This window comes from Flavobacterium urumqiense (assembly GCF_900108015.1).
Lineage (GTDB): Bacteria > Bacteroidota > Bacteroidia > Flavobacteriales > Flavobacteriaceae > Flavobacterium > Flavobacterium urumqiense.
In genome coordinates, this window is record NZ_FNVP01000004.1 from 115,344 (window position 1) to 173,014 (window position 57,671).

Here is a 57,671-nt window from a genome sequence, read left to right on the forward strand (position 1 = left end):
TGTAAGCTGTTTTTATGTTCTCTTTCATTTTGGTCACCTGCAATTGGGCTGATTTCAAACCTTTGTTATTTTCGATTGCTTTAGTGATTAAACTTTCCAATTCTGGTTCATTAGTATTTGAATTTTGAGCAAAAGCCATTGATGAAGCTAACAAAAACAGCATCATATAAGTTGATTTTTTATATTTGAATTTAGGTTTCTTAAATTCTTTTCCGTCAAAAACTTTATACAAAATTGGTAAAACGACCATGGTTAAAATAGTTGCCGTAAACAAACCGCCAATAACTACAGTTGCTAATGGACGTTGCACCTCTGCTCCTGCTGATGAAGAAATAGCCATTGGTAAAAAACCTAATGCTGCTGCGGAAGCGGTCAATAATACCGGACGCAATCTATCGGTTGTTCCTTTTAGAATCAGTTCATCCATATCTTTTATTTCTCCGTTGTGCTTTAATTCTTTAAAATGCTCGACGAGTACAATTCCATTCAGTACCGCAATTCCAAATAGTGCAATGAAACCAACCCCTGCCGAGATGCTAAAAGGTAAATCTCTAATCCATAAGAACAGTATGCCTCCCACAGCTGAAAGCGGTATGGCAGTATAAACCATTAATGCTTCTTTGATGGTTCCAAAAGCAAAATACAAAAGAATAAAAATCAACAACAAGGCAATAGGAACTGCAATCATCAATCGGGCTTTTGCACTTTGAAGATTTTCGAATTGTCCACCATATTTTACAGAGTAACCCACAGGAAGTTTGATTTTTGTGTCAACAATTTTTTGAATATCTGCCACTACACTTTGTAAATCCCGATTTCGAACATTGATACCCACAACAATTCTACGATTGGTATTGTCTCTGGAAATTTTGGCAGGACCTTCTGTGTATTCAATTGATGCTAATTCGCTCAACGGAATTTGTTCTCCGTTTCCGGTTGCAACATATAGATTCCTTAAGTCTTCAATATCAGTACGTTTTGTTTTGTCCAAACGAATAACCATATCAAAACGCTTTTCTCCTTCGAAGACATTTCCAACTATCTTCCCTGCGAAACCAAGCGCAATTGTTTCATTCAAATCGGCAATATTCAAACCATAACGAGCAATTTTGGAACGATCATAAACTACAGCCATCTGAGGTAGTCCTTCTGTCTTTTCGACAATTATATCAGATGCTCCTTCGACATTTTTAATAGCAACTTTAATTTCATGTGCCTTTTGAGCCAAGACATTTAAATCCTCTCCAAATATTTTAATTGCAACATCTGAGCGTGTTCCTGAAATTAATTCGTTGAAACGCATTTCTATGGGTTGCGTAAACTCAATATCCATATTTGGAATTTGTTTTTCAATAGCATTTTTAATCTTGTCTGCCAATTCGTCTTTGCTGGAAGCTGAAACCCATTCTGATTTTGGTTTTAACTTCACAATAACATCACTTTCTTCCATAGACATTGGATCTGTTGGGACTTCCGCAGCACCAATTCTGCTGACTACTTGTTGTACTTCGGGAAAGTTTTTCAGAATTATTTTTTCGATTTTTGTCGTTGTTGCAATGGTTTTTGTCAATGAAGTTCCTATTTTAAGAACGGGCTGAATCACAAAATCACCTTCGTCAAGAGTTGGTACAAATTCCCCACCCATTGTTGTAAATAAAGCGATTGCCAGAAATAATAACCCAATTGCACCATACATTACTTTTTTGGTATTGGCCAAAGCCCAAGTAATTATTGGCACATAAAAGGAGTTTAATTTTTGGATTAATCGGTTTGAAAAGGAATTCGGATTTTCTATTATTGGTTTTAAAAACAACGAAGAAACTACAGGAACATACGTAAAACAAAATATCATGGCGCCAACCAAAGCAAAACTGAACGTCATCGCCATGGGCTTGAACATTTTACCTTCGATTCCTGATAAAGAAAGAATTGGAATAAAAACAATCAGAATAATCAATTGACCAAAAATAGCCGAATTCATCATTTTGGAAGCACTTTTATACGTGATTTGGTCAATTTCCAGCTGACGCTCTTCTTTGGACAAATTTCCGAGATTTGCCGATTTACTAGCAATTTGAAACGCAATAAATTCAACAATAATTACGGCTCCGTCTATAATAATTCCAAAATCAATTGCACCCAAGCTCATCAAATTAGCATCTATCCCAAAAATATTCATCAATGAAATTGCAAAAAGTAAACACAATGGAATTACAGAAGCCACAACCAAACCGGAACGCCAGTTTCCTAACAATAAAACCACTACAAAAATCACAATTAGACATCCTAAAATAAGATTTTCGGCAACCGTAAAAGTAGTTTTCCCTACTAACTCGCCTCTTTCCAAGAAACCGTTAATATAAACACCTTGTGGCAAATGTTTTTGAATTTCTGCAACACGGTCTTTTACATCTGAAATAACTTGTTTTGAGTTACCTCCTTTTAGCATCATGACTTGCCCCAAAACTTTTTCACCTTCTCCATTTCCCGTGATTGCTCCAAAACGATTGGCATTTCCGTAACGAACTTGTGCTAGATTTTTGACATAAATAGGTAAACCATTTACATTCTTAACGACGATATTTTCAATATCCTGAATGGATTTTACCTTACCTTCAGCGCGAATAAAATAGCTTTGATTTATTTTTTCGATATAAGCACCACCAGCGATACTGTTATTTTTTTCTAATGCAGTAAAAATATCACCTGTAGTAATATTCATTGCTTTTAAGCTGGAAGGCAATATGGCAATTTCGTATTGTTTTAGATAACCACCCCAGGTATTTATCTCTACAACGCCTTTAATTCCTGACAATTGTCGTTTCACCACCCAATCCTGAAGTGTTCTTAAATCAGTAACAGAGTATCGATTTTTGAATTCAGGTTTTACTTCCAATGTATATTGATAGATTTCTCCCAATCCTGTCGTAATTGGTCCCATTTCCGGTATTCCAAAACCTTCTGGGATCTTTTCAGTTGCCGCTTTTATTTTCTCTGCGATTAATTGTCTGGGAAGATAAGTCCCTAAATCGTCTTCAAAAACTATGGTGACAACTGACAATCCAAATTTTGAAATAGACCTAATTTCTTTAACTCCAGGTAAATTAGCCATTTCAATTTCAACTGGATACGTAATGAATTGTTCAATGTCTTGTGTAGAAAGGTTACGAGAAGTAGTAATTACCTGAACTTGATTATTGGTAACATCGGGAACGGCACCTATGGAAATTTGGAAAACAGAAAATAATCCGAATAAAAAAACTCCTATAGTAAAGAGTAAAATAATAAGTTTATTTTTTAAACTAAAAGCAATGATTTTCTCCAACATTTTGATCTTATTTTATAATACAAAGATAAGATTTTAGTAGTAATAGTCATCTTAAGAACTGCTTAAGGTCTCCTTAATGAAACCTTAATATCACTTTAGTTCCAATATGCTCTGCACTGGAAATAGCAATGTCAATATTGAGTAAAGTACCTAATCTTCTGACAATTGATAAACCTAAGCCTGTTCCTTTAATTTCAGGATGTTCATTAGATTTAGAACGATAGAATTGATTGAATATTTTAGATAGATCTTCGGCAGCTATACCCATTCCAGAATCGATAATGTGACATTCCAGTTTATTGTCCGTATCCGTTATGATTATAGTCAAAGTTGCTTTTTCATTGGAATACTTCAACGCATTTGCGACTAAATTATTAATTATAATTGATAATAAATAACTATCACTATTCACATAATACTCTTTTGAAAATTCAGTACAAACATGTATGTTTTTAGATTGAATTGCATTGGAATAACGAGAAATTGAGTCCAGAATTAATGCATTCAAATGTACTTTCTCTATTTTCAACGATTGATTTTGATTTTCGAATCTTGCAAGTAAAAGTAATTGGTCTACTAGATGATTCAAAAGATTGACTTCAGTGACACAAAAATTTATTTTCTCTTCATATTCCTCATGATTTCGAGGCTTTCGTATTAAAACTTCCAACGTTCCTTTAATAACCGTCAAAGGGGTTCTTAATTCATGTGAGGCATCCGAAGTGAATTGTTTTTCTCTTTCAACCGCAGTTTCAATTCTATCCAATAAATTATTGATTGTTTGGGACAAAATATATAATTCATCGCGATTGATTGGCAACGGAATTCTGGATTTTAAATTATCCTTTGTAATAATATTAGAGGTTTGAATAATTGAGCTTATAGGTTTTATGCTTCTTCCGGCTATAAAACGGGCAATTAGAAAAAGAGCAATTAGGATTAGTGGGAAAGCAATAATCAGCACTTCAAATAAGTTGTTCAAGACCATCATGGCATCATCTAATGACATTGCCACGATGACATAACCTATAATTTTGCTGTCTTTATATATTGGAACTTGAATTTGTCGAATGGTTGTATTGACCAACTTTGTATCGAATAATTCATTTTTAATAATTTCCGAATGAAATTTTAAGGTACGGTTTTTTAGGTTTGGAGATTTTTCAACTGCATTTCCAATCCCGTCGACAAATTGAACAAAAACAGGATTTACATCTATGGTATTGTGTTCTCTCTCTTTCCATTCCTCCTCGTGAATTAAATGAAAACTATTCCCTTCGATTTCAATTTCTGATAAATGCTTTTGAGATTCGTTTCTTATGTCATAATTTATATGTCCAAAAACACTAAGTTTTACAATGGAATAAATCACAAAAAAAACCACAAAAATCAATAAAGCTGTGGTGATAATATAATTAGAAGCGATTCTGTTTTTAAAAGAAAGTTGTTGCATTTTTTATTTAGTCATTAGCGATATAGCCTACTCCGCGGACGGTTTTAATATAGTCTTCTTCTATTTTTAAATTCAATTTTTTCCGAATGGCATTCATAAAAACATCTATTACCCCGGTGTCATAGTCAAAATGAATATCCCAAACATCCTCAATAATTTGAGTTCTGGTACAAACTTTACCTTTATTTTTTACCAAATAGCACAATAATTCGTATTCCCGATGAGTCAAGGGCACTTCAATACCATTTGCCCAAACACGATGTTGGGAAATATTAATTTCAATCGTCCCAAGGTGTAAAATTTCTTGTTCTTTTTGATTTCTAAAATGAATTTTAATTCGTTCAGTCAATTCGTCAAAACTGAACGGTTTTTTTATATAGTCATTGGCACCAGCTTTCAGTCCTTCTATTGTTTCCTGAATGGTATCTTTTGCTGTTAGAAAAATAATTGGTGAATTGTTATCTTTCAATCGCACTGCTTTACAAAGTTCTAGTCCGGTCATTTTTGGAAGCATCCAATCTAATAATATAAGATCAAATTTTTCTTTTTGAATTAATTCAAATCCTTTCAAACCATCCGTTGCGCAGGTAATTTTATAACCTTCCTCTTCCAATCCTTGTTTCAGGAATTGAACAATGCCAACTTCATCTTCTACAATTAATATATGCATCATTTATTGCGTTATAAATTTAATTCCTAAAGATACAATATTGGCGGTCATACCATCATTTCTAGCGTAATGATTATACCTGAAATCTATGTTTTTTAATCCAAATTTCCAAATTTTAGAACCTAATAAAATATCTAAATAGCTTACACCAAAGCCATATTGACGGGCATTAAATGCTGATAAGTCATAATCTGAAGTGTAATATTTTTCAGTAGAGACATGTTTTTCAAAAGGGGCAAAATAATCGGAAGCTGTTTGTACATAATACCTAAACATTGGGTAAACTGTGAACTTTTGACCTAATTTTATCGGTAATTCAATAGAAGCGGTATGCGCTTGAATACCCCAATTATCTTCATAATATCTATAATACGTCTTGGCAACTACATATTCATTTATATAAAAATTAATTCTTGTACCGATCGGAACTTTAAATCTAGTATTTGGTAATCGTTCAATATCATCAGCAAGTCTATAAACTCCTTTATTTTCTGTCGTTTCGTAAACAGGAATATACTGCGCTTGTCCAATATAATAATTTGATTTATCTGCAAAATAAACTCTTTGGTATGGCGTAGCCAGTAATCCCTCTTGTTTTAGAACATCCACAAATACTGACATTTGAATCCTTTTTGAAAGTATTTGTGAGAAGGATAAGGAAGCCGAATATGAATTCCTGTTTTTGGTATTATAAGTTGTAAAAGCAGTAGGCAAATAACCGTTTGATACATTCCCATTTTGATCTAAAACAGTTACTCCGGAAAAATAACCTTGATTTTGGAAATTACTGCCGTATAATGAATATTCATGCAATTCTGTTGGATAAATTGGTCTCCATTGATCTAAGTAAGCATTTACTTTTAAACCAATCTCTGTATTTTTTTGATTGAATAATTTTGTTAATCCTCCTCCAAAGCCTGCTGAAGTATAATCATATTCATTCGAAAACGAAACATCTCCATTCCATATTGTATTTCTATCATCTGAACTGTGACTGTAATTAGCCACAACGGAGGCTAATTGATCATTTCCGGAAGCTCCTGATGAAGCTTGCCAAGGCGTTCCGTAAGGATTTGTAGCTGCAGTAGCTTTATTATTCCATTGTTTGTCATCTTTCCCACCCCCTCCAGAGGCGCCTGTTGCATTAAACGGGTTGATATTACTTGACGATGCCGAAGTGTAAGCGGAAATTCCAACATCAAAAGTCAAAACATCATCTTCGTTTAATGGAACGGCTACAACAATATTTGAGGCAATATCAGTTAGTTTTTCAGAACCTATTCCACCTGCAACAGGAGAATGCACTCCGTCTTGTTTATAATAACTGAATAAAAAATCAATTTCTGTATTTTCTAAAACTCGCTTTTTAAAAGTTGTTGTAGTATCTTGAGTTTGAGCAATTGCCACCACGTTTATCAACAAAACAATTACGTATACTATTTTTCTCATAACTTATTAATTACAGCCACATCCACCTCCAGTTTTTCCTCCATTTGCACCTGCCGCAGCTTCTCGATAGACTTGAAATGTAGTTTCATATCGTTCTGCAGTTTTTGCACTTAATTTCATATCTGGATCATTAATGTATTGCTTATCGTATTCTTTAACGGCAACACAAGATTGCATCACAAGGATTAAAACAAGAAAAAGCATTATTTTATTCATTTTTATATTTTTTTAAATCAATATTTTTTGACGAAAATATTTTTCCGCTATCATTCACATAAATACAACCTACACCAGGTAATTGATTGACTAAATCTAACCCAACATCAACACCCATTACAAAAATACCTGTTGCTAAAGCATCTGCTAATTCTGTAGTTTTTGCAAATACAGATACACTGATAACTCCTGTTGCCGGATAACCTGTTCTCGTATCAATTATGTGTGAATATCTTATCCCATTAAAAGTTACATATTTCTCATAACTCCCCGAAGTTTCAACCGCACTATCATCTAAAGGAAATGTAGCAAAAATTTTATTTTTATTTAATGGATTTTTAATTCCAACTTTCCATTTTTCGCCATTGGTTTGTTTTCCCCAAGTATTAATGTCTCCTGAAATATTTACTATTCCTGCCACAACACCTTTGGAAGTAAGCAAAAATTTAATTTTATCTGCAATGAATCCTTGTCCAATTCCACCTAAGCCCAATTTCATGCCTTCGAATTTCAAAAATATAGTACTATTCTTGTGGTCTAAGATTATCTTTTTGTATCCCACTTTTGATACCGAATTCTTTATCTCTTCTGGCGTTGGCATTTTAGTCATACTTCCGTCAAATTTCCAAATCTTATCCATAGAAGCATAGCTGATATCAAAAGCACCAGAAGTAAGTTCCGATATTTTTATCGAGCGTGACACTAAATCGAAAACTTCCTGTGGAACTTTAACGGGTTTCATTCCTGCATATTTATTTACCTGTGAAATTGGAGTTGTTGGAATCCAATCTGAAATTAGGTTTTCAATACGAGATACTTCGGCTACAGCCATATCGATATAATAGTCGGCTTCTGGAATATCTTTTGCCACAACGGTCATCTCAAAAGGGCTACCTAACATAGATAAAGTCCTTTTTTGTGTGACCTGAGCAGATGCTAAAGTGGCTGTAAAGAGAAAAGAAATGGCGATAAAAATATTTAATCTCATTGATTTTATTTTAAAAATGATTTAAGAATGTTAACATATTCTTGTGGAGAAACATTTTTATAACCCGTTTTGCCCAGTACTTTTCCATTTTTGTCTACAACAACAACTAATGGAAACATTCCATCCTTGTTATATTTTTCTGCCAAACTTTGGTTTAGTTCTTTTATTTCCGGAGTCAATTGATTTTGTTTTTTCTTTGGAAAATCAGCACGTTCTAATATTAAATTATTTTTTGCAAATTCCATAAAATAAGCCGATTTCCAAATATCTCTGTCTAACTTAATACATGGCCCGCACCAATCTGAACCTGAAAAAACAAGTAAAATATTTTTATTCTGATTAGTTGCTTCCGTTTTTGCAACCTCAAAATTAGTTTTCCATTCTTGCGAATAACCAATGGTTACTATAAAAAGTAACATAGATAACATTATTTTTTTCATTTTTATAATCGTTTATTATGAATATATTTTAAGAGAATTTCCTGTCAAAGAAGTATTCTATTGTTTTAAATTAGTGTTTGCCGGGCCTTGTGTAACCGCTCCCGTACTGCCGAATTGTGCATTATGATTTGGACAAATAAAATTATTTCCTAAAGCGTTGTAATTTACAGTATCCCTTCATGTGTACAGGATGAAGATACAGCAATAAAAGTTCCTGAATTAGTTCTTGTTACTACAATACCTTTTGTGACTAAAAAACTCCCATTTATTGCTAATGAACCCGTACTTACATCAAGTGCAAAATCTACTCCAGTTGGAGGCGGAGTTGTTGTTGCTGATAAGGAATTGTCACTAGAACAACTTAAAGCTAATCCTGCCATGCGAGCAGGCAGTAATGCGGCCGCGACTCCAAACCCTGCTATTGAAAAAAATTCTTTTCTATTCCTATTAATTATTTTTTTATTAATACTATTCTTCTCTGCAAATTAACTCTAAATATAAACGAAAATTGTTAAAACTAAACGTTCTTAAGCCAAAATTAAGAATGGAATACATCTAATCCTTAATGCTTTTATTGTTTCAAATTACTATTTTTGTAAAAAAACAACTCCTAATGACGATTTCAAAAAAGTTCTCTCCATTTTACAATCTTATGCTTTTTTATATTATTGTAAGCATCGTTTTAAGAATAGTATTACTACTGCATCCCATTACCCAAAGTTCATTTGGCTTTATCGATATTGTCAAAATATTCGGTTTTGGATTGATTTCTGATTTTTTCATTTTTGTATTGGTCAGCGGGTTTTTATGGTTGTACCTGATTTTTATTTCGAATTCAAAATACTTTAAACCTTACGGTTACCTATTTTTCGGACTATTAGTTGCATTGTTGTTATATGTTTCCTTTGGTAACACCATTCTTAATGAATATGGAGGCGCTTTACCTACTATTGGAATTGCTTTCATTGCCATAAAAACAATTTTATTTGGATTATTGCTCTTTTTACCAAAATACCGAAGTCAAATTCGATTCTGGTTGTTTTCCTTTGTCATTTTCTTGTACGTCGTTTTAATTTTGCAAAATGGAATCAGCGAATACTTTTTCTGGAATGAATTTGGTGTAAAATACAATTTTATAGCCGTAAATTATTTAGTTTATACCAATGAAGTTATCGGAAATATTATGCAGTCCTACCCTGTTATTCCAATATTTGGTGCATTGTTTATTGTGGCGGGTTTAATAACTTACCTAATTGTTAGAAGATCCAGAAGTTATATTGACAGCATCCCTACTTTTGTACAAAAAATACAATTGTCTGGAATATATCTTCTCCTTTTTGGACTTTCTTTATCCGTAATACCAATTTTAGCGGCTCAGGAAAATTCTCAAAATATTTTTGCCAATGAATTAGAAGCAAACGGAATATATAAATTCTTTTTAGCCTTTAAAAATAGTGAATTAGACTATTTCAAATTCTATAAAACATTACCTGAAAAAGAAGCTTATGCCTTGTTGCGAGAGCAAATTCCTGGAATTTCAGGAGAAAATTCTCTGCACAAAATTCAAAGTGAAGCTACAGAGAATCACAAGAATGTTGTATTAATCACCATCGAAAGTTACAGCGCTGATTTTATGAAAACATACGGAAATGAGCAAAATCTTACTCCGTTCTTGGATAGTTTGGCAACAAAAAGCTTATTGTTTACCAACCTTTATGCAGTAGGGAATCGTACTGTTCGAGGTCTTGAAGCAGTAACTTTGTGTTTTCCTCCAACTGCTGGTGAAAGTGTCGTAAAAAGAGAAGATAATAAGAACAAATTTTCAACAGGAAACATCTTCAAACAAAAAGGCTATAATGTAAAATTCCTTTACGGCGGTGATGCTTTTTTTGATAACATGGAAGATTTCTATACTGGAAACGGTTATGGAATTGTAGATAAAAAAACATTTACTCCTGAAGAAATCACTTTTGCGAATGTATGGGGCGTTTGTGATGAGGATATGTACAACAAAGCAATTAAGGTGATGAATGATGAAGCAAAGCAAAATAAGCCTTTCTTTAACCATATTATGACGGTTAGTAATCACAGACCGTTTACCTATCCAAATAATAAAATTGATATTCCTGGAGATGCAAAATCTCGTGATGGTGGCGTGAAATATACAGATTTTGCCATGAAGAAATTCTTCGAAATGGCGAGTAAACAACCTTGGTTTGCAAATACTGTTTTTGTCATTCTCGCAGATCATTGTGCGTCCAGCGCGGGAAAAACTGAACTTCCGGTTGATAAATACAGAATTCCGGCAATGATTTACAGCCCGGGTTATATTCAACCAAAACAGTACACGAATTTGATGTCTCAGATAGATGTTATGCCTACATTATTTGGATTATTAAATTTTAATTACCAAAGTAAATTCTATGGTCAGGACGTTTTAAAACCAGACTATAAACCCAGAGCTTTAATAGCTACCTATCAGGATTTGGGGTTGATAAAAGATAATGTTTTAACTGTTATTTCACCTAAACAACAAGTAAAACAATTTAAATTGACTTTGAAAAAAGAGCAAAAAACAGCGCCAGATTTTCAAATCTATTACGACCAAATTCCATTGGTAAAGGAAAGAACCGATTTAGTAAAACAAACTATTTCGTATTATCAAACGGCTTCGGATATGCTAAAGAAAAAGAAATATCAGAATGTAAACTAAATAAAAATGGGTGAGATATTAGTCTCACCCGTTTTTATTTATAATAATTGCTGAAAATAATTTATTCTTTTTCGCTTTCTAAACCAAAAAGATCTCCTTTTTTAAATGATTTTAAATCCTGTTTTAGTCCTTTTCTATTGCGTTTTGTAAGTGCCGCATTATCAAGGTTACTTAAATCCGGTTTTCCAGCATTTACCCAAGCAGTGTACCAAAAACTAGCGGTTGCAGTAATCGCTTTTTTCATTTGTTTTTCAACCATGCCGTCTAAAGCTGTGTGAAGTTTCCCTGCATATTCATCTGAATATAAAACACCACCATATTTGTTCTTTACAATCTTCCCAGCTTCGTCCATGACATACATTTTATTTTCAGGAGTTGCAGTTCTTAATTTTCTGTCAATAGCCAATAATGGTTCCACTAAACTATGAGTGTCTAAAATAATATCCCATGTTGCTTGATCTACATTTTCAATATATTTACCTTCCTCTACATTGAATTTATAATCTTTTACAAATAATTCAGGCAAACGGCTTTCCCATAAAGAATGAATTCCTTTTTGATTAGTATTTTGACCATCATGATTGTCTGAAGTATGTAATGGCATATGTGCATCGGCTATATAATGTCCTAGGTCAGCAGCAATGAATAAAATTTCTGTTTTTCTTTTTTCTTTGAAAGCCTTCGTCAATTTGCCCATCATTTCCTGAATGTACCAAGGTAATGTTCCGTTTTTCGACAAGAATTTCTCATCATATTTTTTCTTGGCAGCTTCCATAGTTTTAGGAAAACTGTCTTTAGCACCAAAATTCTCCATGTCAAAATAATGACGAGGACCTTCCGATTTGTCACTTAAAACAGATTTTCTTAAATCTGGAACAGTTGATTCCTGCGTAATAAAATCAATATGATTATAAAAAAAAGTCTGTAATGGTTTTGGGAGCGCCATTACTGCAGCATTGTTGATTCGTTCATGTCCGACAATACCCCATGATAAAAGAAAAAAAGTAATGCTTATTACAGATAACGCAATAAGTGTAGGTCTAATTTTAAAATTTTTCATTAAATTTATTTTTTTTGAAGGACAAATGTATTTCTTTAAATCGTTATTAAAAAAAATCTAGTTTAAGATTCTGTTAATTTTAAAAAAAAAATCTATCTAAATGTTTCGCCATCAAGGAAAAAACAGAACTTTTATTCATAATTTACGTTTGGCCACATTATTGTCATTTGTGGCGGGAATTGTAAATGTCACAGGAGTTTTATCGATAAAAACTTTGACAACGAATGTCACAGGTCATTTTGCCTATTTTGCTGAAGAGGTTATGAAGCATCATTATTCCGCTGCAATTACTTTTTTTATTTTTACAATTTTCTTTCTAATCGGTTCTTTTGTATCCAATTTTTTAGCCGAATTAATTTCGAAAAAACATCCAAATTTATCCCATGTTATTCCCATTACCTTAGAAATAATTGTTTTGATTGGTGTTGGGATTTTCGGAGGACAATCGGAATTATCTTCGTTTGAAGGCAAATGGATTGCTTTTTCTCTGCTTTTTGCCATGGGAATTCAAAATTCATTGGTAACAAAAATTTCGCAATCAACGGTCAGAACTACCCATTTGACAGGACTTTTTACTGATTTAGGAATAGAACTGTCCCAACTTTTTTTCTATAAAAAACCGGAAGAAACAAAAAAATTAAAGATCAGTATTTATCTAAGATTATCGATTATAATTTTCTTCTTTCTAGGATGCTTTTCGGGAGGTTTTATGTATATTTTCTTGGAAATGAAAACACTTTTTGTATCCGCGTTCTTTCTTTTGGTGGCACTTTTATATGATTACATCAGACTTCAATTTCATGTTATTAAAAGAAAAACCTTTCATCATAAAACTAATTGAAATAAATTATTGCCGAAAGAGTGCCAATTGCGATGAAAATCCAAAGTGAAATACCTTGCAATAAAGGTTTGAAACCAACCGATTTTAATGCATTTAGATTCAAGCCTGCACCAATTAAAAACAAAGTTACCGTAAGGCCTATTTTAGCAATTGATACTAAATGCGGCGCTATTATGGCAGTTTGAGGTGTGTAAGTATTCATAATCATGGCCAAAATAAACAGTCCTATAAAATATGGGATTTTGATTTTACTGGATTTATTTTTAAAAATAACTGAAGTGATTAAAGCAACTGGAATTATCCATAAAGCTCTGGCTAATTTTACTGTAGTTGCTATTTGTAAAGCTTGAGCACCATATTTATTAGCAGCGCCAACAACAGAACTGGTGTCGTGAATAGCTATGGCACACCATAATCCAAATTCTTTTTGCGATAAATTCAATGCATGACCTACAGCAGGAAACAAAAATAGTGCAACCGAATTCAGAATAAAAATAACTCCCAAAGCAACTGATGTTTGCTTTTCATCTGATTGAATTATCGGTGCAATTGCAGCAATAGCACTTCCTCCACAAATAGCAGTTCCACAAGAAATTAAATGGGAAGTTTTCTTTTCGATGTTAAACCACCTGCCAAGAAAAGTTCCTAAAATTAAAGTACTAAAAATAGATGCGACTGTAAATAGAAATCCTTCCTTTCCCGCTGATAAAGTGGTAGTGATATTCATACCAAAACCTAACCCAACAACCGAAATTTGCAGCAATATATTCGTTGCTTTATGGTTGAGATGTATAAAAGGATGCCCCGAAAGATTTGCTAAAACTAAACCTAAAAATAAAGCAATTGGTGGGGAAATAAATGAAGTCATACAAACCAATAACAAAACAGCAAAAATGATTTGTTGCAATGTTGGATTGATTTTTAATAAGTTAAAGCTGGAATATTGATTCGTTTCCAAAGTAAAGCAGTTGAATTATTATTTTACAAAGGTGTATAGATAATTCAATAGTTACCAATTGTATAACATAATGCCTTATAACTTTAAATTATAGTAACTGGAGATATTTTTAATGAACAATTCTGAAAGTGAATCTGTTTTTCCTTGCAATGTAATGATATAAAAAAAACGTTCAATCATTAAGTTTTTGACATCAATAACTGTCAATTCATTGTTTTTTAGTTCTTTGTTTACGGCGTGAATGGAAATAAAAGCAACACAAGTAGAATTCATCAGATATGATTTTATACTTTCGGTGCTTCCTAACTGCATTTCAACAGTTAGTTGAGAAAGCTTAATTTCAAAAGGTTTCAAAGCATATTCGATAACTTCCAGTGTTCCTGAACCTTGTTCTCGCGTCAGAAATCGCATGTTTTTAAAATCTTCTTTTGTAATTTCCTCTTTGTTAACTAATGGATTTTTACTATTGCAAACTAGCACTAATTCATCTTTTAAAAATTTGGTATATTTAATAGATTGATTTTTAGATTGCCCTTCTACAATTCCTATTTCAATTTCTTTGTTCAATAAGGCGCTCTCAATTTGTTCTGTATTACCATTGAGCAAATTAACCTTGATATCCTTCATTTTTTGATGGAAAAGGGCCAAAAGTGGTGGAATAATATATTGCGAAATCGTCGTGCTGGCTCCCAATCGTAACGTTCCCTGCTGTTGATTAATTAGCGTACTTAAATCGAAATCTATTTCACGATAAATTTCAAATATATTTTTAGTATGTGTTAACAGCAATTCACCTGCTTTTGTAAGCGAAATTTTGGAACCATTTCTATCAAAAAGTTTAATTTTATATTGTTCTTCTAATTCTTGAATGTGCTTGGAAACGGCAGGTTGCGTAATAAACAATTCCGTTGCCGCTTTTGTAAAACTCAATCTGTTGGCAACAGTGTAGAATACTTTCAGTCTAAAATCCATGCTTCCGTTTTTATTTGGGTAACGTATTACAACAATCCATTATATTTTCTAACAAACCATTCCGTTGCAAGAAGAATGGAAATCAAAACTAACAACCAAACCCAATCAATTAAAGGCATTTTGGTCATGTTATTTTTTTGAATTGATTTGTACTCCTCATTTTCTAAAAGCGATTTTATCAAAACATCTGCCTGGTCGGGATAATACTCTTTTCCATGAGTTTCCAATGCTAATTGAGATAATTTTTCTACATCGGGATTTACAAATTGTTTTTCAATATCAAAATCCAAAATTTCAAAATGACTGGAATAGGTGGTTTTTGAATTTAACTCTTTTACAGAAAAATTATAACTTCCTGCAGAAAGTCCGTCAAGATTGACGGTATAAGAATTATTTCCCTTTAATAAATCGTAGTTTTTAGTTTGCTTGGTTTTAGTATTGGTAACGGCAATTGTCAATCTTGCTTTCTCGTCAAATTCATAATTTTTATTAAAATACTGTGCGGAAATTTCAATTGCTTCTCCTGAATTATAAAAACTTTCGTGTTCTACAACCAATGACTTTTTGGAGTTATTGGAAGCCAAAAACTGAATAATCTTATCGATAAAAATATCAAATTTTGCAAACGACTGATTATCGATATGACTTTGTAACCGCCATTTCCAGCTATTTTCACCTAATAGAAAAGCAGTACGTTTTCCTTGATTCTCCGTAAAAGCGAGTAATGGAGCATTCGTTTCTATATTTCTGATTTTTGACGATAGTAAGACTGATACATTACCATTAGCAGTTACAGTTCCAAAAGGATTTTGCAGCGGTGGGAAATTTTCAAAACCAATATTATCAATCGCAAAAAGATTAAACTGAGAACTAAATACCGACAAATAATCTTCTTTTTGTCCACTCAATTTAAATGTTAAACTGCTTTGGTTTTCATTCAAAAAATTGAAATCGGTATTGTTTCCAGTAATAATAAAAGTATTGATTCCCGCTAATTTAGCGGTGTCAAAGACCGACTTAAATTCGATAGTTGGCTGGTATAAAATCAAAACATTATAATCTTGTAATGACCTGATATCGTTTGGCTTAACAATAGTAACTTTACGTTGTGCATTACTTTCTATGCCACGTTTCAAAGCAGCAACATCAGGATGATTTATAGCTGAAACTATGGCCACATTTGTCTTTTGATCAATAACTTCTACAGCAAAATTCTTGGTATTATTGAAGCTGTTTTTTTCATTTTCTCTGGATGTAATACTAGCTTTAAAAACTTGTAAACCTACTTTATTGGCTGGCAAGAGTATATTTAGTATTGCCGTTTTTTTCGAAGGAGAAAATAAAATTTGTTGTTTGCTTACTACTGAATTTCCTTGCGTAATATTAAAATCAGCAGAGACACTTTTAGTTCCTGAATACTGTAAAAAAACTTCTATCGGGAATTTATTTTTATAGAAAGCATATTTATTAACGTTCAGTTGATTGATTTTTAAATCAAATAATTTTGTGGTATCACCTAATATTATGGGATAAACTTTATTAGCCGCATCAAAACTATATACATAATCATTTCCCGAAGTCTGATTTCCATCAGTAATAATAACTGTAGGGAAGATTACATTTCGATTGATACTCTTTAAATTTTTGGCAATAACTTCAAGGTTCGTTTGCGTTCCTTTAAAATTAAACGTGGAAGCTGGCTCAAAATCAGTATCAAATTGATAGGATTGCAAGTCAAACTTATCTCGGATTGCCCCATTTGAGCTAATTTTTTTATACAATTCCAATGCTTTTTCTTTAGCATTCAAAAAAGTAACAGAACTGGAATTGTCAACAACAATTGCCAAAGGCGTTTTTACAATTTCTAAGGTGTTTTTAGTAATTATTGGGTTTATGAGCAATAATAAAATCAAAAATAAAGAGGCAAAACGTAAAAATGCCAAAAACAAATTGACTTTCGATTTGTTTTTGACATTGTATAAATATTGGTAAAATGACAAACCGCCTGCTACAACTAATGAAAGTATAATCAATAAAATAGTTGCTGTTGTCATATACCAGAATTAAAAGATTGAATAATTTAAGAATTTAAAAACAAATATTCAATAAATAATTTTTAAATCATGAAATTATACTAAGTAAGCATTCCTCCACAAACGTTCATAACCTGACCGGTTATATATGCACTCATATCAGAAGCAAAGAAAAGACAAGCATTTGCAACATCTTCAGTAGTTCCACCACGTTTCAATGGAATTCCGTCTCTCCAACCTTGAACCACATCATCACTTAATTTAGCCGTCATTTCAGTTTCAATAAATCCTGGTGCAATTGCGTTGCAACGAATATTACGAGAACCTAGTTCTAACGCTACTGATTTTGTAAATCCAATAACACCTGCTTTTGAAGCCGCATAATTCGTTTGACCCGCATTACCCTTCACTCCTACTACAGAACTCATATTAATAATAGATCCTGAACGTTGTTTCAAGAAAGTGCGTTGAATCGCTTTGGTCATATTAAAAACAGATTTTAAATTGACATCAATTACTTGGTCAAAATCGGCTTCAGACATACGCATCAATAAATTATCTTTGGTAATTCCAGCGTTATTAATCAAAACATCAACAGTTCCAAATTCGGCAATTACTGCATCAACCATAGTTTGCGCCTCGTTAAAATCAGCAGCGTTTGATTGATATCCTTTGGCTTTAATTCCAAGTGCGTTCAATTCACTCTCCAGAACCAAAGCTGATTCAACGGATGAACTGTACGTAAAAGCAACATTTGCACCATTTTTCGCAAAAATCTCTGCAATTCCTTTACCAATTCCGCGACTTGCTCCAGTAATTATGACAACCTTTCCTTCTAGTAATTTCATGTTCTAAAATTAATTTAATTTTTATTTGAAGCTATTCCTGCTATCCGTTTCAATCTTTTATGTTTTATGAAAAACATAAAAGGATTTCCACTACTATCAGGGCTATTTTCCACCCGTCAAATATAGGAATAATTGTGGTTTGAAAAAAAATTACAAACCAATAACATCAATAAAAGTCAATTAATACCTATCTTTTTTTTTACAAAAAAAAGCCTTACCGAAGTAAAGCTTTTTTAATATTATATTTTAAAATTTTTGAGATGTACTAAAAAGCTACATTCCATTTTGGCAATTTTCCATTTTCGTCAAGAAAGTTTTGTAAAATTTGTCCTTCAACAAATGTTGGAATTACTTTAGTACTATCATTGAATGTCTCATACCAAACTACTTCAAGTGTACTAATGTCTTCGATTTTCATTTGTGCTGGCCAAGAATATTTTCTTCCAGTTTTTGCAAATTGGTGTCCTTCAACAATTTTGTCCTTAAGACCACCATTTTTAATTTTCAAAGTTCCGTCATTCTGAACAGTTCCAGTAGAACCAACCATAATTAACTCTTTCTCATCTCCTATTGAATAAACTAAAAATACTCCAGATCCTTCTGAAGCATTACAAACTTCTTCTAAACTATCGTCTGTAGTAAATGAAAACTGATTGGTAACTTTGAATTTTTTTAACTCTTTGTACATACTATTTTATTTTTATTTGAATTGGCTTTAAAAAAAAATTACCTCACAAAATCATGAGGATCACTGAAAACCATTCGTTTACGTTTGCTTTTACTATTATTAAATGGATAAACCAAAGAATTTTAATAAAGTGCAAAGATATTTCTTTAATTCAATTTATAATAAAAAAGCCCCACAAATTGTGAGGCTTTTAAAATATTTAATTAGAGTTTAGATTAACCTAAAACTTCTTTCACTTTTTTACCAATTTCAGCTGGAGAATCCACAACGTGTATTCCACATTCTCTCATAATTTGTTTTTTAGCTTCAGCAGTATCATCAGATCCACCAACGATAGCACCTGCATGTCCCATTGTACGTCCTGCTGGAGCGGTAACTCCTGCAATAAATCCTACAACTGGTTTACGATTACCATCAGCTTTAATCCAATGAGCAGCATCCGCTTCTAATTGTCCACCAATTTCACCTATCATTACGATACATTCTGTTTCTGGGTCATTCATCAATAATTCTACCGCTTCTTTTGTAGTAGTTCCAATGATTGGATCTCCTCCAATACCAATTGCTGTAGTAATTCCTAAACCTTGTTTTACCACTTGGTCAGCAGCTTCGTACGTTAGTGTTCCAGATTTAGAAACAATACCTACAGTTCCTTTTTTGAAAACAAATCCTGGCATAATTCCAACTTTAGCTTCACCTGGAGTAATTATTCCTGGGCAGTTAGGTCCTATTAATCTGGCATTTCTTTCTTTAACATAGCTATTCGCTTTAATCATATCAGCAACAGGAATTCCCTCAGTGATAGCGATAATTACTTTAATACCTGCATCAGCAGCTTCCATAATTGCATCAGCAGCAAAAGCTGGCGGAACAAAAATGATAGTAGTGTCTGCTCCTACTTGTTCAACAGCGTCTTTTACCGTATTGAAAACTGGTCTGTCTAAGTGCGTTGTTCCTCCTTTTCCCGGAGTTACACCACCAACAACATTTGTACCGTATTCAATCATTTGAGAAGCGTGGAAAGTTCCTTCGCTTCCTGTAAATCCTTGAACAATTATTTTGGAATCTTTATTAACTAAAACACTCATGATATATATTTTATGTAGTTTTTAAAATTGTGTAGCAAAAGTAAGGCTTTCGAAATTATTTCCGAGTCTTTTTTTGTCAAAATAAATTATGATAATTGGCTCATTTGATACCCTCTGAACAATTTATTGTCTTTTATTTGCCATATCGCCATAAAATGAGCTAATAGCATTTCTTCTCTTGGGTTTTCAATTGTTTTTACAAAATGCGAATACCGCACTGAAATCGTATCATTTTCTGCAATTATTTGGCTTATTCTTATTTTAGATCGAACATAAGCTTTACTTAAATCATGAGATAAATTCAGTAATGAATCATAGTTCAGTTGTAAAAATCCCTTACTGCTATTCCAATCTAAAAGAACATCAGGATGCAAAAATTCTTTCATGACATCGCTATCAATCAGTGCATCTGATTTATAAAATTTTTGAACAATTTCTTTAGCAGACATATTATTTTAATTTATTAAGGATTTCTGGAATCTTCTTGATATTAGCCAGTTGTTTCAATTTTTCTCTTGATTCTTCGATTGGAGTGCCAAAATAAGACTTACCTCCTTCTACAGATTTCGTAACTCCAGTTTGACCTAGAATAACTGCCTTTGCTCCAATTGTTATTCCACTTGTAGTTCCAACTTGTCCCCAAATCGTTACATCATCTTCGATTATTACGCATCCTGCAATTCCTGTTTGTGAAGCAATTAAACAGTTTTTTCCAATTACGGTATCATGCCCAACATGGACCTGATTGTCGATTTTGGTACCTTCCCCAATTGTTGTATCACCCGTAACTCCTTTGTCAATCGTACAAAGAGCACCAATACCAACATTGTCTTTGATTACCACACGTCCTCCGGAAAGTAATTGATCATAACCTTCTGCACGTTTTTTATAGTAAAAGGCATCCGCTCCAAGAATTGTACCTGCGTGTATCATTACATTGTCACCAATAACCGTGTAATCATAAATGGAAACATTAGAATGTATTAAACAATTTTTTCCAATAACGACATGATTTCCAATAAACGTATTTGGCTGTATAATAGTTCCTTGTCCTATTTTAGCTGAAGCAGCTATTGATACATTCGAAAATTGAAAAGGTTTAAAATGATTAATTAATTTATTGAAATCTCTAAAAGGATCTTCAGAAATTAAAAGTGCTTTTCCTTCCGGGTAATCCACTTTTTTATTAATCAAAACTATTGTGGCTGCCGAATTTAATGCTTTGTCATAATATTTAGGGTGATCTACAAAAACAATATCACCTGATTCAACAACATGGATTTCATTCATTCCAGATACTGTAAAATTAGGATCACCAACATATTCACAGTTGATAATATTGGCAATTTCTTCTAAAGAGTAAACTTTTTGGAATTTCATAAATTTAGTGTTCAGTATTCAACTTTCAGAATTCAGTTTGATTATAAACTGAATTCTGAAAACTGTAATTTACTCTTTTACTCGTTCCATATAAGAACCAGTTGTAGTATCGATTTTTATTTTATCACCTTCGTTTATAAATAAAGGAACATTTACTGTTGCACCAGTTTCTACTGTTGCTGATTTTGTAGCATTAGTGGCAGTATTTCCTTTAATTCCAGGTTCAGCGTATGTTACTTCAAGAATAACTGAAGCCGGCATATCTACAGAAAGCGGTAAATCAGTTTCGGTATTGATGCTTACCATTACGTTTTCTCCTTCTTTTAATAAATCAGGTGAATCCAAAATGTTTTTGTTTAAAGTAATTTGTTCGAAAGTTTCAGTATTCATAAAATGAAAATCATCACCTTCCGGATATAAAAACTGAAATTTATGGTTTTCTACTCTAACTTCTTCGATTTTATGACCTGCCGAAAAGGTGTTATCTAATACTTTTCCGTTTGTTAAACTTCTCAATTTTGTTCTGACAAAAGCAGGTCCTTTTCCTGGTTTTACGTGAAGAAATTCAATAATTTTGTAAATATCGTTGTTGTATTTGATACACAATCCGTTTTTAATATCTGATGTAGATGCCATTATATTGTTTATTTTTTATTAATATTTTTATTTTGTGTTAGCTGAAAAGCGATTCCTAATCTTAATAGTTTCCGGAATATCCTTTCATTACTCCTCTTGATGAATTTCTGATAAAATCAATAATCTCATCTCTTTCCGGTGTTGCTTCCATCTCCGCTTCAATAATTCCTAAAGCTTGTGTTGTATTGTAATTTTTTTGATAAAGAATTCGATATATATCCTGAATTTCTCTAATTTTTTCAGTTGTAAATCCTCGTCTTCTTAAGCCAACAGAATTAATACCAACATAAGATAATGGCTCTTTCGCTGCTTTTGTATATGGAGGAACATCTTTTCTAACTAATGAACCACCAGATATCATGGCATGATCCCCAATTTGAATAAATTGATGTACTGCTGCCAACCCACCAATCACTGCAAATTTACCAACAGTAACATGTCCTGCGAGAGCAACTCCGTTAACAATAATGGCATTATCGCCAATATGACAATCGTGTGCAATATGGGCCGTAGCCATTACCAAACAATTTTTACCCAGTGTTGTTTGCCCTGATGCTATAGTCCCTCTATTTATGGTTACACACTCTCTAATGGTACAATTGTCCCCAATTATTGCTAAAGAATCTTCTCCTCCAAACTTCAAATCTTGTGGTACAGCTGAAATTACTGCACCTGGAAAAATATTACAATTTTTACCTATTCTCGCCCCCTCCATAATAGTGACATTTGAACCGATCCATGTTCCGTCACCAATAATAACATTATTATGAATGGTTGTAAATGGCTCAATGACTACATTTTTAGCGATTTTAGCGCCTGGGTGAACATATGCTAGTGGTTGATTCATATTCTATATTTAATCGTTTAACTGTTAAATCTATTAACCGAATAAACGATTAATCAAATCAACAAAAAAATTACTGCTTTTTGGCAATTTGAGCCATTAATTCCGCTTCAGCAACTAGTTTTCCATTTGCATAAGCGTTCGCTTGCATATGACAAATCCCTCTTCTGATTGGCGTTATTAAATCACATTTAAAAATCAAAGTATCACCAGGCAATACTTTTTGTTTGAATTTGACATTGTCTATTTTCATAAAATAAGTCAAATAGTTTTCTGGATCCGGGACCGTGCTCAATACAAGAATTCCTCCCGTTTGTGCCATTGCCTCCACAATTAAAACACCTGGCATAACCGGAGCTTCTGGGAAATGTCCAACAAAGAAATTTTCGTTCATTGTAACGTTTTTCATACCTACAACATGACTTTCAGACATTTCAATGATTCTGTCAATCAGTAAAAATGGTGGTCTATGAGGAAGAACAGCCATAATTTTATGAATATCCATCAATGGCTCTTGGTGCAAATCATAAACGGGAACATAATTTCTTTGTTCTATTTTTATGATTTTGGCCATTTTTTTGGCAAATTGTGTATTTACAAAATGTCCTGGTTTATTGGCGATAACCTTACCTTGTATTTTTGTTCCAATTAAAGCTAAATCCCCAACGACATCAAGAAGTTTATGTCTTGCAGCTTCATTAGGATAATGCAAAGTTAGATTGTCTAATATTCCGTTAGGCTTCACTGTCAATTCTTCTTTACCAAAAGCAACTTTCAAATTTTCCATTGTAGCTGCTGATATTTCTTTATCAACGTATACAATAGCATTATTTAAATCGCCTCCTTTTATCAATCCGTTTTCTAAAAGGGATTCCAATTCATGCAAAAAACTAAAAGTTCTGGAATCAGATATTTCTGTTTTAAATTCAGAAATACCTTTCATAGTAGCATTTTGGGTTCCTAAAATTTTAGTCCCAAAATCAACCATAGCAGTTACACAATAATGTTCACTTGGCATGATTAATATTTCGCTTCCGGTAGCTTCATCGGTAAAAGAAATTACTTCTTTTATTACATAAACATTACGTTTTGCATTTTGTTCTTCAACGCCTGCTTTTTCAAGCGCTTCAACAAAATATTTAGCAGAACCATCCATAATAGGCAATTCTGAAGCATTTAGTTCAATGATAACATTGTCTAAATCACATCCTGTTAATGCTGCTAAAACGTGTTCTGGAGTTTGTATTTTTACACCAAGTTTCTCTAAATTGGTACCTCTTTGAGTGTTTACAACATAATTTGCATCTGCTTCAACAATAGGACTTCCTTCCAAATCTACTCTAACAAAAGTAAAACCATTGTTTACTGGAGCAGGTTTGAAAGTCATTTTCACTTCTTTTCCTGTATGTAATCCAACTCCAGTTAGTGAAATTTCCGTTTTGATGGTCTTCTGTTTAACCATTTTTTCCATTTTTTTGGTTTAATATTTGTTTTTTTAATTCTTTTATTTCTGCTATAATTTTTGGGAAATTCTTGAAATGAACATACGACTTACTAAAATCATTGTATCCAAATGCTGGACTTCCCTGCAAAATATCATTATCTTTTATATTCTTTCCAACTCCGGATTGCGCCTGAATACGGACATTGTTTCCAATAGTCAAATGTCCTGCTATTCCTACCTGACCTCCTATCATTCCATTTTTTCCAATTTTAGTAGAACCCGCAATTCCTGTTTGAGCCGCAATTACAGTGTTTTCTCCTATCTCAACATTATGGGCAATCTGAATTTGATTGTCCAGCTTCACTCCTTTTCTAATAATTGTAGAGCCCATTGTAGCCCTGTCGATAGTCGTACAAGATCCAATATCTACATTGTCCTCAATAATTACATTTCCTATTTGAGGAATTTTAGAATAGGTTCCATCCGGATTTGGTGCAAAACCAAAACCATCTGCTCCAATTACTGCACCAGAATGTATCGTACAATTATTACCTATAATAGTTTCTGAATAAATTTTTGCACCAGCAAAAATAGTTACATTATCACCTATTACAACATTATCTCCAAGAAAACAATTAGGATAAATTTTTACATTATGACCCAGTACGGCTTTCTCACCTATGTAACTAAAACTGCCTAAATATACGTTCTCTCCATATTTAGCTGTTTCAGAAATAACCGACGGCTGTTCAATTCCGCTTTTATTTCCTTTTGCCTGATCGTAAAATTCTAATAATTTAGAAAAAGACAAATAAGCATCGTCTACTTTTATAAGCGTCGTTTTTATTTCTGTTTCAGGAACAAAGGTTTTGTTCACAATAGTAATTGTAGCCTCTGTTGTATAAATAAAGTTATTGTATTTTGGGTTCGATAAAAAAGTCAATGAACCGTCTTTTCCTTCTTCAATTTTGGACAATTGATTCACTTCAGCTTTGGGATTCCCAACAACCTCACCTTCCAAAATACCCGCTATTTGTTCTGCTGTAAATTTCATTGCGACAAAAATATAAAAAAATAGATTTTAAATGTTCATTTCTATCAGTTGTTTTGGGAAACAGATGTAATATTTAGTAACCAATTTAGATAATGATTTTAAATTCAACTGGTCAGAAGATTCAATAACATCCTCCACTGTTCTGTCTTTTTTCAAAATTCGGATTGGTTCGGCTTCTTTACTGTACGCTTGATTTTTTATTTTACCTTTAAAAATAAAATAATTAGTTTCCAGCAAGGTAATATTATTTTCCATCGCAAAACGTTCTTTCAATGGCTGTAGTTCTTCTAAAGAAACTTTTTCACTACTCAACTTTATCTTTAATAAATCCCTGTTTACAATCATCTTGCTAAGGGAAGACAATATAAAATCATCCTGTCTTTGCCATGCTTTTAAAGCACTAATAATATCAAAATCATCCAATTGTGAAAATAAATCTAAAGTAGAAGTGTCGAACGTTTCCATTGTGATTTTATTTTTCATAAAAAACAATAAAGGTTCGCTACACGGTAATTGCACTCCTTTCATAGTCAATTCTTTGGCGCGTTTTAAGACTTTCGTCAAAATTAACTCCGCTACTAAACTCGTTTTATGCAAATACGCTTGCCAGTACATTAATCTTCTGGACATCAGGAATTTCTCTACCGAATAGATACCTTTTTCTTCAATCACCAAGAAATCATCTACCACATTCATCATTTGAATCAGTCGCTCTGAATTGACATTTCCTTCTGCTACACCCGAATAAAAACTATCCCGTTTTAAATAATCCATTCGATCCATATCCAATTGACTAGAAATCAACTGCAACATGAATTTCCTGTCGTATTCTCCTTTAAAAATCTGAATTGCGAGACTCAACTGACCGTTAAATTCCACGTTCAACTGGTTCATAAATAAAAGCGAAATTTCTTCATGATGTACATCTTCTACAATACTTCTTTCCATGGCATGCGAAAAAGGACCATGACCGATATCGTGTAGTAAAATAGCAATGTACAAGGCATTTTCTTCTTCGGGAGATATTGAAACGACTTTGAAACGCAATACTTCAACTGCTTTTTGCATCAGGTGCATACAGCCCAAAGCATGATGAAAACGAGTATGATTTGCGCCAGGATATACTAAATATGACAATCCCATTTGGGAAATGCGTCGCAACCTTTGAAAATAAGGATGCTGAACTAAGTCGTAAATTAAGGCATTAGGAATGGTAATAAACCCGTAAATGGGATCATTGAATATTTTTAGTTTATTGATTTGACTCACTATAACTTTATTTTGGTGAACAAATATAGGCAAATTAGATTGTATAACAGTTAAGCGCGATATATGGTGTATTTTTCATCAAATCGGAGTGATTTTATAATGCTGAAAACTTCTTGAATTTAAGATTAAAGAATTGAAAACTTTAAAAAATATGTATAAAAAAGCGGGAATACCATCCCCGCTTTTTCGCTTTTTAAAACACTTTCTTCTGTTCGTCTTTTATATCCACCTCGGTGACTTTACCGTATTTTTCAGCAATTTTTTTGATTTCGGCTGATTTGCCCACTAAGATAAATTGGAATTTATCATTAGGAAAATATTTGGTAATGATTTGGTTCGCTTTTGCCAAGTCAAGACCATCCACATTTTTCTCAAAATTATCGATAAAAGATTTGTCAAAATTATACCAGAACATTTGTGTCATCAGTCCGGATAATTGACCTGCGGTTTCGTAACGTGGAGGAAATTGTCCTTTGACGTAATTTTTGGCAGAGGATAATGATTTTTCATCAAGACCATTTGTATGCAGTTTCTTTATGACTTCTAAAGCTTTATCAATTGCAGCTTCGGTCGTTTTATTGGCAGTAAAAGTGCTAATGACAAAAGAACCTCCATTTTTTAAAGTATTAAATCTACTTGATGCACCATAAGTCAAACCGGAATTCACGCGTAGTTCATCATTCAACATAGAAGTAAATCGTCCGCCAAAAAGAGTATTTACAACCTCTATGGCTACAAAATCAGGATTATTTCTGCTAATTCCAGGTGCTCCTATGTAAAATGTAGTCTCCTTAGCATCATTTTTATTAACCAATAACACTCTGTTTTCCGTAGGAATGCTAATCGTTTTTGTTGCAGGATTTTCTTTTTCTTTTGTTGATTTTGTCCAAGTTGAAAATAAAGTAGTTAGCTCCCCTTTCATGTCTTTAGTATTAAAATCTCCAACTATACTTATGGCAGAATTATTAGGCTTATAATTAGTTTTATAAAAATTCATCAAATCATCAACCGTCAATTTGCTAACTGTGGAATTTATACCACTAATTACATTCCCATACGGATGATTACCGTACAAAAAAGCATCAAAATATGACCCTATTACTGATCGAGGGCTTTCTTTTTGCTGTTCAAGCATTACCAATAAGCGGCTTTTCTCTTTGTTAAATTCTGCAGGATCAAAAACAGGATTGAGCAATAAATCTTTAATAATAGAAAGCACTTTGACCTTATCTTTTGCAGCAAAATTCGAAGAAAGACCTGCATACTCTTTGGTAGCGTATGTATTTACATTGGCCCCAATAAAATCAAGTTCTTCGTCTAATTTTGTCTTTGTATAATTTTTAGTACCATGCTTCAGAGCCGTAGCAGTTAATGATGCAAGTCCGGCTTTGTCATTATCATAAATTGCGCCTGCCGGCAGTATAGCTGATACGCTGATTATTGGAACATCATGCTGTTCCATCAGGTAAACGGTAAGTCCATTAGATAATTTAAAGGTAGTGTAATCGGGTAATTTATAACTCTGTGCTGATAGACTTATATGTGCCAATATTAGTAAACAGGTAGCTAGTATTGTTTTTTTGATTGATTCCATAAAATTAATTTTCTACGTTTGTTTTTAATATACCTACCGTTCTGTTGCTTTTTATAAAATATTTTTTGGCTACGTTCTGCACATCAGCAACTGTAATTTTATTATAGTTGGCTGGGGCATTGAACATTTTTCTGTAATCGCCAAAAAACACTTCGTAAGTACCTATATTGTTTGACTTACCATCAATTGTTTCAACCTGAGAATAAAACTCCATTAGTTTCTGATTCTTTATTTTTTGAAGTTCCGTTTCACTAATGCCATTGGTTTTTATTTTTTCAATCTCAGCATAAATCGCATTTTCTAGATCTGTTTCATTTATATTTTTATTGGCAACAGCATAAAAATTAAAAAGATTAGGATCAAAACTATCTCCAAAATCAGAAGATACTTGCGTTGCTAATTGTTGTTTATCAACCAAAGCAGTATACAATCTTGATGATTTTCCGCTTGAAAGAACGGAACTAAGAATATTCAATGCATAATAATCTTCATTTTTGGACTCAGGAGTATGATAAGCAATCATTAAGTACGGAGTTGCCACCTCTTTTTTCACGGTTATTCTTCGTTCTCCGGTTTGCGCAGGTTCTACGATATGCACAACGGGCGGTGCTGGTTGTGCCGGAATTGCTTCCAAATATTTCTCGGCCAATCGTTTCACCTGATCTAATTTGATTGCTCCTGAAACAACAACTACGCAATTATTTGGAGCATAGTAGGTTTTGAAATAACGTTCCAAATCTTGTTGTGTCCAGTTTTTCATATCGTCTTCATAACCAATAACTGGCCAATGATAAGGATGCTCTTGAAAAGCAGTTGCTTGCACAGATTGGGACAAAAGTCGCCATGGAGAGTTCTCCAATCCAGTACGTCGCTCGCTTAAAACCACACCTCTTTCACTTTCAACCATTTTTGGATCAATGCTTAAACTCGAAATCCTATCGGCTTCCATATCAAAAATAATTTCTGAGGCTGATGCCGGAAACCAGTCTGTGTACACCGTCACATTTTCTGTAGTATACGCATTATTGGCTCCTCCGTTAAATTCCATTGTTCGGTCAAAAAGTTTAGGACCATATTTTTTAGCTCCATTGAACATCATATGTTCAAAAAAGTGTGAAAGTCCGGTAATTCCTTGATATTCGTTACGGCTTCCTACCTTGTAAAATAAATACATATTGGCATTGGGAATGGAAAAGTCTTCCACTACCAGGAATTTCATACCGTTTTTCAGGGTAAAGGTTTTTACATCATCTGCTTTCATTTGTGCCTGACCTGTTAAGGCGAGCATCAGAAAAACAGGCAAGATTATTTTTTTCATATTACATAAATAAATATTAATTAAACATTCTGGTTTTGGTTGAACTTAAGCTTTTGCAAAAGAAGGATAAATATACAAAGGTATTTCAGATAAATACTTGCAAATAATATTGATAAAACGCTAAAATACTTATTTTTTATTCTCCGCTAATTTTTTTAAAAAAAATAGTTTAACAAGTATTTACATTACGAATTATAATACAAATTTATTTTTTTAATTTAAGTGGTGTTAAAATCTAAATTCAATAAATATATCAATATTGAACCTTCTAAAACAACAAAAGCTAAAAGTAATTAGTACTCATCGTCTTCATCTGGTTCTGATTCCTTTCTGATTGTAGTATCCATATTAAAAAACTTGGTTACGTCTTTTTTATCCTTCTGATTCTTTTTAATCAAATATAAAAGTAAAACAATTGCACCTACCAAAAATACAGCTACAATAAACCAATTTATTTCCATTGTTTTAGTTTTTAATAAAGTTAAATAAAGATAAAAATAATAAAATTTAAGAATGTTATCCTATGATTAAAAACCAAAAAGCAGTAGCAATCATTGCATAAAGTCAAGCTCTTGTTCATTATCAATTAATTGTTCAATATCATAAAGTTGTCCCCAAGAATTGATTATTTTTTTTTAGTATTGTCTAGCTCTTCCAGATCAGTATCACTTAAAGTAGCAAATATATTAGAAGTAAATTCAAGATCATCATCCAAATCTTTTGCGTATTCAACTATTGATGTCCGATTCACTTTTTTGGGTCTTTTACTATTTATGTTTTTCGATTTTTGAATGTAAAGACATTACGAATATCCTGAATTTACAATATGTGAAAGTACCGTTTGAACAGATTTGCAGTCTGGATTCATAATTTCATTATCTATCACAAATACTAAGTTCGTTTCTGAGATATCTTGAATTTCGTGCTGCAGTTCTTTATTGCTTTTTTATATTTGGCAATTAAAGAATGAACTACATTTCCGTTTGTTTATTCAATCATCTGAAATTACATTTTTTAAATTGGGAATCGAATACTGTGAAAACTTCTAAATTTAGAATTATGATCGAATTTTTTACTATATTTTGGAATCAAATAAATTAACTTTTTGTTATTTCAATAACAAAAAAAAGGAGAGTCGTAAGCTCTCCTTTATTTGTTTTACAGTTTTCTAAGCCAGATATTTCTGAATTGAGTTTTGCAGCCGTGTTCTTGTAAAGAAATTACATCTTCACCGTGTGGTGACGGATAATTATGCAAACCAATATAAAGTGTTAATCCATTAATAGTCGCATTATTTTGGACCAAAACTCCATTATGCAGTACTGTTATTCTTGCCGGTGCATCGATATTTCCGTCCGTTTTGAATCGCGGAGCGGTATAAATAATATCGTATGTATTCCATTCCAAAGGTGCTTTCATCGCATTAACCAAAGGTGGATGATCTTTATAAATACTTCCTGCCTGCCCGTTGCTATACGTTCTGTTATTGTAGGAATCCAAAACTTGAAGTTCGTATCTGTTTTGTAAAAATATACCGCTGTTACCTCTCCATTGTCCTCCATCAACAACAACGTCCGGTGCGCTCCACTCCATATGTAATTGACAGTCTCCAAATTGCATTTTGGTCTGAATTGCCCCTAAACCATCTACCACTTCCATATATTCCTTATCTACAATTTTCCATGGAGCTGGCTTTGTGATATCTTTTTGACTTACCCATTGATCTAAGTTTTTACCGTCAAATAAAACAATAGCATCCGAAGGTGCGTCTCCCATTTTTTTAGCAGGAGTAATTACTTTTACCTGCGGCTCCCAAATTTCAGTCATTTCAGGCTTCATGGCCATTGGTGTTACCAGCGGCGGCGTATTCACGTAATCGTGTTGCGCCATTGCAACGGTCATTGAAAATAAAGTGATGCTTAAAAAATAGGTTCTAATTGTATTCGGTTTCATAAAATATTTGGTTTGGTTCGATAAAAGTATAAATTTAGAATAAAATCGTTTGGTTTTACATTTAGAGAAAAAAATGTTTTTTTTATTTAAATGTCAAGGTAGTATGCGAGCGAATCTTTAGACAATACATAACTCCGTTTACAAATATTTAACTAACAAATATCCCACTAGTAACCCAAAAACTATCCATACAACTCTTTGATTACTTTTCATATTGACTAATTTTGAATCAACTATCTCGTCATTTTTTATCAACTGAATTTTAATTTTTCTATCCTTAAATAATTCATAATTTGACTTAAGAATAAAATGATTTGATTTAATGTTAAAATGATGTTCCGTTCCAGTAACTGAGAATTTTTCAGAAACTTTTTCGCCATTTACTACAACCGTTTCTTTTCCTAAAATGGAGTTTAAAAATTCAATTTTATCGTTATCGATACTGTATTCCGTGTATTTCATATTTTTTGTTTGTGTCTTTTCAATCTTTGTTTGCGTGGAATAAAATTCCTCTCTGTTGAGTATTTTAATAGCGTTATGCAGATTTGCGCCATTTTTCTGTGTTGCGCCAACGGTAGAAAAATGGAGCTAAGAATTTGTTAGGCATATGACGTTTATTGCTTTATTTCTTTTTCAATAGATTTATTTCATTAACCAAATTTGTCTTTTGTCTTTTTTGTCTTTCAAGTTCTTCACTATCAAACTTAAACTCATCATATGTTCTAGTCTTTATTCCTTTTTTGAATAATTCAAAATATTTTACAGGATTAAAACTTTCCCCTTGAATTGCTAAGAATAAGTATCCAGCTATGATACTGATAATGGAAAATAAGTATGTAATAGGTTCCATTACATTCCAAGTCAATTTAAATATTAAAAAAACTAAAATCGAAAAGAACAATATTGGTATTAGCGATAAATAAAAAGTATTAGCCTTTACTTTTTTGTCAATAATCTTCATTATCGGTATATGTCTAATTTCTGAATCATCGATTGATTTGATTGTGATTTCTAATAAATCTTCTTTATATTTTATTTGATTATCAATAATTTCTTGGTCTTTTGTTTTTAATTCTTCAGCTTTTGTATCTAATTCTTCATTTTTAGTTTTAATTTCTGAAATAGCTGTGTTTTTTTCGCTCTCAATGTTATCTTTATCTGTTTTAATTTGTTCAATATTAGCTAAAGCTTCCGCCTTCTGAGATGTTAGTATTTGATTTTCAACTGCGATTTGATTTTCAATAATTTGTATCTGTTTGTCAAAGTCTTCATTTACTTTATCCAACTTTTCTAAAATAACTTGGTCTCTTAAGATTTTAACTTTAGTTTCAAATGATGTGTGATGATAGTTATCGTTTAATATTTGAAGCGCTTTTGATCGTGTTTCAGAATAATCAATATCAAATGATCTAAATTCAGGTATAGAAAATGTATCGATGAAACGTTTGTTTGAGGTGTAATCGTTTTCGATGAAAGGTCTGATTAATTGAAGAAACACGCTCGGACTCACAACATAATTAATCTCCCAATTTCTTTTGTAATGTATTTTTTCAAATTTTGCTAAAATATAATCTGAACTAATAAAGAAAGCATTACTTTCCAAAAATTTGGTTTTCTTAGGATTTAATCTTCGAACTTCTCTAATTACAACTACATCATGTTTGAACCCTAAATATGATTTGAATTTTCTACTTGGTAGATTTTCATAGAAAATTTGATACTTTTCAACATCACCTTCAACTTCAACATGTTCTTCATCACTAGTATAGCCATGTGGACTGTATTCTATTAACCCTAAATCTTTTAACATTAAATCAACATGATCATATTTATCAAGAAACACAGATGGGTCTATTTCATCATCAAGATTTTGTCGATGAAATAACTCTTCTAGTGGACTAAGACCATCTACAGTAATCGCAACTCGACTAGATTCTCTTGTCCATTTTGATGCTCTAATATGCATCGCTCTTGCGTCAAATGCTCTTTTGAATTCTGATAAGGTTTCGGGATGATAGGCTAGTTTGAATGGAAGTTTATTTTTTTTCACTTCCTCTAATATCTCTCTTGCTGATGCGTCTTCACTGTTTTTATGTAAATCTAAAATTCCAAAAATGAAATTGGTATCTAAAAATATTATTAAATTATTGTAGCGTTGATTCAAAAAATTTACAGTTTCGGCGTCTGAGGTTAGTGCGAAACTTGTGAATGAAGAGTCTGCAAGTTGTGAAATATAGATCGTTCTTTCTTCATCAGCATTTGTGATAAATATATTTATTGACGCTATAATAATTTCTTTTTTAATTATTTTAACCTGTCTACTTGCAATGATTTCTATGATTGCTGTTAAGCTCTTTTGATCGTCGTCATTTATTTTTGAACTAGGATTTAATATCTGTAATGTTTGAATGCCATGTTGTTCAAAAACACTACATAAATATGATTTTAAACAGTCCCAAAGAATTTCAATTTCTTTATCATTTAGGTGTTCAAAAAGCATTTTTAATTCTTGAAACCATTTATTTTTTACGGTTTTTTCAAGATCAGATGCTTCTTCTAATCTTTTATTCAATCTTTTAGCAACGTCAATCGTAACCAAATATTCTCTAGTACTTTGATCCCTGACAACTTCATTTAAACTTAATAGTTTGTCTATGTTTGATAAAAGTATATTACTTCTTATTGAAATTCCGTAGATAGAATTTATTTTATCTGCAAGTTGCGTTTCATTTTTAGGATTATCACCATACTTTTGATTCAAAGTATGGGTGATAAGATTTTGAACTATCTGATCAAATTTTTGGTCATGAGACAGTGCTTTTATGTGACTTAATTTTGAGAATACCTTTTTATAATCAATGTTGTTCATAATTATCTTCTAAATTGATAGTTTTTCTCTACAGAGTTAACTTTTATGCCTAATTTACATACAGGCGAAACTAACCTTCGTAAATACACCCAAATATGGGCAGATTAGCGAAAGTTTGTTTCGTTTTATGTTCCTTCAAATATATTTATTTTTTCATACAAATCATCAAACGCACAACTTATTTTCTGAAAACTTTTCTTACCTAAATAGTAATACAAAAAACCAATAATTCTCGCAACCGCGTGAGGGATGGAAGCGGCATCCTTTCCTTTTTCTTTAAAAAGGAAAGATACAGCGTACAGCCCGACCCGGACGGAGTTTACGGAGGATGGGTCACGCCCAAAAAACAAGTTTAAACAAAATAAAATTCTTATCTTGGTTTCGCAATACAAGCTGCTATTGTACTAAAAATTATCATAATATTAGCAAAGAACCGTTGCAAAAATCAGTAAATTGGCGCTTTCAATTAGTACTTTAGAATACTTGTTAACACGACTTATGGATAAAATAAAAATACTTTGGGTGGATGATGAAATCGACCTTTTGAAACCACATATATTATTTCTGGAAAAGAAAAATTACGAGGTAACTACTTGTAATAACGGTCGGGATGCGATTGATATTTTTGAGGAAAACAATTTTGATATTGTTTTTCTGGACGAGAATATGCCCGGAATGAGTGGTCTGGAAACGTTGTCAGAGATGAAAGAGAAAAAGTCTTCGGTTCCCATGATTATGATTACCAAAAGTGAGGAGGAATATATTATGGAGGAAGCGATTGGTTCAAAAATTGCCGATTATTTGATCAAACCCGTGAATCCAAATCAGATTTTGTTGAGTTTAAAGAAAAATCTGGATCATTCCCGATTGATTTCGCAAAAAACAACGTTGGATTATCAGAAGGAATTTAGAAAAATAACCATGGAAATGGCGATGGTGAATTCCTATGAAGACTGGATAGAATTGTACAAGAAATTGATTTTTTGGGAACTGGAATTGGAAAATATTGACGATCAAAGTATGGTTGAGATTTTGGAATCCCAAAAAACCGAAGCCAATTCGCAATTTGGAAAATTCATAGAGCGCAATTATGAAGACTGGTTTGCACCAAAAGCGGATAAACCAATTCAATCGCATACTTTATTCAGAGAATTAGTGGTGCCGGAAATCGTAAAAAAAGACAAACCAATTCTATTTGTTGTGATTGATAATTTGCGTTATGATCAATGGAAAACCTTTGAAAGCGTGGTGGCCAATTATTATAAACTGGAAAAAGAAGTTCCGTATTACGCCATTTTGCCTACAGCCACGCAATATGCCCGAAACGCAATTTTCTCTGGTCTAACGCCTCTTGAAATGGAAAAACAGTTTCCGCAATATTGGAAAAACGATCCGGAAGAAGGCGGGAAAAATTTATATGAAGCCGAGTTTTTGACGGCACAATTGAAACGTTTGGGATTGAACATCAAGCAAGACTATTATAAAATTACCAACTTAGCCGGTGGCAAAAAACTGGTTGAAAACTTTAAATCTTTAAAAGACAATGATTTGGTTACGGTGGTTTACAACTTTGTGGATATGCTTTCGCATGCCAAGACTGAGATGGACGTGGTAAAAGAACTCGCCTCCGATGATAAAGCCTATCGCTCGCTTACATTAAGTTGGTTTAAAAACTCTCCATTGTTGGAAATTATTCAACAGGCTCAAAAATTAGGTTTCAAATTGATTTTAACTACAGATCACGGAACTATAAACGTGAAAAATCCATCGAAAGTGGTGGGTGATAAAAACACCAGTTTGAATTTGCGTTACAAAACAGGACGCAGTCTGACGTACGAACAAAAAGATGTTTATGCCATAAAAGAACCAAAAAATATTGGTTTGCCTACCATAAATATGAGCAGTTCTTATATTTTTGCAAAAAATGATTTGTTTTTGGCGTATGTCAATAATTACAATCATTATGTGAGTTATTACAAAAACACCTATCAGCACGGCGGAATATCATTAGAAGAAATGATTATTCCTTTCTTAGTTTTTAACCCGAAATAAAAAAAAGGTTAGTTTGTACTGTTCAGTTTGCAAAAATCCGAAATAACTGAACACTACAAACTGACCACTGAATACTACAATTATGAATATTACTTTTTCTTTAGATCAACTCGAGGAAGTTGCGCAAAAAATCATAGCGGAGAATCCCAATAAAGTAATTCTTTTTCATGGAGAAATGGGTGTTGGAAAAACCACTTTGATCAAACAATTATGTAAATCGCTTGGTGTTACTGATGCCACAAGCAGCCCAACTTTTTCTTTAGTTAATGAATATCAAACTACTAAAAATCAAACTGTTTACCATTTTGATTTTTATAGATTGAACAATGAAATTGAAGCTTTGGATATGGGAATTGATGATTACCTTTATTCGGGGAATTGGTGTTTTATTGAATGGGCCGAAAAAATTCCAAATCTAATTCCTGAAGCACATTCTGCAATTACCATTGAGTTGCTTGCCGATGGAAAACGTTCCTTAGAATTAAGTTAAATAAATTATGAGTTTAGAAAATACCGTAGAAATTATTCCTTTTTCAACAAATTTAAAGGAACATATTAAAACACTGAATTTAGAATGGCTGAAGAAATATTTCAAAGTGGAGCCCAAAGACGAAATCGTACTTTCTAACCCACAAGGTGAAATTATTGATAAAGGCGGAATGATATTTTATGCTAAATACAATAATCAAATAATAGGTACCGTTTCATTGATAAAAATAGATGATTCCACGTTTGAATTGAGTAAAATGGCGGTTACAAATACGATTCAGGGTTTAGGAATTGGTAAAAAAATAATGGAACATTGTTTGGCTGTTGCCAAAAAGGAAGGCATTTATAAACTTATTTTGTACTCCAATAGAAGTTTACTGCCCGCTATCCATTTATATCAAAAATATGGTTTCGTAGAAATATCTTTAGAAGAAGGGATTTATGAAAGAGCCGATATAAAAATGGAAAAAATCATCCGTTAAATTTTAATACAATTATTACTTTACTTATCATCTTTACAATTGCGTTTTTCTAAAACTTTTGCGTAAATTGTGCCACAAATTAACAATTATAATGTCAATTACTATAACTCCTTTCACAAAGCAACAGCTATTACCTCAAGAAGAAAAATTGGAAATAGCGAGACAAAAAAGCGAACTTTTCATTGGTATCCCTAAAGAGAACAGCTACCAGGAACGCCGGATTTGTCTCACTCCTGATGCTGTAAATTCGTTGACCTTTCACGGACACAGGGTAATGATTGAAGCTGGTGCCGGGCAAAGTTCCAGTTATTCGGATAAGGAATATTGTGATGCCGGTGCAGAAGTTACAAATGACACCAAGAAAGTTTTTAGCTGTCCTATGATCTTAAAAGTAGAGCCAGCTACAATAGCCGAAATTCAAATGATGAATTCGGAAACGATTCTGATTTCAGCAATTCAATTGAAAACCAGAAAAAAAGCCTATTTCGAAGCTTTGACTAAGAAAAAAATCACCGCTCTTGCTTTTGAATACATAAAAGATGAAGATGGGACTTACCCAGCTGTAAAATCATTGAGCGAAATAGCCGGAACTGCATCCATATTAATTGCAGCGGAATTGATGATTACCAATGAATTTGGAAAAGGATTGTTATTTGGTAATATTACCGGCGTCCCTCCTACTGATGTTGTTATTTTGGGCGCAGGAACTGTGGGTGAATTTGCAGCGAAAACCGCAATTGGTCTAGGTGCCAATGTAAAAGTATTTGACAATTCTATTACAAAATTACGTCGTTTACAAAACAATTTAAACCAACGAATTTTTACTTCTACCATTCAGCCAAAATCTTTGTTAAAAGCGTTGAGACGTTGCGATGTAGCGATTGGAGCTATGAGAGGAAAAGAACGTTGCCCGGTTATCGTTACCGAAACAATGGTCGAACACATGAAAAATGGTGCCGTAATTGTGGATGTAAGCATTGATACCGGTGGGTGTTTTGAAACTTCGGAAGTGACCTCTCATGAGAAACCTACATTTATCAAAAACAATGTTTTACATTATTGCGTTCCCAATATTCCTTCCCGATATTCAAAAACAGCTTCTCTTTCCATAAGTAATATCATTACGCCTTATCTCATGCAAATCGCTGAAGATGGCGGTATCGAGCCCGCTATTCGTTGTGATAAAGGGTTGAAAAACGGAGTGTATCTGTATCACGGAATTCTTACCAACAAAGCCATTGGCGACTGGTTTAATTTACCTGATAAGGATATCAATTTAATTGTTTTTTAAGCAAACTTTCTTTTACCTTTGCCAAAAATTTAATTCATGAAATTTGTACATCGTTTTGCTTATTACCTTGTTGGTTTAATTATGGGATTGTTTTTCGTAGCAGCTATCTTTAGTGGGAAAGACACCCGTTGTAATTATTTTCCAAATGCCAGAGTTTTGAATGATTTAAGAAATAAACCTTTCTATTATTCCGATAAAGCATCCCAAATATTAGCTGAAAAATGGATTGACACCACAGATATTAAAAACACATTAAAATTTGGCGATGTTGATTTCGACAAAAGCAATATGGAAATTAAAAAAGGGAAATTGTATATTATTGAAGGACAAACTATAAAAAAACAAGAAATCACGCTTAAAGTGATTAATTACAGCGATAAAGCGGTATTAGAAGATATTATAAAAAAATAAACATTCTAAAAATTGTTATTTATAGTAATAACATGATTTCAATTTGGGCGTGACCCTGCGTAAAAACTTTGGGTCGTGCTGTACGTTCCCGCTTTTTTTTGAGTGGCTGAAACACCTCTCAAAAAAAGAGCTTCACTACCATCACTCACGCGGAGCAATCTACAAATCAAGTATTTATACCTTTAGAAAACATCGTCTGAAATCCAGTTGATGGCCTCTATTCCATTTTGTTTTAAATAGCCGTTTGTTTTGCTGAAATGTTTGTTGCCAAACCACTTTCCTTGATTAGCACTCATAGGCGACGGATGTCCCGATTCTAAAACCAAATGTTTATTGCGGTCAATTATTACTCCTTTTTTGTGCGCAAAATTTCCCCAAAGTAAAAACACCACATGCTCTTTTTCGTCTGAAATTTTTTGAATTACAGCGTCAGTAAAAAGATTCCACTTTAAATGTTTATGACTATTCGGATTATCTTCTCTTACCGTTAAAGAAGCGTTCAGCAGCAAAACGCCTTGTTTTGCCCAAGTTTCTAAATTACCTGAAACGGGCATAAAAATAGAGCCCACATCATCACTCAGTTCCCGAAATATGTTCCGCAAAGAAGGTGGAATTCGAACCGCGTCATTTACAGAGAAGCACAAACCATTGGCCTCGCCTTTTCCATGATACGGATCTTGGCCAATAATAACCACTTTTACCTTTTTGAAACTGCAATATTCAAATGCCGAAAAAATCAATTCCTTAGGAGGATAACATGTGTGATTCTTGTATTCATCATCGACGAATCCCAATAAATCTGGAAAATAGGGTTTCTGAATTTCGTTTGATAAAATGGATTGCCATTCCGGTTTAAGACTGATTTGCATAATTAGGTATTAGAAAGCAAAGATACAGCGGGATTTTTTTTTTAAATCAAAAAAAGGATACTAAACATTCTTTAATTCTTTGTGAAAGTCTGTTAAATTATCTTAACTATTAGCTATTTTTGTCTTGAAAAGAATTATAAGATAAATGATATCCATCACTGAAAAAACATTACAAGATTTACAATTTCCTACTGTACTCGAAACCATTTCAACCATTTGCAATACTGACATTGGAAAACAAAAAGCTTTTGAAATAACCCCTTTTAAGGATAAAGAAACCTTGATGCAGGCATTAATGCAAACGTCAGAGTATGTTTCGTCTTTCCAAAATAATAATGCAATTCCCAATCATGGGTTTGATGCTATCACACACGAAATTAGATTTCTGGCAATTGAGGACAGTTTTCTTGAAGTGGGCAGTTTTAGAAAAATCGCCACTATTTCTTCAACGGTAAATTTCCTATTGACCTTTTTGAGAAAATTTGAGGATTATTATCCAAATTTAAATGCAAGAGCGAATCAAGTCGAACTGACCAAGGAAATCATTACAATGGTGGACGAAGTTGTTGACAAATATGGAGAAATAAAAGACAATGCTTCACCAGATTTATTGAACATCCGCAGGAGTATGAATGCCGTTCGAGGGAAAGTTAACCAAAGCTTTGGAACAGCATTGACGCAATACAATGCGTTGGGATATTTAGACGACATCAAAGAAAGTTTTGTTCAAAACAGACGTGTTTTAGCAGTTTTAGCCATGTACCGTCGTAAAGTAAAAGGATCAATCATGGGCAGTTCTAAGACGGGAAGCATTGCCTATATCGAGCCAGAAGCTACCTTACAATATTCGCGTGAATTGAGTAATTTAGAATACGAGGAAAAAGAAGAAATCAACCGAATATTAAAACAGTTATCCAATTATATTCGTCCTTTTTTACCACTTTTAATCAAGTACCAGGATTTTCTTAGTGATGTTGATGTCATTGCCGCAAAGGCAAAATATGCCAATAGAATAAATGGAATTTTACCCACAATTACCGAAAATCGCCGACTTTATTTTAGAGATGCTTATCATCCTGTTTTGTACTTAAATAATAAACAAAAAAACGAAATCACGCATCCGCAAACCATTGAATTAAATCAGGAAAGTAGGATTATTGTTATTTCAGGACCCAATGCAGGTGGAAAAACCATTTCATTAAAAACCGTTGGATTACTCCAATTAATGCTACAATCTGGTATGCTGATCCCAGTTCATGAACGTAGCGAAACGTTTTTATTTGATCGAATACTTACGGATATTGGAGATAATCAATCTATTGAAAATCATCTAAGTACCTACAGTTACCGATTAAAAAACATGAACTACTTTCTAAAGAAGTGCAATAAAAAAACGATGTTTTTAATTGATGAATTTGGTACCGGTTCTGATCCTGAATTGGGTGGTGCATTAGCCGAAATATTTTTGGAAGAGTTCTATCATCGGGAAGCTTTTGGGATTATTACAACTCATTATTCCAATTTAAAAATTCTCGCAAATGAGTTGCCTTATGCTACTAATGCAAACATGTTATTCGACGAAAAAACATTAGAACCTTTGTACAAATTGGTTTTAGGTCAGGCAGGAAGTTCTTTTACATTTGAAGTTGCCTTAAAAAACGGAATCCCATTCAGTTTAATTAATCGTGCCAAAAAGAAAATTGAAGTTGGAAAAGTACGTTTTGATAAAACTATTGCAACCCTTCAAAAAGAGCGCTCGAAAATGGAGAAAACTTCACAAACGCTAAAAGAAGAGGAAAAGAAAGCGCGAGAAGAGGGAAAGAAAATGGAAACTATCAATGTAAAAATCAAACAAAAACTGGAAAGCTACCAGGAATTGTACGACAGCAATCAGAAAACGATTTACATTGGCCAAAAAATTGAAGACATAGCCGAGAAATATTTTAACAACAAAAGTAAAAAAGACCTACTTGGGGAGTTTTTGAAAATTATTGAAATTGAAAATTCAAAACGAAGAAAAGCGACGCCCAAAGAAACTAAAGCGCTGATAGAGCAGAAAAAAGTAGTTATCGAAGAGGTTACTGTTCAGGTTGAAGAAATTAGAAAAGAAAAGAAAGAGAAGAAATTAAAAGTAGTAATTGAGAAACCAAAACCGGTACTTAAAGTAGGTGATCGCGTCCGAATGTTCGATGGAAAAGCAGTAGGAAGTATTGATAAGATTGAGAAAACCAAAGCATTGGTCAATTATGGAGTGTTCACTTCCAAAGTAAGTCTTGAAGCACTTGAATTCGTAGAAGCGGGTAAGAAATGATCTATTAGCAGTCGTAAAGCGTCTTTGCGAGAAACGAAACAAGCACACTAACATGAGCAACTTTTGTTAATTATTAAAGCAGATAAACGAAATGAGATTGCTTCATTCCTCGCACTGACAAAGCATAAATAACTATCAAATCTCGATTAATCTATATAAACATTAATAAAGACCAGTCCATAATTTGTAGAGGGGCTGCTTCAAATCTTCCACAAAGAATTCTAGAAACACAAAGAAAAATGATATCCCAATTCATTTTCTACACATTATAAAGTGAATGTATTTGTAAATTATGAACAATTTCAATAAATTGCTGATTCCATAGCACGAGATACGAAAATAAAATCAGGTTCAAAAGAAAAAAAATAAAATAATTCGTTCAATGAATCCGACTTGAAAAAATTTATTTGAAGAAATTAAGGATATGATGGCGGCATGACTTTCGCAAGATTAACACAAGTCATTGCGAGCAACGAAGCAATAACACTAATAAGGATACAAATTGAGCAACTAAAATTGAGCAACTCAATAAGATTGTTTTGTTCCTCGCAATAACAAAAAAATGAAAAACCTCCCTAAAGACAAAAAAATAATCCTCTTTGATGGCGTTTGCAATCTCTGCGATTCGGCTGTACAATTCATCATTAAACATGATAAAAAAGATGTTTTCAGGTTTGTGGCGCTGCAATCTAATTTAGGGAAAGAAATCATTAAATACATTGGAATCGATGCTAAAAACATTGATAGTATAATTCTCTACCAGCCCGGAATCGCTTATTATTATAAATCGGAAGCTGCTCTAGAAATAGCTAAAAATTTAGGAGAAATATTTTATTTTGCGAAACTGTTTTCGATTTTACCGACTTCCTTTAATAACTATATTTATGATTATGTCGCTAAAAACCGTTACAGATGGTATGGAAAAAAGGACGCTTGTCTGATTCCAACCGAGGAAATCAAAGCTAAGTTTTTAGAATAAAATAACAATCATGATAATTATCATTCCATTTATTAGGCATTAAGTATAAATTTGAACAAACTTAAATTTAAATTATCATGAAAGACACTACACTTTTTTCTTGGGATATCGTAACATTTATAATGGTTGTCTTATTCGGGTTTGTAATCATAGGACTGATCACCACAGTTTTACTTTTGATGAACTCTGATAAAAAAATAGAATAGCTGTAAAAAAAAGAGGATATCTTATTGGACATCCTCTTGCTGATAAAATTGTAATTACAAAAACTAACTTCTAATTAATTTTCTGTATTTTAATCGTTTTGGCGTTAAGTCACCACCCAAACGTTTTTTCTTGTTTTCCTCATAATCAGTGAAACCACCTTCAAAATAGTACACTTCAGAGTTTCCTTCGAAAGCTAGAATGTGAGTACAAATTCTGTCCAAAAACCATCTATCGTGAGAAATAACTACCGCACAACCTGCAAAGTTTTCCAATCCTTCTTCTAATGCACGAAGTGTGTTGATGTCCAAATCATTCGTAGGCTCATCCAGCAATAATACGTTTCCTTCTTCTTTCAAAGTCATCGCGAGATGCAAACGATTACGTTCTCCTCCAGAAAGCATAGAGACTTTCTTGTTTTGTTCTCCACCACCAAAATTAAAACGTGACAAATAAGCTCTAGAATTCACTTGCTTTCCGCCCATCATAATCAATTCCTGGCCATCAGCGAAGTTTTCCCAAATAGATTTCTCCGGATTTATATTAGAGTGTGCTTGATCTACGTACGCAATTTTTACCGTGTCTCCAATTAAAAACTCTCCCGAATCTGGCTTTTCCTCACCCATTATCATTTTGAAAATAGTTGATTTTCCAGCGCCGTTTGGACCAATAATTCCAACAATTCCTGCTTGTGGTAAAGTAAAATTTAAATTATCATACAACAATTTTTCCCCAAAAGCTTTAGCGACATTTTTGGCTTCAATTACATTCGTACCTAAACGTGGCCCATTTGGAATATAAATTTCCAGATTTTCATCCAACTGTTTTTGGTCTTCATTTAATAATTTATCGTAATTCTGTAAACGCGCTTTTTGTTTGGTTTGACGACCTTTGGCACCTTGTCGAACCCAGTCTAATTCACGTTCTAAGTTTTTTCTGCGTTTTGAAGCTACTTTTTCTTCAAGTGCCATACGACCAGATTTTTGCTCCAACCAAGAAGAATAATTCCCTTTCCATGGAATACCTTCCCCTCTGTCTAACTCTAGAATCCAACCGGCAACATTATCCAAGAAATATCTATCGTGGGTTACTGCAATGACAGTTCCGGCATATTGTGCTAAATGTTGTTCTAACCAAAGAACGCTTTCCGCATCCAAGTGATTCGTAGGTTCATCCAAAAGCAAAACATCGGGCTGTTGCAACAATAAACGACATAAAGCTACACGACGACGCTCTCCACCAGATAAATTCTTAATTGGAGTATCTCCTTCTGGAGTGCGCAAAGCATCCATTGCAATTTCCAATTTGGTGTCAATTTCCCAGGCACCCAATGCATCAATTTTGTCCTGCAAAAGCGCTTGACGATCCATCAATTGCTCCATCTTATCTGCATTTTCATAAACTTCAGGTAAACCAAAACTATCATTGATTTTATTGAATTCATCTAAAACTGCCATAGTTTCCGCAACACCTTCTCTTACAATTTCAATAACCGTTTTACTATCATCTAGAATAGGTTCTTGTTCTAAATAACCAACAGTGTAACCGGGCGCAAAAACTACATCGCCTTGATAATTTTTATCAACTCCTGCAATAATCTTCAATAAAGAAGATTTTCCTGAACCATTTAAACCCAAAATACCAATTTTTGCCCCATAAAAGAAACTCAAATAAATATTTTTTAGCACTGGTTTATCTGCTCCTTGATAGGTTTTACTCAATTTTGACATTGAGAATATCACTTTTTTATCGTCTGCCATAAATTAATTTTTAATTGTTTTAATGAACTTATAACTTCTTTGAATTGCAATTAAATACATTTCTAAATCCAGCTATAGCACACAAAATTAATGAAATTTTAAATGCAAAGGTATTGTTTTTTTCGTAAAAAAAGCCTCTTAAAACTGCAATGAATAAATGGAACGGTTACAATGTTTCTAATGCAATTTCGCTAGCGGTTTTCACATTATTGTTTACCATTTCAAGGTTTGAAATTATAAATTGACATCCAATATCAGTATTATTTTTAACATCAATAGTCACATCATTTCTTTCCACGAGTTTTTTAACCAAATTTAACCCAATACCAGTACTACTTTCCCCATTGAAACTTTTTCCCAGTGTATGAAACATTTCGAAAATTTTAGTGTGGTATTTTTCGTCAATTCCGGGACCATTATCCATAACTGACAAAGAAAAATTTTCTTCACTAAAAGAGATTCTAATTTTAGAAACTACTTTATCGTTATATTTAATGGCATTCGATAATAGATTTGATACAATTTGATGAAACGCCAAAGGCTGAAACAGAATGTTGTGATTCAAATTTACCTTTTCAATTTGAACATTAATGGAGGGATTTATAAGTTTTAAAACTTCATCGAGAGCCGCTGCGATATTAATTTCTTCTTTTCCTTCATTATCCTGAACAGTTTTGCTGTAATACAATAAATCGTCAATCAATCCAGACATTTTTTTAGATGAAGATTTCACCATTTCAAATAATTGCGCCACATCACCATCCAGATCCAGAATATGATCCTCTTCAATTACATTTATTAAAGTTTGAATATTACTGAGCGGTGTTTTTAAATCGTGAGCGATAATATGGGCAAATTGCTCTAATTCCTCGTTCTTTTGACTTAATTTTTCGTTTAATAATTTAAGCTCTTGATCATAATCCCATATTTTTAAAAAAGATTCCACTTTTTTTCTGGTTATCTCAGTATTTAAAGGTTTCGATAAAAAATCTATGGCCCCTAAATCATACGCTTTTGTCAAATGTATTTGCTCATTACTAATTGCTGTGACAAAAATAGTGGGAATACTGGCTGTTTTGGGATGGCTCTTTACTATTTCCACAAATTCGTAGCCATCCATTTCGGGCATTTGAACATCCACAAGTATTAAAGAAACGCTCTTTTTAAGTAATATTTGCAATGCCTCATTTGCCGATAAACAGCTAATGATTTCCCTGTCCGGAAGCTCAAGAATACTCCTTAAAGCCAATAAATTTTCGGGCTTATCATCAATTAGCAAAAGAGTATGTTTTTTATTTTGCATAGTAGTTCAATTTTTTTATTATGTTATTTAGTGCGCACACTGAATGGTTTTTATATTTAGCAATTGCAGCTTCTGGCATGGCTGTAAATTCTGCTTCCTTAGGATCCTGGACTATTGTTTCCCCTCCATTTTTACCTATTACTTGCAACCCAATTGCCCCGTCTTGATTAGCTCCCGACAGTATTATTCCACAACAATTTTCTTTTAAAACACGCGAAAAGGATTCAAAACTCACATCTATTGATGGTCTGCTAAAATTGACTTCTTCGGATGTATCCAGTGAAAATCTAAAATTTTCTTCCAATAATAAATGATAATCTGACGGTGCCGTATAAATATACCCTGTCTTTAAAAATTCTTTATCCTCTGCCTCTTTCACGGTGTAATGCGTATGCAATTGTAAAAAATCTTCAAGAATAGCCTTTGTGTTTTTTAGTCTATGCAAAATAATCACGATAGGCATGTTCATCTCCTTATCTAATCCTTGAAGAATCGATAGTATTAGATCAAAAGATCCTCCTGAACCACCAATAATAATCATTTTCATACTATTTTATTTTTTGGTAAATTTTTTCTTTTTTATCTATAATTTTAAATTTATCGTGAACCGCGCTAAAACGTAATGTCTCCTTATTTCCTAAAGCCAAAAAACCATAAACCGGTAAACTGTCATAAAATAATTGCAATACTTTATTTTGCAATTCTTCATCAAAATAGATTAAAACATTTCTGCATAAAATAAGCTGACATTCTTTGAAAACTCCATCTGTGACTAAGTTATGTCGGGAAAATAAAATGTCTTTTTTTAACTCTGAATTGATTATTGACTTTTGTCCATCAGAAACAAAATATTGATTAAACGACTCCTTTGCACCGCATGAAAAATAATTATTAGAATACTCTTTGAAATTATTATTGGGAAATATTCCCTTTTTTGCTTTCTCCAAGGCTTTTGCGCTTATATCTGTAGCATAAATCCGGGATTTTTGCATTAATCCCATTTCTTTTAAAAGTATGGCCAAGGAATAAGTTTCTTCGCCAAAAGAACAACCTGCAGTCCAGATATTAATTTTGGGATAACTCTCTAAATAGGGAAAAACATTATTTAATAATGATTTGAAAAAATCAGGGTCTCTGAAAAATTCACTTATATTCACCACTATTTCATTTATGAATCCATTGAATTTATCAGGATCATTTACCAATTGATTTTTTAAATGGACAATCGTTCCTATATCAGATATTTCCATAAAGCGATTGATACGCCTGAGTAAAGAAGCCCTGGAGTATCCGGAAAAGTCATAACCATATTGTTTTTGAATTAAAACAAGTATTTCTTCAAGGTCGCTAAATTCTATCATTTATTTATACACCCATATACTGATTAATGAAATAAGCTGCTGTATATCAATTGGTTTTGACTGATAATCAGATGCGCCTGCATTTAATATCTCTTCGCGATCTCCTTTCATTGCCTTTGCCGTGAGTGCAATTATAGGAAGGTTTTTCCATTTTGGATTTCCTCTTATTTTTCTAGTTGCTTCAAATCCATCCATCTCCGGCATCATAATATCCATCAGCACAATGTCTATAGTTGTATTGTTTTTTAAAACCTCGAGTGCCTCAACACCATTGAAGGCTGTTAAAATCGAAGCTCCTTTTGTTGTTAACGCACTTGAAAGCGCATATATATTTCGAATATCATCGTCAACAATCAAAATATTTTTATCCTTAAGAACTTCTCCTCCCAATAGGTTTTGGACTGTTTTACTTACTTTATTATTTGTATTCATCTCTACTGTATCGAGAAACAACAGCAATTCATCTTTTAATCTTTCCGTAACATTACTGGTTTTAATAACAATACCATCGGCACTATTTTGCAATTCTAATTGATCTTCCTCTGTCAGCGATTTTCCGGTATTTACAATAATATTAATCTTATCATTTTTGGATATTTTTTTAAGTGCTGCTATGTTTGCAATATTCATAGAATCGGGTAAACCTATATCCATAATAGCACAATCAATGCTATCATTCATCAGGATAATCTCTGCCTCTTTGAATGTATGCGCCTGCAGGCAGATTACGTTTCTGTCGCAATTGTGAACTAATTCTTTTATTGAATAATTTAGGCTTACATCATCTTCCAAAATCAATACTTTCTTAAACACTTTGTTTATTTGGGCATCAATTGACTGAAAAGCATTTTTTAATTTATCCGTTGTTATAGGTTTAATCAAAAAATCAAAAGCCCCCATTTCTTTGGCTAATTTTTCCCTGTTCATGCCAGACATTACATGCACAGGAATGTGTTGCAGTTCTTTATCTTCTTTTAACCATTTTAAAACCGTCCAGCCGTCAATACCTGGTAATTTCATGTCTAAAATGATAGCTTTTGGTCTGTATTTTTTAGCATATTGGTAGCCCGTTTCTCCTTGATAAGCAACAATTGCCTTGAAGCCATTATCGTGCGCTACTTGCAACAATATATCTGCAAATGAAGCATCATCCTCAATTATCAAGATAGTTTTATCATCAACAGAAACCAAATTTCGATCATCACTGAGGTTTTCAGATAAATCCAGAACTGCTTCCGAAGGCTTTGGTATTTCAGTTATTTTTGCTACCATTTGTTTAGCCGCAAATGCCACCGATTCTTTAAGCTCCATTTTATGATCCTGAAAAGTAACCGGAATATGAACACTAAAAACACTTCCTTTGTTGAGCTCACTTTCAAATTGAACTTCCCCACCCAGTAGTATCGCTAATTCTTTCGAAATAAATAAGCCTAAGCCTGTACCACCATATTTACGACTGGTAGAACTGTCTGCTTGTTGAAATGTTTGAAATAATTTCTTTTTATTCTCATCCGAAATTCCAATTCCATTGTCTTCTATATGAATAGACAAAATTTCATCAGAATTTACTTTGGCCAATGTTTCCGTTGCAAAATCGCTCTTATATATACTCGATGAAAAGCGTACTGCAACTCTCCCGTTTTCTGGAGTGAACTTCAATGCGTTAGACAAAAAGTTTTTAATGATTTGTTCCAGTTTTCCAATATCGGTATGTAATTTTCTTGGGCAATCTTCAGAAATGGTCATAATAAACTCAATCTTCTTCTTTTCCATCTGAACCCTAAATAGGCCATCCATATCCGAATAAATTCTTTCTACGATAGAATCTTCCGGGTAAATTTCGACTTTCCCAGCTTCAATTTTTGATATATCTAAGATATCGGTGATGAGATTTAATAAATCTTTTCCTGAAGAGTTGATTACAGAAAGGTTATCAATTTGTGGATTAGTTAAATTGCCTGAATTATTTTCTTTTAATAGATCCGAAAGTATTAAAATACTGTTTAAAGGTGTCCTTAATTCATGGGACATATTAGCCAAAAATTCCGATTTATATTTGCTTGATTGGGCAATTTCATCGGCTTTTAGATTTAACGCTTCTTGAGCAATAACCAATTCCTCATTCTTTACAACAACTTCATTATTTTTAATTTCAAGCTCCCGACTTTTTTCTTCGAGATACGCATTGGTTTGTTCTAATTCGGATGCTTGGGTTCTAAGTTCTTCCTCAGATTGTTGCAGCATCATAGATTGTTTGTTCAACTCCTCATTACTTTGTCTAAGTTCTTCTTCCTGGACTTGAAGAATATTATTCTTGCGGTTTATTTCATTCACGGAAAATTTCAGGTCCTCATTACTAATATAAACCTCAATGGCACTTCCTATAGATTCCGAAATAGTATTTAACAGAATTTTATGATCTTCATTAAAATTTTTAAGAGATCCGATTTCGACCACTCCTATTACTTTATTTTTATAGGAGACAGGCGTGATTAAAACATTAAAATAAGGAAATTCTCCCAGAGAAGATGATAAATACGAGTAATTATTGGGTAAATCATTGAAACAATTTTGTTGGTTTGATTTAGCAACTTCTCCAACTAAACCTTCACCAATCGTAATAGCAGCGGGAGAATTTTTATGATCAGCGTAACCCCCAATTTTATATAACTGATTCTTATCTAAAGAGGAATTGATAATGTAAAAATTGGCCTGACAACCCTGGGTTTGCTCTGCGATTGTGTGGCAAAAATTATTTCCAAATTCTTCCAAATCGCTTGATTCTAAAATAGAATTATTTATTGCGCTAATACTTTTTCTCATTTTACTTCGCTCCAAATACTCCTCGTTCATTCTCTTCAATTCTAGAGACATTTTATTCATTGACTTATTAAGAGTGTCATTGGGGCTTCTAAGATTAATTTTCGCACCATAATGACCTGAGCTTATTTTTAGCGATAAATCAAATTGCTCTTTTATTCCGTCCAATAACTGATCGAAGGAATTGCTAATATCAACAAATTCTGAGTTTCCGTAAATAGTAGGATTCCGTATGATTTTCCCTTGTGAAATTTTCTTTACAGTTGAGGATATTACATTTAGCGATTTTGATAAGTTATTGACTAAAATATACAATAAAATAAAAGTGATGGCCAGAAACAATAAAAGTAGCACCACTAAAATTATCACACTTCTCAATGCAGCTTCTTTTTCAATATTCGCAAAATTTACAATGTGCTTTAAATTATCCTTTTCTAGTTTTGTAATCTTTTCTACTATCATTGTAGAATTTATCCACCATAGCTCAGGAGACATATTCAACTTCTTGTCTATAATATCTTGCGCATTACCATTAAAAGTGTTAAAATTTTTTGAATTTTTGAATTTATAAAGCCCTCTATTTATTGAATCAAGTTTAAAATGTGATAATTTAAAATCAACACTTCTGACATACACTTTTGACTGAAAATACAAGTCTACTAACGTATCATTGTTTTTTTTATCAATTAAGCTTTGCATAACAACACCTCTTTTTAACAAAGCAGACCTTTTCAAAAGCACATAATTCGTATAATTATTTGCGAGAGTAGTAAGCTTAGGGTACTTGTTGTAAACTACTTCCCGTTCAATTAAATTAATTAGGTTTTCATTAATTGCAGAGTACTTAACAAAGGATTTTATTGGAGTTTCCACTTTATTGTCAATATTCTCATGAATATTTAAGATTGTGGCATAAAGTTTTTTAAGATCATTTGAAATTAAAGTGTCTTTAATATTACTTCTTAAAAACCATTCATTCGTTTTTTGTCTACTTTCTAAATATCCTTTTTTTATTGATGCATCAAAAAATGAATAATTGCACAATCCTCTTTCATTACCAATCAGCTTAATACCTTCAGAAAGCATAGCTATGTTGTTAATCTTTTCTACGCTTTCTTCAATATTTTTATAATTTTCCAACGAGAAATTTATATTTGAAATAGTAATATAAATTAATCCTGAAAACGGTATTAGCAAAATTAATATTAACTGAAATTTAATTGATAATTTCTTCCACATAACTACTTCTAATTTTATTTTATAAATGTATTGTTATCAGCAAAAAAAAACACTATTCAAATAGTGTTTTTTTTTGTTGATATTTAATTTGATATTTCACAACCTACCTTTAAGTGAACTAAATACCCACGCATTAGCTAAAAATCCAACACCTACAGCAACAAAACCCCAACCTGAAACATCGCTGTAACGGAATGCACCTAATCCTATTAAGAGTAATCCCATTAGAATCATTATTAAAGTTGCCCATCCTAAAATAGTGTTTTTATTCATTCCCATAATTGTGGTATTTTGTTTTTAATCCCGAAGTTTCAAGGCTGCAAATATCGGGATTTTTTACGCTTTAATTAAATATTTTATAAAGCATTTCTCTTAATAAATCAGATTGAGATAAAGCATTAGCACCAACACCTTTACTTTTGACGTCAATATCTCTTAGAGCTCCCACAATCTGGCTTACTTTTTTCATTGGATAATTCTTCAGTGCCACATCATATTCTTTTAGAAAAAAAGGATTAACTCCTAAAACAGCGGCCACATTTTTAGGATTTTTATCTTTCAATCCATGGTATTTTAACAGCTGAATAAAAAAACCAAAGACTAAACTTGTTGTCACAACCATTGGATTATCTTTTGGATTTTGCGCAAAATTTTCGGCAATAGTATAGGCCTTTAATTGGTTGCGTTCTCCAAGTGCTTTTCGCAATTCAAAGACATTAAAATCTTTACTAAATCCTATATTTTCCTCAATATGCTTTGGAGTAATGGTGCTTCCAACAGGCAGAATAATTTGCAATTTCTCGAGTTCATTGTTTATTTTACTCAAATCCGTTCCTAGGAATTCCACTAACATCGCAGATGCTTTGGGCTCAATTGCATATTTTTTGCCTGCTAAAACACGTTTTATCCAATCACCAACTTGGTTTTCATACAGTTTTTTACTTTCGAAAACGACACCATTTTTAGCTAACAACTTGGTTAATTTTTTTCGCTTATCCAAAGTTTTGTATTTATAACAAAAAACTAAAACTGTTGTTGCCATTGGATTTTCAGCATAACTCTCCAGTTTGTCAATCGTCCGAATTAAATCCTGCGCTTCTTTTACAATTACTACCTGACGTTCTGCCATCATAGGATAACGTTTGGCGGTCGATATAATATCTTCGATAGAAACATCACGACCATATAAAACTGTCTGATTAAAACCTTTTTCCTCTTCGGTAAGAACTTTTGATTCAATATAATCGGATAATTTATCAATATAATAAGGTTCTTCACCCATCAAAAAATAGATCGGTTTGATGTTTCCGCTTTTTATATCATTTACAATTTTTAATACTTCGTCCATTTTCATTTTTGTTTATAATTTAAAGTTTACAGTTTGTTGAATCGTATGAAACTTTAAACCTTAAACTTTAAACTAAATAACTATTTTTGCTTAATGCAGCAATTGAATTTTCCTTCTTATACTTTCCGTTTCAAAAATAGCGAAAATAAAGTATCCATTTTTGATGAAATCAGGAAAAAATTTATCGTTCTCACACCCGAAGAATGGGTTCGTCAGCATGTTGTCCAATTTTTATTGGAAGAAAAAAAATATCCTAAATCATTAATAAATGTAGAAAAAGTTTTAATGGTGAACGGATTACGAAAACGATATGATGTTGTTGTATTTAATTCTGACGGTTCTATTTTTGTTTTAATCGAATGTAAAGCCCCCGCTATAAAAATAGCCCAAGCCACTTTTGACCAAATTGCCCGCTACAATATGACAATGAAGTCCCAATTTTTGATGGTGACCAATGGTTTGAATCATTACTTTTGCCAAATGGATTTTGAAAATGAAAAATATCAGTTCCTAAAAGAATTGCCTGAATATATTAACAGCTTAAAATATTGACAAAATTAGTACTCGACTAATGTAATAAAAAACAAATGAAAATCATAAGTTGGAATATTGAAAGACCAAAAATTGATAAAAAGTTAGCCAAAAATAAATTTATTATTGAACAAATTAATTTGTTAGAACCTGACATTATATTTTTAACCGAAACAAATTCAATAATTGATTTTGGAAATGAGTATTATACAATAAAATCTGAAGAATTACCAAAAATTCACGATAATCAAAAGTACGAACAAGGAGAAAATAGAGTAACAATTTTTAGTAAGTATAAATTTGTAAATATTTACGAAACTTATGACAAGTTTACAAGCGTTAGTGGAAAAGTAAAAACTGAATTTGGAGAATTAAATTTATATGGAAGTATAATTGGAAGTTTTGGAGGAAGGGACATTCATTTTAAAAATGACTTAAAAAATCAAAAAATAGATATTATCAAACTCAATGGAAATATATGTTATTCAGGAGATTTCAATATTTCATTTTCAGGGATTCCATATCCCGATAAACAAACAATAAATAAAATTAATGAATATTTCGATGAAAATAATTTACTGAATTTGACATGTAAAAATGAAAATTGCGCTATACACATCGTCGTTAACAAAGATTTTATTATTGGCAAAAAAACAGAAAACAAAATGACATTGATTGAACGAAAAATATCTGACCATAATCTTGTGCTAACGGAAATAATATAAGCTAAAGAAAGTCGACAATGGTTTACCAATATTTAAATACAATAATCTAAATGAAAATAGCTGTTGTCATACTCAATTGGAACGGAGTACAATTATTAGAACAATTTTTGCCATCGATAGTAAAACACTCGCCAGAAGCTACTGTTTACCTAGCAGACAATGATTCGACGGATGATTCCATTTCCTTTGTAATGGTCAATTTTCCTTCGGTTAAATTGGTAAAAAATGATTCCAATTTAGGTTTTGCGGGCGGATATAATGAAGCTTTAAAACATATAGATGCCGAAATTTATGCTTTAGTAAATTCCGATATTGAAGTTACCGAAAATTGGTTGCAACCCATCATTAAAACTTTCGAAAACGAACCTCGAACGGCTATTATTCAGCCTAAAATATTAGATTTTAAAAGTAAAGAATATTTTGAATATGCTGGTGCTGCCGGCGGATTTATCGATAAGTATGGTTACCCCTATTGTCGAGGGCGCATTTTTAATACTTTAGAAAAAGATAGCAGACAATATGATGACAATCGAGAGATATTTTGGGCTTCGGGAGCTTGTTTTTTCATTAGAAGTTCGGTGTATAAGGAACTGCAAGGTTTTGATGCTGACTTTTTTGCGCATCAGGAAGAAATTGATTTATGTTGGCGCGCTTTCAATAAGCAATACAAAATAAAATACATTTCGGAATCAGTGGTTTTTCATGTTGGTGGAGCTACTTTGCAACAGGGAAACCCGAAAAAAACGTATCTGAATTTTAGAAATTCATTGTTAATGCTGACCAAAAATTTACCAGAAGATAAATTGTATTGGATATTATTTTGTCGAATGGTATTAGATGCAATTGCAGGATTACAATTTCTTTTGCAAGGAAAATTTAATCATTTTGCTGCAATTTTAAAAGCACATGGTTCTTTTTACCGCCTTTTTTCCATTCATTATAAAAAAAGGGACAAATTTCAATCGGAAAAATACTATAATGCAAAAAGCATCGTTTATCTATACTTCGTTAAAAATGTCAGAATATTTAAACATTTATTTAACTCTTAACTAAATATTAAAAACTAAATTTGTAATTCACGTCTAATTAAATTAAATATTTTATGAGAAAAATCGTAATCGCCTTATCCGTATTAGCACTTTTAACTTCTTGTGTTTCTAAAAAGAAATATACAGATCTTGAAGCAAGAAATAAAGAAACTCAAGATTTATTAAATAGTTGTACAGTAAAATTAAATTCTTGTTTAGAAGAAAAAGCAGGACTTACGGCTACTGTAGCTGGTTTGAAAGAGCAAAATACAGGTTTAATAAGCACTTCTAAAGACATGACTATCTTGTCTACAAAAGGCGCTGAAAATATTGAAAAAGCTTTAGAATCTATCAAAGAGAAAGATTTAAAAATTAGCAGAATGCAAGACGCATTAACTAAAAAAGACAGTGTAACCCTTGCTGTTGTTACTAGTTTAAAAAGCGCTGTTGGAATTTCTGACCCAGACATCGAAATAAATGTTGAAAAAGGAGTTGTATTTATATCTATTGCAGACAAATTATTATTTAAAACTGGAAGTTATGATGTAACCGACAGAGCAAAAGCAGTATTAGCGAAAGTAGCTAAAGTCGTGAACGACAAACCTGATTTTGAATGCATGGTTGAAGGACATACAGATAGCGTTCCTTACATTGGAAACGGTGTTTTACTTGATAACTGGGATTTGAGTGTGAAACGTTCTACCTCTATAATTCGTGTATTAACAAATCAGTTAGGTGTTAAACCAGAACAATTAATTGCAGCAGGAAGAAGTTCTTATGTTCCGTTAGTTGCTAATGATTCTGCTGAAAACAGAGCTCGTAACAGAAGAACTCGTATTGTTGTTTTACCAAAAATCGATCAGTTTTATGAAATGATTGAAAAAGAAATGAAAAAACAACAAAAGTAAAAAAGTATTTAGTGAACAGTCGTTAATGTTCAGTTTAAATCAAATTAGAAAACGTCTCGAGCAATCGGGACGTTTTTTTATAGTTATTACTGAACACTAATTTTGAAGCTGCGGCAACTGAAGACTATTTTTCTGAACATTGAACACTTCCTTAAAGAATATCCAAACTTCCTTTTCCTTCCCTTAACACAATAGGTTCATCTCCAGACAAATCAATAATAGTAGAAGCCATATTGTCCCCATAACCGCCATCGATAACCAAGTCGACGAGATTTTGCCATTTTTCAAAAATTAGCTCCGGATCTGTGGTGTATTCTATCACATCATCTTCATCACGAATCGAAGTTGAAATGATGGGATTTCCTAACTGTTTTACAATTTCTAAAGCTATTGCATTATCGGGAACCCGGATTCCAACAGTTGTTTTCTTTTTGAATTCTTTAGGTAAGTTATTATTTCCAGGTAAAATAAAGGTATAAGGACCAGGCAAAGATCTTTTCAATATCTTAAAAGTTGCCGTATCAATTTGTCTTACATAATCAGATAAATTACTTAAATCTTGACAAATGAATGAAAAATTTGCTTTTTCTAACTTGATTCCTTTAATCTTCGCAATTCGTTCTAAAGCTTTGGTATTTGTAATATCACATCCTAATCCGTAAACGGTGTCCGTTGGATAAATCACTAAACCACCATCTTTGAGCACCTTCACCACTTTGGCAATTGCCGCTTCGTTTGGTTTATCTTCGTATATTTTTATAAACTGAGCCATTTTTTTGATTTTAAAGTTAAAATATTTAAGCTTCAAAGTCTTCTAAAAGACAACTTTAAACCTGTAACAAATTTTTACCCGATAATATCCAGTTTTGCAAATCGCAATAACAATTTCTTTATTCCGCCAACTTCAAATTTAATTTCAGCCTTTTTATCAGCACCCATTCCTTCCATGTTAACGACTTGTCCTTTTCCAAATCGTTCGTGCATAACAATATTTCCTGCAACGAGTTTATTATCAAATAAATTTGCACTTCCCGAAGAAGCTCCGTTATTGGAAACAGGTTTCAGTTTCCTAACATTTATATCCGATTTGGGTTCGTTATCCGTAACCTGTTTTGGCGGCGTACCTCCTATTGGCTTTGCCAGACGCAATTTGGATTTATCCACATCACCAAAAATATCACTGTCAATCATCGGTTTGTAACGGTAATTATTTTCAGGTGGTGTTATATATTCTAGATATTGACTGTCAATTTCCTCAATAAAACGGGAAGGATCACTATCCGTTAATTTTCCCCAACGGTAACGCGATTGCGCATAGGTCAAATACGCTTGATGTTCCGCTCTTGTCAAAGCTACATAAAATAAACGACGTTCTTCTTCCAATTCGCTTCTCGTACTCATACTCATGGCACTTGGAAATAAATCTTCTTCCATTCCTACCACGAAAACATGAG

The 57,671-nt window shown here is 32.6% G+C and carries 54 protein-coding genes (2 of these 54 cut by a window edge); 15 read left to right on the forward strand and 39 right to left on the reverse strand.

Annotation, left to right across the window (positions count from 1 at the left end; translation table 11 throughout):
- The 8 genes from C4S35_RS06930 to C4S35_RS16335 form a co-directional block, all read right to left on the reverse strand.
- Positions 1 to 3,328, reverse strand: partial view of a CusA/CzcA family heavy metal efflux RND transporter gene (locus C4S35_RS06930; protein ID WP_103999485.1) — the 5' portion only. It extends 1,016 nt beyond the left edge of the window; 3,328 of the gene's 4,344 nt are visible here — the first part of the coding sequence; the start codon lies at positions 3,326 to 3,328; its stop codon lies off the left edge, out of view.
- Positions 3,329 to 3,401: 73 nt separating this feature from the next.
- Positions 3,402 to 4,781, reverse strand: a complete 1,380-nt coding sequence (locus C4S35_RS06935; protein WP_103999486.1) for a sensor histidine kinase — start codon at positions 4,779 to 4,781, stop codon at positions 3,402 to 3,404.
- Positions 4,782 to 4,788: 7 nt separating this feature from the next.
- Complete coding sequence (locus C4S35_RS06940; protein WP_103999572.1) at positions 4,789 to 5,451, reverse strand: response regulator transcription factor; 663 nt, start codon at positions 5,449 to 5,451, stop codon at positions 4,789 to 4,791.
- Between the two features lie 3 nt (positions 5,452 to 5,454).
- Positions 5,455 to 6,900: a DUF3570 domain-containing protein gene (locus C4S35_RS06945; RefSeq protein WP_103999487.1), complete on the reverse strand. Its 1,446-nt coding sequence runs from the start codon at positions 6,898 to 6,900 to the stop codon at positions 5,455 to 5,457.
- 6 nt (positions 6,901 to 6,906) lie between these two features.
- Positions 6,907 to 7,116 (reverse strand): DUF4266 domain-containing protein, encoded by a 210-nt coding sequence (locus C4S35_RS06950; protein ID WP_103999488.1) that lies wholly within the window; start codon positions 7,114 to 7,116, stop codon positions 6,907 to 6,909.
- Positions 7,109 to 8,104, reverse strand: a complete 996-nt coding sequence (locus tag C4S35_RS06955; protein ID WP_103999489.1) for an FAD:protein FMN transferase — start codon at positions 8,102 to 8,104, stop codon at positions 7,109 to 7,111. The genes C4S35_RS06950 and C4S35_RS06955 overlap by 8 nt, the downstream gene beginning before the upstream one ends.
- 5 nt (positions 8,105 to 8,109) lie before the next feature.
- On the reverse strand, positions 8,110 to 8,544 hold the full coding sequence (locus tag C4S35_RS06960) for a thioredoxin family protein (RefSeq protein WP_103999490.1): 435 nt from the start codon (positions 8,542 to 8,544) through the stop codon (positions 8,110 to 8,112).
- A 57-nt stretch (positions 8,545 to 8,601) separates the two neighbouring features.
- Positions 8,602 to 8,682: a Rieske 2Fe-2S domain-containing protein gene (locus C4S35_RS16335; RefSeq protein ID WP_103999573.1), complete on the reverse strand. Its 81-nt coding sequence runs from the start codon at positions 8,680 to 8,682 to the stop codon at positions 8,602 to 8,604.
- A 108-nt stretch (positions 8,683 to 8,790) separates the two neighbouring features.
- On the opposite strand from C4S35_RS16335, the gene C4S35_RS15490 reads away from it, so the two are divergent.
- On the forward strand, positions 8,791 to 9,033 hold the full coding sequence (locus tag C4S35_RS15490) for a hypothetical protein (protein WP_146059526.1): 243 nt from the start codon (positions 8,791 to 8,793) through the stop codon (positions 9,031 to 9,033).
- Between the two features lie 124 nt (positions 9,034 to 9,157).
- Complete coding sequence (locus C4S35_RS06975) at positions 9,158 to 11,257, forward strand: LTA synthase family protein (protein ID WP_103999492.1); 2,100 nt, start codon at positions 9,158 to 9,160, stop codon at positions 11,255 to 11,257.
- Positions 11,258 to 11,318: 61 nt separating this feature from the next.
- On the opposite strand, the gene C4S35_RS06980 is transcribed toward C4S35_RS06975, so the two are convergent.
- A complete protein-coding gene (locus C4S35_RS06980) occupies positions 11,319 to 12,317 on the reverse strand; it encodes a zinc dependent phospholipase C family protein (protein WP_103999493.1) in 999 nt (332 codons plus the stop codon).
- 100 nt (positions 12,318 to 12,417) lie between these two features.
- On the opposite strand from C4S35_RS06980, the gene C4S35_RS06985 reads away from it, so the two are divergent.
- Positions 12,418 to 13,158, forward strand: coding sequence for a YoaK family protein (locus tag C4S35_RS06985; RefSeq protein WP_103999494.1), 741 nt, complete (start codon positions 12,418 to 12,420; stop codon positions 13,156 to 13,158).
- Here the strand turns inward: C4S35_RS06985 and C4S35_RS06990 are convergent.
- The 20 genes from C4S35_RS06990 to C4S35_RS07075 all read right to left on the reverse strand — a co-directional run bounded on the left by C4S35_RS06990 (position 13,151) and on the right by C4S35_RS07075 (position 34,106).
- Positions 13,151 to 14,116 (reverse strand): YeiH family protein, encoded by a 966-nt coding sequence (locus C4S35_RS06990; protein WP_103999495.1) that lies wholly within the window; start codon positions 14,114 to 14,116, stop codon positions 13,151 to 13,153. The genes C4S35_RS06985 and C4S35_RS06990 overlap by 8 nt on opposite strands.
- A gap of 75 nt (positions 14,117 to 14,191) precedes the next feature.
- Positions 14,192 to 15,088 (reverse strand): LysR family transcriptional regulator, encoded by an 897-nt coding sequence (locus C4S35_RS06995; protein ID WP_103999496.1) that lies wholly within the window; start codon positions 15,086 to 15,088, stop codon positions 14,192 to 14,194.
- A 26-nt stretch (positions 15,089 to 15,114) separates the two neighbouring features.
- A complete protein-coding gene (locus tag C4S35_RS07000; RefSeq protein ID WP_103999497.1) occupies positions 15,115 to 17,142 on the reverse strand; it encodes a hypothetical protein in 2,028 nt (675 codons plus the stop codon).
- Between the two features lie 80 nt (positions 17,143 to 17,222).
- Complete coding sequence (fabG, locus tag C4S35_RS07005; RefSeq protein ID WP_103999498.1) at positions 17,223 to 17,969, reverse strand: 3-oxoacyl-[acyl-carrier-protein] reductase; 747 nt, start codon at positions 17,967 to 17,969, stop codon at positions 17,223 to 17,225.
- A gap of 265 nt (positions 17,970 to 18,234) precedes the next feature.
- Complete coding sequence (locus C4S35_RS07010) at positions 18,235 to 18,657, reverse strand: hypothetical protein (RefSeq protein ID WP_103999499.1); 423 nt, start codon at positions 18,655 to 18,657, stop codon at positions 18,235 to 18,237.
- A 215-nt stretch (positions 18,658 to 18,872) separates the two neighbouring features.
- Positions 18,873 to 19,745, reverse strand: coding sequence for a succinate--CoA ligase subunit alpha (gene sucD, locus C4S35_RS07015; RefSeq protein ID WP_103999500.1), 873 nt, complete (start codon positions 19,743 to 19,745; stop codon positions 18,873 to 18,875).
- An 86-nt stretch (positions 19,746 to 19,831) separates the two neighbouring features.
- Positions 19,832 to 20,194 carry a nuclear transport factor 2-like protein gene (locus C4S35_RS07020; RefSeq protein ID WP_103999501.1) on the reverse strand — a complete coding sequence of 121 codons (363 nt, stop codon included), beginning with the start codon at positions 20,192 to 20,194 and terminating at the stop codon, positions 19,832 to 19,834.
- Between the two features lies 1 nt (position 20,195).
- Positions 20,196 to 21,125, reverse strand: coding sequence for a UDP-3-O-(3-hydroxymyristoyl)glucosamine N-acyltransferase (locus C4S35_RS07025; RefSeq protein WP_103999502.1), 930 nt, complete (start codon positions 21,123 to 21,125; stop codon positions 20,196 to 20,198).
- Positions 21,126 to 21,194: 69 nt separating this feature from the next.
- Complete coding sequence (gene efp / locus C4S35_RS07030) at positions 21,195 to 21,761, reverse strand: elongation factor P (RefSeq protein ID WP_103999503.1); 567 nt, start codon at positions 21,759 to 21,761, stop codon at positions 21,195 to 21,197.
- Positions 21,762 to 21,822: 61 nt separating this feature from the next.
- Positions 21,823 to 22,608 (reverse strand): acyl-ACP--UDP-N-acetylglucosamine O-acyltransferase, encoded by a 786-nt coding sequence (gene lpxA, locus C4S35_RS07035; RefSeq protein WP_103999504.1) that lies wholly within the window; start codon positions 22,606 to 22,608, stop codon positions 21,823 to 21,825.
- 70 nt (positions 22,609 to 22,678) lie between these two features.
- The gene (locus tag C4S35_RS07040) at positions 22,679 to 24,067 is read right to left on the reverse strand and encodes a bifunctional UDP-3-O-[3-hydroxymyristoyl] N-acetylglucosamine deacetylase/3-hydroxyacyl-ACP dehydratase (protein ID WP_103999574.1); all 1,389 of its coding nucleotides are present in this window, start codon (positions 24,065 to 24,067) and stop codon (positions 22,679 to 22,681) included.
- Entirely contained in the window at positions 24,060 to 25,103 is a 1,044-nt protein-coding gene (lpxD, locus tag C4S35_RS07045) for a UDP-3-O-(3-hydroxymyristoyl)glucosamine N-acyltransferase (RefSeq protein WP_103999505.1), read from the reverse strand. The genes C4S35_RS07040 and lpxD overlap by 8 nt, the downstream gene beginning before the upstream one ends.
- Before the next feature lie 27 nt (positions 25,104 to 25,130).
- Entirely contained in the window at positions 25,131 to 26,372 is a 1,242-nt protein-coding gene (locus C4S35_RS07050) for an HD domain-containing protein (RefSeq protein ID WP_103999506.1), read from the reverse strand.
- Positions 26,373 to 26,565: 193 nt separating this feature from the next.
- The gene (locus C4S35_RS07055; RefSeq protein ID WP_103999507.1) at positions 26,566 to 27,966 is read right to left on the reverse strand and encodes a M16 family metallopeptidase; all 1,401 of its coding nucleotides are present in this window, start codon (positions 27,964 to 27,966) and stop codon (positions 26,566 to 26,568) included.
- A 4-nt stretch (positions 27,967 to 27,970) separates the two neighbouring features.
- Entirely contained in the window at positions 27,971 to 29,284 is a 1,314-nt protein-coding gene (locus C4S35_RS07060; RefSeq protein WP_103999508.1) for a M16 family metallopeptidase, read from the reverse strand.
- A gap of 293 nt (positions 29,285 to 29,577) precedes the next feature.
- Positions 29,578 to 29,745: a hypothetical protein gene (locus tag C4S35_RS15600; RefSeq protein WP_159916674.1), complete on the reverse strand. Its 168-nt coding sequence runs from the start codon at positions 29,743 to 29,745 to the stop codon at positions 29,578 to 29,580.
- Between the two features lie 164 nt (positions 29,746 to 29,909).
- A complete protein-coding gene (locus C4S35_RS16175; RefSeq protein ID WP_279627776.1) occupies positions 29,910 to 30,035 on the reverse strand; it encodes a hypothetical protein in 126 nt (41 codons plus the stop codon).
- A gap of 407 nt (positions 30,036 to 30,442) precedes the next feature.
- Positions 30,443 to 31,237 (reverse strand): 3-keto-disaccharide hydrolase, encoded by a 795-nt coding sequence (locus C4S35_RS07065; RefSeq protein ID WP_103999509.1) that lies wholly within the window; start codon positions 31,235 to 31,237, stop codon positions 30,443 to 30,445.
- 138 nt (positions 31,238 to 31,375) lie between these two features.
- Complete coding sequence (locus C4S35_RS07070) at positions 31,376 to 31,699, reverse strand: hypothetical protein (protein ID WP_103999510.1); 324 nt, start codon at positions 31,697 to 31,699, stop codon at positions 31,376 to 31,378.
- Positions 31,700 to 31,859: 160 nt separating this feature from the next.
- Complete coding sequence (locus C4S35_RS07075; protein WP_103999511.1) at positions 31,860 to 34,106, reverse strand: hypothetical protein; 2,247 nt, start codon at positions 34,104 to 34,106, stop codon at positions 31,860 to 31,862.
- A 498-nt stretch (positions 34,107 to 34,604) separates the two neighbouring features.
- Between C4S35_RS07075 and porX the strand changes: the two genes are divergently transcribed.
- The 5 genes from porX (at position 34,605) to C4S35_RS07105 (ending at position 38,831) form a co-directional block, all read left to right on the forward strand.
- A complete protein-coding gene (porX, locus tag C4S35_RS07085; RefSeq protein WP_103999513.1) occupies positions 34,605 to 36,158 on the forward strand; it encodes a T9SS response regulator signal transducer PorX in 1,554 nt (517 codons plus the stop codon).
- An 82-nt stretch (positions 36,159 to 36,240) separates the two neighbouring features.
- A complete protein-coding gene (gene tsaE / locus C4S35_RS07090) occupies positions 36,241 to 36,648 on the forward strand; it encodes a tRNA (adenosine(37)-N6)-threonylcarbamoyltransferase complex ATPase subunit type 1 TsaE (protein WP_103999514.1) in 408 nt (135 codons plus the stop codon).
- Between the two features lie 7 nt (positions 36,649 to 36,655).
- The gene (locus tag C4S35_RS07095; RefSeq protein ID WP_103999515.1) at positions 36,656 to 37,129 is read left to right on the forward strand and encodes a GNAT family N-acetyltransferase; all 474 of its coding nucleotides are present in this window, start codon (positions 36,656 to 36,658) and stop codon (positions 37,127 to 37,129) included.
- 91 nt (positions 37,130 to 37,220) lie between these two features.
- Positions 37,221 to 38,420, forward strand: a complete 1,200-nt coding sequence (locus C4S35_RS07100) for an alanine dehydrogenase (RefSeq protein ID WP_167386514.1) — start codon at positions 37,221 to 37,223, stop codon at positions 38,418 to 38,420.
- Between the two features lie 36 nt (positions 38,421 to 38,456).
- Positions 38,457 to 38,831: a DUF4258 domain-containing protein gene (locus C4S35_RS07105; protein ID WP_103999516.1), complete on the forward strand. Its 375-nt coding sequence runs from the start codon at positions 38,457 to 38,459 to the stop codon at positions 38,829 to 38,831.
- Between the two features lie 182 nt (positions 38,832 to 39,013).
- Here C4S35_RS07105 and ung read toward each other — a convergent pair whose 3' ends face one another.
- Complete coding sequence (gene ung / locus C4S35_RS07110) at positions 39,014 to 39,700, reverse strand: uracil-DNA glycosylase (RefSeq protein ID WP_103999517.1); 687 nt, start codon at positions 39,698 to 39,700, stop codon at positions 39,014 to 39,016.
- Between the two features lie 145 nt (positions 39,701 to 39,845).
- On the opposite strand from ung, the gene C4S35_RS07115 reads away from it, so the two are divergent.
- The 3 genes from C4S35_RS07115 (at position 39,846) to C4S35_RS16180 (ending at position 43,196) form a co-directional block, all read left to right on the forward strand.
- A complete protein-coding gene (locus tag C4S35_RS07115; RefSeq protein WP_103999518.1) occupies positions 39,846 to 42,011 on the forward strand; it encodes an endonuclease MutS2 in 2,166 nt (721 codons plus the stop codon).
- A gap of 562 nt (positions 42,012 to 42,573) precedes the next feature.
- Positions 42,574 to 42,990 carry a thiol-disulfide oxidoreductase DCC family protein gene (locus C4S35_RS07120; RefSeq protein ID WP_103999519.1) on the forward strand — a complete coding sequence of 139 codons (417 nt, stop codon included), beginning with the start codon at positions 42,574 to 42,576 and terminating at the stop codon, positions 42,988 to 42,990.
- A gap of 77 nt (positions 42,991 to 43,067) precedes the next feature.
- The gene (locus C4S35_RS16180; RefSeq protein WP_279627777.1) at positions 43,068 to 43,196 is read left to right on the forward strand and encodes a hypothetical protein; all 129 of its coding nucleotides are present in this window, start codon (positions 43,068 to 43,070) and stop codon (positions 43,194 to 43,196) included.
- A gap of 63 nt (positions 43,197 to 43,259) precedes the next feature.
- Here C4S35_RS16180 and ettA read toward each other — a convergent pair whose 3' ends face one another.
- The 7 genes from ettA to holA all read right to left on the reverse strand — a co-directional run bounded on the left by ettA (position 43,260) and on the right by holA (position 53,025).
- Complete coding sequence (gene ettA / locus C4S35_RS07125) at positions 43,260 to 44,954, reverse strand: energy-dependent translational throttle protein EttA (RefSeq protein WP_103999520.1); 1,695 nt, start codon at positions 44,952 to 44,954, stop codon at positions 43,260 to 43,262.
- A 166-nt stretch (positions 44,955 to 45,120) separates the two neighbouring features.
- Positions 45,121 to 46,257 (reverse strand): sensor histidine kinase, encoded by a 1,137-nt coding sequence (locus C4S35_RS07130; RefSeq protein ID WP_103999521.1) that lies wholly within the window; start codon positions 46,255 to 46,257, stop codon positions 45,121 to 45,123.
- Positions 46,247 to 46,804, reverse strand: a complete 558-nt coding sequence (locus tag C4S35_RS07135; protein ID WP_103999522.1) for a chemotaxis protein CheB — start codon at positions 46,802 to 46,804, stop codon at positions 46,247 to 46,249. The genes C4S35_RS07130 and C4S35_RS07135 overlap by 11 nt, the downstream gene beginning before the upstream one ends.
- A 1-nt stretch (position 46,805) precedes the next feature.
- Positions 46,806 to 47,618, reverse strand: coding sequence for a CheR family methyltransferase (locus C4S35_RS07140; protein WP_103999523.1), 813 nt, complete (start codon positions 47,616 to 47,618; stop codon positions 46,806 to 46,808).
- Positions 47,619 to 51,578 (reverse strand): response regulator, encoded by a 3,960-nt coding sequence (locus C4S35_RS07145; RefSeq protein WP_159916677.1) that lies wholly within the window; start codon positions 51,576 to 51,578, stop codon positions 47,619 to 47,621.
- A 195-nt stretch (positions 51,579 to 51,773) separates the two neighbouring features.
- Entirely contained in the window at positions 51,774 to 51,956 is a 183-nt protein-coding gene (locus C4S35_RS07150; protein ID WP_103999525.1) for a CAL67264 family membrane protein, read from the reverse strand.
- 64 nt (positions 51,957 to 52,020) lie between these two features.
- On the reverse strand, positions 52,021 to 53,025 hold the full coding sequence (gene holA, locus C4S35_RS07155) for a DNA polymerase III subunit delta (RefSeq protein WP_103999576.1): 1,005 nt from the start codon (positions 53,023 to 53,025) through the stop codon (positions 52,021 to 52,023).
- 93 nt (positions 53,026 to 53,118) lie between these two features.
- On the opposite strand from holA, the gene C4S35_RS07160 reads away from it, so the two are divergent.
- The 4 genes from C4S35_RS07160 to C4S35_RS07175 are packed head-to-tail and all read left to right on the forward strand — an operon-like array spanning position 53,119 to position 56,217.
- Positions 53,119 to 53,577: a type I restriction enzyme HsdR N-terminal domain-containing protein gene (locus C4S35_RS07160; RefSeq protein ID WP_103999526.1), complete on the forward strand. Its 459-nt coding sequence runs from the start codon at positions 53,119 to 53,121 to the stop codon at positions 53,575 to 53,577.
- Between the two features lie 35 nt (positions 53,578 to 53,612).
- Complete coding sequence (locus tag C4S35_RS07165) at positions 53,613 to 54,281, forward strand: endonuclease/exonuclease/phosphatase family protein (RefSeq protein WP_103999527.1); 669 nt, start codon at positions 53,613 to 53,615, stop codon at positions 54,279 to 54,281.
- Between the two features lie 50 nt (positions 54,282 to 54,331).
- A complete protein-coding gene (locus C4S35_RS07170; RefSeq protein WP_103999528.1) occupies positions 54,332 to 55,330 on the forward strand; it encodes a glycosyltransferase family 2 protein in 999 nt (332 codons plus the stop codon).
- Positions 55,331 to 55,383: 53 nt separating this feature from the next.
- On the forward strand, positions 55,384 to 56,217 hold the full coding sequence (locus C4S35_RS07175; RefSeq protein WP_103999529.1) for an OmpA/MotB family protein: 834 nt from the start codon (positions 55,384 to 55,386) through the stop codon (positions 56,215 to 56,217).
- A 151-nt stretch (positions 56,218 to 56,368) separates the two neighbouring features.
- Here the strand turns inward: C4S35_RS07175 and C4S35_RS07180 are convergent, their stop codons facing one another.
- The gene (locus tag C4S35_RS07180; protein ID WP_103999530.1) at positions 56,369 to 56,989 is read right to left on the reverse strand and encodes an L-threonylcarbamoyladenylate synthase; all 621 of its coding nucleotides are present in this window, start codon (positions 56,987 to 56,989) and stop codon (positions 56,369 to 56,371) included.
- A 74-nt stretch (positions 56,990 to 57,063) separates the two neighbouring features.
- Positions 57,064 to 57,671, reverse strand: partial view of an ATP-dependent helicase gene (locus C4S35_RS07185; protein WP_103999531.1) — the 3' end only. It continues 1,729 nt past the right edge of the window; 608 of the gene's 2,337 nt are visible here — the last part of the coding sequence; the start codon falls outside the window, past its right edge; the stop codon is at positions 57,064 to 57,066.

Coding starts and splice junctions, on each gene's coding strand:
- C4S35_RS06935 (WP_103999486.1), bottom strand. CDS start 4,781: ATGCAACAACTTTCTTTTAAAAACAGAATCGCTTCTAATTATATTATC.
- C4S35_RS06940 (WP_103999572.1), bottom strand. CDS start 5,451: ATGCATATATTAATTGTAGAAGATGAAGTTGGCATTGTTCAATTCCTG.
- C4S35_RS06945 (WP_103999487.1), bottom strand. CDS start 6,900: ATGAGAAAAATAGTATACGTAATTGTTTTGTTGATAAACGTGGTGGCA.
- C4S35_RS06950 (WP_103999488.1), bottom strand. CDS start 7,116: ATGAATAAAATAATGCTTTTTCTTGTTTTAATCCTTGTGATGCAATCT.
- C4S35_RS06955 (WP_103999489.1), bottom strand. CDS start 8,104: ATGAGATTAAATATTTTTATCGCCATTTCTTTTCTCTTTACAGCCACT.
- C4S35_RS06960 (WP_103999490.1), bottom strand. CDS start 8,544: ATGAAAAAAATAATGTTATCTATGTTACTTTTTATAGTAACCATTGGT.
- C4S35_RS06975 (WP_103999492.1), top strand. CDS start 9,158: ATGACGATTTCAAAAAAGTTCTCTCCATTTTACAATCTTATGCTTTTT.
- C4S35_RS06980 (WP_103999493.1), bottom strand. CDS start 12,317: ATGAAAAATTTTAAAATTAGACCTACACTTATTGCGTTATCTGTAATA.
- C4S35_RS06985 (WP_103999494.1), top strand. CDS start 12,418: ATGTTTCGCCATCAAGGAAAAAACAGAACTTTTATTCATAATTTACGT.
- C4S35_RS06995 (WP_103999496.1), bottom strand. CDS start 15,088: ATGGATTTTAGACTGAAAGTATTCTACACTGTTGCCAACAGATTGAGT.
- C4S35_RS07000 (WP_103999497.1), bottom strand. CDS start 17,142: ATGACAACAGCAACTATTTTATTGATTATACTTTCATTAGTTGTAGCA.
- fabG (WP_103999498.1), bottom strand. CDS start 17,969: ATGAAATTACTAGAAGGAAAGGTTGTCATAATTACTGGAGCAAGTCGC.
- C4S35_RS07010 (WP_103999499.1), bottom strand. CDS start 18,657: ATGTACAAAGAGTTAAAAAAATTCAAAGTTACCAATCAGTTTTCATTT.
- sucD (WP_103999500.1), bottom strand. CDS start 19,745: ATGAGTGTTTTAGTTAATAAAGATTCCAAAATAATTGTTCAAGGATTT.
- C4S35_RS07020 (WP_103999501.1), bottom strand. CDS start 20,194: ATGTCTGCTAAAGAAATTGTTCAAAAATTTTATAAATCAGATGCACTG.
- C4S35_RS07025 (WP_103999502.1), bottom strand. CDS start 21,125: ATGAAATTCCAAAAAGTTTACTCTTTAGAAGAAATTGCCAATATTATC.
- efp (WP_103999503.1), bottom strand. CDS start 21,761: ATGGCATCTACATCAGATATTAAAAACGGATTGTGTATCAAATACAAC.
- lpxA (WP_103999504.1), bottom strand. CDS start 22,608: ATGAATCAACCACTAGCATATGTTCACCCAGGCGCTAAAATCGCTAAA.
- C4S35_RS07040 (WP_103999574.1), bottom strand. CDS start 24,067: ATGGTTAAACAGAAGACCATCAAAACGGAAATTTCACTAACTGGAGTT.
- lpxD (WP_103999505.1), bottom strand. CDS start 25,103: ATGAAATTTACAGCAGAACAAATAGCGGGTATTTTGGAAGGTGAGGTT.
- C4S35_RS07055 (WP_103999507.1), bottom strand. CDS start 27,966: ATGGAATCAATCAAAAAAACAATACTAGCTACCTGTTTACTAATATTG.
- C4S35_RS07060 (WP_103999508.1), bottom strand. CDS start 29,284: ATGAAAAAAATAATCTTGCCTGTTTTTCTGATGCTCGCCTTAACAGGT.
- C4S35_RS15600 (WP_159916674.1), bottom strand. CDS start 29,745: ATGGAAATAAATTGGTTTATTGTAGCTGTATTTTTGGTAGGTGCAATT.
- C4S35_RS07065 (WP_103999509.1), bottom strand. CDS start 31,237: ATGAAACCGAATACAATTAGAACCTATTTTTTAAGCATCACTTTATTT.
- C4S35_RS07070 (WP_103999510.1), bottom strand. CDS start 31,699: ATGAAATACACGGAATACAGTATCGATAACGATAAAATTGAATTTTTA.
- C4S35_RS07075 (WP_103999511.1), bottom strand. CDS start 34,106: ATGAACAACATTGATTATAAAAAGGTATTCTCAAAATTAAGTCACATA.
- porX (WP_103999513.1), top strand. CDS start 34,605: ATGGATAAAATAAAAATACTTTGGGTGGATGATGAAATCGACCTTTTG.
- tsaE (WP_103999514.1), top strand. CDS start 36,241: ATGAATATTACTTTTTCTTTAGATCAACTCGAGGAAGTTGCGCAAAAA.
- C4S35_RS07095 (WP_103999515.1), top strand. CDS start 36,656: ATGAGTTTAGAAAATACCGTAGAAATTATTCCTTTTTCAACAAATTTA.
- C4S35_RS07100 (WP_167386514.1), top strand. CDS start 37,221: ATGTCAATTACTATAACTCCTTTCACAAAGCAACAGCTATTACCTCAA.
- C4S35_RS07105 (WP_103999516.1), top strand. CDS start 38,457: ATGAAATTTGTACATCGTTTTGCTTATTACCTTGTTGGTTTAATTATG.
- ung (WP_103999517.1), bottom strand. CDS start 39,700: ATGCAAATCAGTCTTAAACCGGAATGGCAATCCATTTTATCAAACGAA.
- C4S35_RS07115 (WP_103999518.1), top strand. CDS start 39,846: ATGATATCCATCACTGAAAAAACATTACAAGATTTACAATTTCCTACT.
- C4S35_RS07120 (WP_103999519.1), top strand. CDS start 42,574: ATGAAAAACCTCCCTAAAGACAAAAAAATAATCCTCTTTGATGGCGTT.
- C4S35_RS16180 (WP_279627777.1), top strand. CDS start 43,068: ATGAAAGACACTACACTTTTTTCTTGGGATATCGTAACATTTATAATG.
- ettA (WP_103999520.1), bottom strand. CDS start 44,954: ATGGCAGACGATAAAAAAGTGATATTCTCAATGTCAAAATTGAGTAAA.
- C4S35_RS07130 (WP_103999521.1), bottom strand. CDS start 46,257: ATGCAAAATAAAAAACATACTCTTTTGCTAATTGATGATAAGCCCGAA.
- C4S35_RS07135 (WP_103999522.1), bottom strand. CDS start 46,804: ATGAAAATGATTATTATTGGTGGTTCAGGAGGATCTTTTGATCTAATA.
- C4S35_RS07140 (WP_103999523.1), bottom strand. CDS start 47,618: ATGATAGAATTTAGCGACCTTGAAGAAATACTTGTTTTAATTCAAAAA.
- C4S35_RS07150 (WP_103999525.1), bottom strand. CDS start 51,956: ATGGGAATGAATAAAAACACTATTTTAGGATGGGCAACTTTAATAATG.
- holA (WP_103999576.1), bottom strand. CDS start 53,025: ATGGACGAAGTATTAAAAATTGTAAATGATATAAAAAGCGGAAACATC.
- C4S35_RS07160 (WP_103999526.1), top strand. CDS start 53,119: ATGCAGCAATTGAATTTTCCTTCTTATACTTTCCGTTTCAAAAATAGC.
- C4S35_RS07165 (WP_103999527.1), top strand. CDS start 53,613: ATGAAAATCATAAGTTGGAATATTGAAAGACCAAAAATTGATAAAAAG.
- C4S35_RS07170 (WP_103999528.1), top strand. CDS start 54,332: ATGAAAATAGCTGTTGTCATACTCAATTGGAACGGAGTACAATTATTA.
- C4S35_RS07175 (WP_103999529.1), top strand. CDS start 55,384: ATGAGAAAAATCGTAATCGCCTTATCCGTATTAGCACTTTTAACTTCT.
- C4S35_RS07180 (WP_103999530.1), bottom strand. CDS start 56,989: ATGGCTCAGTTTATAAAAATATACGAAGATAAACCAAACGAAGCGGCA.